Genomic DNA, 55,937 nt, shown 5'->3' with positions numbered 1-55,937 from the left:
GCCTGCGCGATGTCGCCGAGGGCGCCGGGGAAGACGGTCAGCGGCAGCAGCGTGCCGGACAGGAGCATCGCCGCCAGCGAGTTCATCAGGTTGATCCCCTGGCCGTCGAGCAGCCAGAACGCGGCGAGACCGACCAGGTAGCGGAGGGCGAAGCTCACCAGGCAGCCCAGCGTCACGGAGAGCAGGAAGAGGAGCCAGGTGTGCGCCGCGGCGGGCAGCGCCAGCTCGAACGCCAGCGCGCCCGCGGCCATCGGCACGATGCCGCGGCCTAGCAGTTGGAACGCGGCCCGGCCCAGATCGTGGGCGCACCACCAGAGCTGGAGGTCCACGGGCCGGTAGAGGTCCACGGCCACGTCGCCGGAGCGGATGCGCTCCTCCAGCTCCTCCTGGAAGCCGTAGCCGAGCAGCGCCGCGGGCGCCAGCAGCGCCTGGCCGACCCAGACGAAGGTGAGGGCCTGCGCCTGGTCGTAGCCGCCGAGCTGCGGGCGCTCGTGCCACAGCGCGATGAAGGTGTACGCCAGGATGAAGCCGAAGACGGTGTTGGTGAAGACGCCGGCGGCGGTGGCCGCGCGGTACGTCGCGAACCGGCGGAAGCCGCCGGCGGCCACCAGCCCGTACAGCCGCAGCGCCTGCACGGGCGGCGCGTCCCGCAGCGCGTGCGTGCCACGCATCCCCGCACCCCCGCCCGGTCACCGGGGGCCCGCCGCAGGCCCCGCGCACAAAGGCACCGACTCTAGTCCAGTCGGGTTGAGCCCTGCGACCGGTTATCCACGCCTCCTGGATATCTGCATTCTTAATGACAAACTGCTCGCAAGTGTCATATCAGACGACAGATCGAGCCACGGACGGCAGATGAGCCACACGGACATGCGACAGGGCATCCGGAGCTTCGGCCCCGAGGGGGACCCGGAGGACGCCGACGACACCGAGGGCGTCGCCGGTGCCGACGGCGCGGAGGGCGCGGCGACGCCTCCGCCCGCCCCGCCCGCCGGCCGGTCCGAGCCGGCCCGGCGGCGCGCGTACCGCAGGACCTGGTGGAAGGTGCTGCTGGGCGCCGCCATGCTGACGGTGGCGCTGGCCTCCGGGGCGTTCGCCGTCGGCTACCTGACCGTCGACATCCCGCGGCCCAACGACATGGCGACCGCCCAGAGCAACCACTACTTCTACGCGGACGGCTCCAAGCTCGCCGACAAGGGCGAGGTCGACCGCGAGAGCGTTCAGTTGCAGCGCGTCCCCGACCACGTGCGGATGGCCGTGCTGGCCGCCGAGGACCGCGAGTTCTACTCCGACTCCGCCGTCAACCCGACGGCGATGGTCCGGGCCGGCTTCAACACCGTCACCGGCAAGGGCACCCAGTCGGGCTCGACCATCACCCAGCAGTACGTGAAGAACTACTACCTCGACCAGGAGCAGACGATCAGCCGCAAGCTCCGCGAGGCGTTCATCGCGATCAAGCTGGACCGCGAGGTCACCAAGGACGACGTCCTGGAGGGCTACCTCAACACCAGCTACTTCGGCCGCAACGCCTACGGCGTCCAGGCCGCCGCCCGGGCGTACTACGACAAGGACGTCGAGGAGCTGACCGTCGCCGAGGGCGCGTTCCTCGCGACGCTGCTCCAGGCCCCGAGCACGTACGACGTGGCCGTGCACCCCGACAACCGGCCCGCGGCAGAGGCCCGCTGGGACTACGTGCTGGACGGCATGGTCAAGGAGGGCTGGCTCGCGCCCGGCACCCGCGACAGCCTGGAGTTCCCCGTGCCGGAGCCGTCCCGGCTCGACCCCGGCCTGTCCGGGCAGCGCGGCTACCTCGTCGAGGCCATCAACAGCTACCTCGTCGAGCACCGCATCATCGACGAGAAGACCCTCGCCGCCGGCGGCTTCCGCATCGTCACGACGCTCCAGCCCGACAAGCAGGACGCCTTCGTCGGCGCCGTGGAGGAGCAACTGACGTACCAGCTCGACCCGGAGTCCAACCCCGCCGACGCCTACGTGCGCGTCGGCGGCGCCTCCATCGACGTCGGCAGCGGCAAGGTCGTCGCGCTGTACGGCGGTACGGACTACACCCAGCAGTACGTCAGCAACGCCACCCGCCGCGACTACCAGGCCGGCTCCGTCTTCAAGCCGTTCGTCTTCACCGCCGCCGTGCAGGAGAAGGCGAGGAACTGGGAGGGCAGGCGGATCACGCCGCGGACCATGTACGACGGCGACACCGGCCGCAAGGTGATCGGCAGGAAGGGCAAGCCCGTCCGCTACTCGCCGAGCAACCAGGACGACGTCTCCTACGGCCGCATCAGCGTCGCCGACGCCACCAACGAGTCCGTCAACTCCGTCTACGCGCAGATGGCCCAGGACGTCGGCCCCAAGAAGGTCCGCGGCACCGCGGTCCGCCTCGGGCTGCCGCCCTCCACCCCGGAGCTGGAGCCGCACCCCTCCATCGCCCTCGGCTCCGCCACCCCCAGCGCGCTCGACCTCGCGCAGGCGTACGCCACCCTCGCCGGCCACGGCGACCACGGCGGCTACCGGCTCGTGGACAAGCTCAGCCGCAACGGCGAGATCTTCCAGCTCCCGCCGCGGCGCCCGCACCCCGTGGTCTCCCGCAACGCGGCGGACGCGACGACCGCGATGCTCCAGAACGTCGTCGAGAACGGCTCCGGCGAGGAGGCGCAGATCGCCGAGCGGCCGGCGGCCGGCAAGACGGGCACCGGCGAGCACGACCGCTCGGCGTGGTTCGCGGGCTACACCCCGGAACTGGCCACGGTCGTCGGCGTGATGGGGCAGGACCCGGAGACGGGCGCGCAGAAGTCGCTGCACGGGGTGATGGGGGAGGACCGGATCAGCGGCGGCGGGGTGCCGGCGAGGATCTGGGGCGCGTACACCAGGGACGCGCTGTGGGACGTGCCGGTGAGCGACTTCGACCTGGAGGTCTCCCACCGGCAGCGGATGCCCTACTCGCCGCCCCCGGCACCGATGCCCGCGCCCCCGGCCGCCCCGGCGGCCCTGCCGATGCCGCTGCCGCCCGCGCCGGCCCCGGCGGCACCCGTACCCGCGGCGCCCGCGGGCGCGGCACCGCCGGTGCCCCAGTAGGTGTCGCGGCAGGTGTCGCGGCAGGGCCCCGGCAGCTGTCGCGGTAACGGGATCAGTGGCCGGACGTCGCCTTCAGACCGACCACCGCGACCAGCAGCAGGGCGACGAAGAACACCCGCGCGAGCGTCGCCGGCTCACCCAGCACCACCATGCCGAGCAGCGCCGCGCCACCGGCGCCGATGCCCACCCACACGCCGTACGCGGTGCCGATGGGCAGGGTCTTCGCGGCCTGCGCGAGCAGCATCATGCTCGCGGCGATGCCGGCGACGGTGAACACGCTGGGCCACAGCCGGGTGAAGCCTTCGGTGTACTTCATGCCGATCGCCCAGCCGACTTCGAGCACACCGGCGACGAGCAGCAGTATCCACGCCATGAGACGGACCTCCGTGATCGGGCTGACGGGGGTGCGTCGTCTTTGCGTGACCCGGTACGGCGCGTCTCGTCGGGTTACTCCCACCGTAGCAAGCCGCGGGGAACGGCCGCCGGGGGCGCCGCCCGCGCACGCGCGGGCCGCTCACGGCGGGGTCCCGGCCGGTCTCGGCGGGGTCCGCTACAGGTACAGGCCCGTGGAGTCCTCCGAGCCCTCCAGCCGCTCCGAGGCGACCGCGTGCAGGTCGCGCTCGCGCAGCAGCACGTAGCCCACGCCCCGCACCTCGACCTCGCCGCGGTCCTCCGGGTCGAACAGCACCCGGTCGCCCGGCTCGACAGTCCGCACGTTCTGCCCGGTGGCCACCACCTCCGCCCAGGTCAGCCGGCGGCCCACGGCGGCGGTCGCGGGGATGACGATGCCGCCGCTGGACCGGCGCTCGCCCTCCGCGGCGTCGGTGCGGACGAGTACCCGGTCGTGGAGCATCCGGATGGGCAGCTTGTCGTGGGGCGTATTCACATACCCGAAGGTACCCGCGTCGCTAGCGGCGCCGCCGCCTGCCCCGGGTCTTCTCCGGCCGGCGCGATCCCAGCGCCAGCAGCCCGACGACGGCCACCAGGGTGACCGCGACCGGCACGATCCGCTCCAGCCGGGGAGCGCCGTCGGGTGAGACGAGCACGCCGCGGGCGCTGTCGACGGCGCGGTTCGCGACCACGAACGCCTGCCCGGCGGTGCGGTCGACCGCGCCCTTCGTACGCGCCTTGGCCTCGTCCACCAGGTTCTTGGGGCTCACCCGCAGCGTGATCTCGTCGAGCGTCGCGGCGAGATCCTGCCGCCGGCGGGCGATGTCCGCCTCGATCTGCGCGGGAGTCCTGCCGTCCGACACCGCGGTGCCTCCGTCCTCGACGTCCGTCTGCTGGTCGACAGTCTGTCAGCCGTTACGCTCGGGTGCGACATCCGCCCCGCACCGAGAAGTAGGGAAATCACCATGAGCGAGCGACTTCAGCCAGGCGACACGGCTCCCGACTTCACCCTTCCCGACGCGGATGGCAAGAACGTGTCGCTCGCCGACCACCGCGGCCGCAAGGTCATCGTCTACTTCTATCCGGCCGCGCTCACCCCTGGCTGCACCAAGCAGGCGTGCGACTTCACCGACAACCTCGACGTGCTCGCCGCCGCCGGCTACGACGTCATCGGCGTCTCGCCCGACAAGCCCGCGAAGCTGGCGAAGTTCCGCGAGAAGGAGTCGCTGCGGGTGACCCTCGTGGGCGACCCCGACAAGGCGGTGCTGGAGACGTACGGCGCCTTCGGCGAGAAGAAGCTCTACGGGAAGACGGTGACCGGCGTCATCCGCTCCACCGTCGTCGTCGACGAGGACGGCAAGGTCGAGCGGGCGCTGTACAACGTCAAGGCCACCGGTCATGTCGCGAAGCTCCTTCGGGATCTCGACGTCAGTTCGCCCGCGTGAGGTAGCCGGAGACCACCAGGTTGCCCGTGTAGTTCCGCGCCAGCGGCTCGTACGCGCCGCCGCAGGTGAGCAGGCGGATCTCGGCCCGGCCGCGCTTGTGCTGCCCGTACACGCGCTGGGCGTCGAAGTCCTCCTTGGCGACGGTCTCCACCCGCTCCACCGTGAACACAGCCGTGCGCCCGTCCGCGCGCGCCACCGTGACCTCCTCGCCGGGGCGCACGTCGCCCAGGCGGTAGAACACCGCCGGCTTGGCGCGGGTGTCCATGTGCCCGACGAAGACCGCGACACCGGCCGCGCCGGGCTGTGCGCCGCCGCGGTACCAGCCGACCTCGTTCGCGTTGCCGAACGGCGGCGCCTCCACCGCGCCGTTCTCGTCCAGCCCGCGGCCGAGCACCGGGCCCTCGATCCCCACCGACGGCACCGCGACGCCCGCGGGCGCCGAGCCGGGCAGCGGGCGCGCCGCCGGCGGGCCCGAGCGCAGCACCTGCGCGGCTGACGCGCCGTCGGAGATCACGCCGTCGTCGTCCCGGCCGGCCAGTTCGCGGCCCCAGAGCCACAGCCCGAGCAGCAGCACGGCCCAGGCGGCGGCGGTGACGAGGCCGGGACGGCGGCCGGTGCGCTCAGCGGCCATCGGGGGCGCCGTCGCTCGCGTCGGCCGCGGTGCCGCGCGTTCGGCGGCGTACGAAGGTGAGGGCCAGGACCGCCGCGCCGCCGCCGACGAGGGCGACGGGCAGCACGCCGGGACCGTAGCCCTTCTGCTCGGCCGCCTGTGCGGTCTGCGCCTTCTGTGCTTCCTCTGCTTCCTCGGCCCTGTTCGCGGTGCCGCCGCCGCCCGCGGTCACCGGGGACCAGGGCTGGTGGTGCCAGTTGTTCTTCCAGTGGTCCGGCCGCTCGTGCGGCTCCTCCACCACCACCCGGCCGCGCGCCACCCGCCGTTCGCCGTCGCAGTCGACCCACACCGGGTACGTACCGGCCCGCGCGGTCCACCTGATCTTCCCCCGGCCGGTCAGCCCGCCGTAGTTCTCCGGCCGCAGGTTCACCGGTGCCTCGAACGCCTCCGAGGTCGCCGAGGCGTAGTCGCCCCGGCAGGCGCCGGTGCCGACCTCGACGGGATCGCCGCGCTGTACGCGGTACGGGGTCACCGTCACCTCGCCCTGCGCGTACGCGTCGGAGGCACAGGAGACGGCGGCGCCGCCCGTCAGCAGCAGGACGGCGGCGAGGCAGACACGGACCGGGCGCATGGGACCTCCGGGAAGCTCTCACTCCCAGGGTCGCGACGTGCCCGGCCCGCGCATCCGCACGGCCGCGGTGCTACGCCGATCCGGTCGCCGCCCACCCGAACGGCGGGTGCGGGGTTGCCCCCGCGGCGTCCGCGGACCGGCTCAGATCAGGTCGACCAGGTCGGCGATCGAGTCGACGATGTGCGAGGGCCGGTACGGGAACCGCTCCACCTGGTCCGCCCGGGTGAGCCCGGTCAGCACCAGGTACGTCTCCATGCCCGCTTCGAGCCCGGCGAGCATGTCGGTGTCCATCCGGTCACCGATCATCGCGGTCGACTCCGAGTGGGCGCCGATCTGGTTGAGCCCGGCGCGCATCATCAGCGGGTTGGGCTTGCCGACGAAGTACGGGTCCTTGCCGGTCGCCTTGGTGATCAGCGCGGCGACGGCGCCGGTCGCGGGCAGCGGGCCCTCGGTGGACGGGCCGGTCTCGTCCGGGTTGGTGGCGATGAAGCGGGCGCCGTTCTCGATCAGCCGGATGGCCTTCGTCAGCGCCTCGAAGCTGTACGTGCGGGTCTCGCCGAGCACGACGTAGTCGGGGCGGTGGTCGCTGAGCACGTAGCCGTGGTCGTGCAGCGCGGTGGTCAGCCCGGCCTCGCCGATGACGTACGCGGTGCCGCCGGGGCGCTGGTCGTCGAGGAACTTGGCGGTGGCCAGGGCGGAGGTCCAGATGTTCGGCACCGGCACGTCGAGGCCGATACGGGAGAGCCGGGCGTGCAGGTCGCCGGGGGTGTACATGGAGTTGTTGGTGAGCACGAGGAAGGGCTTGCCGGAGTCGCGCAGCCGCTTGATGAAGGCGTCGGCACCGGCGATCGGGATGCCCTCGTGCATGAGGACCCCGTCCATGTCCGTCAGCCAGGACTCGACCGGCATGCGCTCCGCCATCTGCTCTCTCCAACCGGTGCCTCGGGGACGGGGTCACCAGCCTAGACGCAGGAGCGGCGGGACAGACGGGGGCAGAGGGAGAAGAGTGAGGCGGGGGGCGTCAACCGGGGGCGGTGGCGGCGGGAGTGGGAGGTGCGGGTGGGGACGGGCCGGCGCGGTCCGGGCGGCGCGGAGGCCGGGGGCCGGGGGCCGGTGGGGTTGGTCGGGCGGGCGGTGTGGCCCCCTGCGCCCGCGGTGGCGTGCCGGCCCCGGGCGGCGGGGCGGGGTCAGGGGCGGGTGCGGCGCGGGCGACGGGACGTCAGCAGCAGGGCGGTGCCGAGGAGGAGCGAACCGGCGGCCCCCGCCGCCGCGGCGGTCGTCCGGGCGCCCGTGTCCGCCAGGCCCTCCGGCATCGGGGCGGTGCCGGGAAGCCGGGGCGGCGCCGCCGGTACGTCCTCGGGCCACCGCGGTACGGGCCCGCCCTCCTGTGCCGCTGTGCCCGGAGCCCCCGGTGGCGGCGGAGCGCCCGGCGCCGTAGGTGCTCCAGGAGCCACCGGCCCCCGCGGAGACCCCGGCGTTTCCGATGCTCCCGGCGCTCCCGGCGCTCCCGGTGTGCCCGGCGTTCCCGGTGTGCCCCGCTCCGCCGGGGCGTCCGGCGTCCCGGGGCCGCCGCGCTCGCGGCCCTCCCCGGCGCCGGGCGGCCCCTGCGGGGTGCCCGGTTCCGCCGGCTGCCGCCGGGGCCGCTCCGTCGCCAGCCCCTCCCGCGGCGGCGCGGGGCGCTCCGTCGCGTCCTGCGGTTTGGTCGGTGCCGCCGGTTCAGTCGGCTCCTCCGTACCGCCGCAGCACGACCGGCCCCGCCCGATGGCGACGTGGTAGTCGTCCGACTGCCCCACCCACTCGCCGTCGTCCCCGCGCCGCTGCACGGTGGTCACGTTCACGGTCACCCGCCCCGTCGGGGCGCCCGCCGCGAAGCCGAGCCGTACCGGCACCTCCCGGCTGCCCCCCGCCGGCAGCGCGAAGCCGCCGAAGCCGTCCGCGAACACCCCCGCGCTCTCCTCCGCGCCGGTCCGCTCGAACGCCACCGACCGCCAGCGCCGCGCCGCCGCGTCGTAGAACTCCAGCCGGATGTCGTCGGGCCGCAGCCGCCCGCCGCCCTCGTGGCTGAGCACGGCCACGGGGTGCACGTCGCGGCAGGCATCGTCCGAGACGTTGTGCAGCCGCAGCGCCAGGCCGCGGCGCGCGCCGCCGGCCCGCAACGCCGCGCCGTCGCCGCGCAGCGCCGTCGCCACGGGGAAGCGCCCGGCCCCGGGGTCGCCGCAGCGCGGCGCGAACGCGCGGCCGGGCGGCGGCTCCTGCGCCGCGGCGGCGCCGGTCGTGACGGGGGAGAGGGGGGAGAGGAGGAGGGCTGCGGTGGCGGCCGTGAGGGCGAGTACGGAGCGCGGTCCCATGCTCGCGACCGTGCCACGGCCCGTCTACCGGCGATCGGCGAGACGGCTCCGAACGGCTCAACGCACGGCCGCACTACGCCCGTCCGGCGCAACCTCCGGGCCCGTACGGGAGCCTGGCGCGAACACCCCGCCCGCTCCCGGCCCGCCGCGGGGGGTGTGGTTAGGTGACGGCCATGGATGGCACCTCTGGCACCCCCCTGCGCGTTGGTCTCTTCGGTTACGGACTGGCCGGGTCCGTTTTTCACGCCCCGCTCGTCGAGGCCACCGACGGGCTCGTCCTCGACACCGTCGTCACCGCGAACCCCGAGCGGCAGGAGCAGGTGCGCGCCGCGTACCCGGACGCCACCACCGTCGACACCGCCGACGAACTCCTCGCGCGCGCGGAACGCCTCGACCTCGCCGTCGTCGCCTCCCCCAACCGCACGCACGTGCCGCTGGCGACCGCCGCCCTGGAGGCCGGGCTGCCCGTCGTCGTGGACAAGCCGCTGGCCGCCACCGCCGCCGAGGCCGGCGAACTCGCGACCCTCGCCGACGCCCGCGGGCTGATGCTCTCCGCCTTCCACAACCGCCGCTGGGACAGCGACTTCCGTACCGTCGCGGCCCTGCTCGCCGACGGCTCCCTCGGCGACGTGCACCGCTTCGAGTCCCGCTTCGAGCGCTGGCGCCCCGAGCTGCGCGGCGGCTGGCGCGACTCCGCCGACCCGGCGGACGTCGGCGGGCTGCTGTACGACCTGGGCAGCCACCTCGTCGACCAGGCGCTGGCCCTCTTCGGCCCGGTGGTCTCCGTCTACGCCGAGTCCGACGCCCGCCGGGCGGGCTCGGTGGTGGACGACGACAACTTCGTCGCGCTGGTGCACGCCAGGGGAGTCCGCTCGCACCTGTGGATGACCGCGGTGGCCCCGCAGCTCGGGCCGCGCTTCCGGGTGCTCGGCAGCCGCGCCGGGTACGTGAAGTACGGGCTCGACCCGCAGGAGGCCGCGCTGCGCGACGGCCGCCGCCCGGTCGACACCCCGGACATGACCTGGGGCGCGGAGCCGGACGACGCCTGGGGCCGCCTCGGCACCGGGGAGTCCCCGCTCACCGGCGGCGGCGACCTGGTCCCCACGCTGCCCGGCGCCTACCCCGCGTACTACGCCGGCATCGTCGAGTCCCTGCGCACCGGCACGCCCCCGCCCGTCACCGCCGCCGAGGCCGTGGAGACGCTGCGGGTGCTGGAGGCGGCCCGACTGTCGGCGGCCGAGGGCCGGGTCGTACAGCTCGGAACGGGTGCCTGAGCACCCTCGGGGAGCCGGTATGCTTGGCGGCGTCGTGCGAGACGACCTGCGCCGCTAGCTCAGTTGGTTAGAGCAGCTGACTCTTAATCAGCGGGTCCGGGGTTCGAGTCCCTGGCGGCGTACGCACCCCGAAGAGCCCGGGCCGGTCGGCCCGGGCTCTTCGCGTGTCCGTCAGCCCTCAGCCGATGCGGTACGTACCGTCCGCGACGGCGTCGCGTACGGCCGCGGCCGTCGTCTCGGGCGGCTGGCCGCCGGTGTCCAGCGCGTGCGCCTCGTACGCCCCGAGGTCGGCGAACTCCCGGTGCATCGCCCGCACCGGCTCCGGGTCGGTCAGCGCCTCGGGGCCGGTGCGGGCGGTGGCGCGGGCCAGGGTCGTCCGCTCGTCGGGGCGCAGGACCACGTAGTGCAGGGGGACGCCGGCGGTGCGGGCGGCGGCGCGGTAGGCGTCGACGAACCAGGGGCCGACGACGCCGTCGAGCACGACGCGGTAGCCGCCGGCGGCGTAGCGGGCGGCGGCGCCGGCGGCGACGGCGACGACGGTCTCGTTCTGGCGCTGGGCGGCGGGCAGGTAGGGGGCGATGACGCCGCGGGCGATGAAGGCCCAGAAGTCGTCGGTGTGGAGGTGGACGCTGGGGTCGGAGTCCTGGGCGAGGAGGCGGGCGACGGTGGTCTTGCCGGCCCCGGGCGGCCCGCTGACGACGACGATGTCCCCGCCGGCCACGTCCGCCGCCCCGTTCTCGGGCCGGCCCTCCCGCTCTTCCCCCGGCCCTCCGGCGACCACCCGCGCGCAGCGCTCCCGCGACGCCTTCACCAGCTCCGCGTTGGGCGCGTCGTTGGCGTCGATCCAGGCGCGGGACGCGGCCGCCGTACGGCCGAAGCCCACGTGCCGCTCCATCAGCCGCGCGTCGCGCACCGCCTCGGGGGCGTCCACGTACCAGACCTCCGCCATCAGCTCCCGCGCCGCCCGCCAGCCAGGCAGGTCGCAGGCGAGGTAGTTGCCCTCGGTGACGACCAGCCGGGTGCCGGGCGCGACGCGGTGCCGGGCGGCGACGGGCTCGTCCAGCGCGCGGTCGAAGTCCGGTACGTACACCTCCGCCTCGGGCTCCTCCGCGAGCCGGCGCAGCAGCGCGGCGTAGCCGGCGGCGTCGAAGCTCGGCTCCGAGCCCTTGCGGTCGCGCAGGCCGAGCCGGTCGAGCTGGGCGTTGGAGAGGTGGAAGCCGTCCAGCGGCACGTACGCGGCGGCGCCGGCGCCGTGCCGCGCGCGCAGCGCGGCGACGAGCGCGCGGGCCAGCGTCGACTTCCCGGCCCCCGGCGCCCCGGCGAGCCCCAGCACGGCACGGCGCCCGCCGCCGAGGAGCGCCCACGCGTCGTCGGCCAGCCGTTCGGTACGCATTGCCGCACCCTACGACGCCGCCGCCCCACCCCGCACACGGGTTCCGCCGCGGCCCCGCGACCCAACCCGCCGTATCCGGACCGCGATCCGGGGGCGGGTAACATTCCGGGCGAGCGGCGGTGGCGCAATGGCTGACGCAGCAGACTTAGGATCTGTGGCCCCTGACCGGGCTTGAGGGTTCGAATCCCTTCCGCCGCACGCGAACCCGCTGCGCGGCCGTGCGGCTGTGACCGAATCCGGCAGCCGAACGAACGCCGCCCGCGACGCGGGTGGACGCACCCGCGCAAAGGCGGCCCCGCGCGCCTCACCGGCGTTCCGCCGCCGCGCGGCCTTGCGCTACGCCCCCCGCCTCGCCGAGCCGTCGAGGGGCACCCGGAGACGGTCGCCCACCGCCTCGTCGTCCCGCCGTCCGCGGCGGCGCGGGTGCCGCACCCCACGCGAAGGCCGTTCCGTCCGCCGTCCGCCTCGGCGCCGCCTCGTGGTCTGCGCTGCGCCCGGTCGACTCGCTGCCCCCCGCGGAGCGGTACGCCCGACTGCCCGCCCAGTCGCAGAGCGGCACCCGGCCCCCTACAGCGACAGCGCCAGCAGCAGGCCCGCCGCCTCGTTGTTCAGCCTGTCCGCCGCCGCGCGCAGGCGGTGGGTCTGGTGGACCGGGAGGGACAGGGCCACGCAGCCGACCTCGCGGCCCGCCGTCAGGGGGACCGCCGCGCAGACCGTGCCCACCGCGTACTCCTGGAGGTCCAGCGTCGGGACCGTCGCCACCTGGCGGTCCAGCGCCGCCAGCACCGCCCGTTCGCTCGTGATCGTCCGCGACGTCAGCCGCGCCGCGCGGTGGCGCGACAGGTGTTCGCGGCGGGCGTCGTGGTCCAGTTGGGTGAGCAGGCACTTGCCTATCGCCGTCGCGTGCGCCGCCGAGCGGAAGTCCACCCACTCGTTCACCCGCGGCGTCCCCGGCGCGTCCGCGACCTGCGTGACGCGGACCTCCCCGTCCTCGTACCGGCCGAGGTAGATCGCCGCCCGCGTCGCCTTCCGCAGCTCGTTCATGCCGCGCTGGAGCTTGTCGTGGACCGCGTCGCCGCGGTCGCCGCCCGCGGTGAGCAGGGCCAGGGCGTCGCCGACGGTGTACGAGCCGTCCTCCAGCCGCTCCAGGTAGCGCTGTCTGCGCAGCATCAGCAGCAGGTGCGCCAGGTGCCCCGGCGGCAGGCCGGTCTCGCGGGCGAGCTGCGCCACCGGCACCCCCTCGCGGTGCCGGGCGGCGGATTCCAGCACGCGGAACGCGTGCCGTACGGAGTGGAAGGGTGCCGCGGGTTCTTCCGTCGGCTCGGGTCGCCGGCCCGGGGGCTGTTCCCCGGGAGGCGGGTGCAGGACCGCCACGTGGTCTCCCTGACAGGTGTTCTCAGGTTTCCCCGAATCAGGCTGCCCCGAAGTCTTCCCGCCGGAACGCGACCCCAGCCGTCATCGCTGCCCGTAGCCGGGCCGTGACCCACCATAGCGGGCCAACTCCCCGCGGGTCCCCGCCCGTTCGCCGCGTAAACGACGCGAAAACGTCCCGCGGGCGCCGTGCGGAACGCCGGCGGGCGCCCTCCGGTGACGGAGGGCGCCCGCCCGATGGCGTCCGTGACGCCTCAGAGGATCGCGTTGAGGAACTGCTGCGTGCGCTCGTTCTCCGGCTCGCTGAAGATCTTCTCCGGCGGCCCGGACTCGATGATCTTTCCGGCGTCGAACATGAGCACGTCGTCGGAGATGTCCCGCGCGAAGTTCATCTCGTGGGTGACGCACAGCATCGTGATGTCCGTCGTCTGCGCGATGTCCCGCAGCAGGTCCAGCACGCCGGCCACCAGCTCCGGGTCCAGCGCCGAGGTGACCTCGTCCAGCAGCAGCACCTGCGGGCGCATCGCCAGCGCGCGGGCGATCGCCACGCGCTGCTGCTGGCCGCCGGAGAGCTGGCTCGGGTACTTGTCGATGTGCTCGGTGAGCCCCACCAGCTCCAGCAGCTCCCGCGCCCGGGTCTCCGCCTCCTCCTTGCCCAGCCCCAGCACGTGCACCGGGGCCTCGGTGATGTTCCGCATCACCTTCATGTTCGGGAAGAGGTTGAACTGCTGGAACACCATGCCGATGTTCTTGCGCACCTCGCGGACGTGGTTCTCGCTCGCGTGCTCCAGCTTGCCGTTGCGCTCCTCGTGGAAGAGGTAGTCGCCGTTGACCTTGATGGTGCCGCTGTCCGGCTCCAGCAGGGTCATCAGCAGCCGGAGGATCGTGGTCTTGCCCGATCCGGAGGGCCCGATGAGCGTCACGTGTTTGCCCGGCGACACGTCGAAGCACAGGTCGTCCAGGACGACGTTGTCGCCGAACCGCTTGGTCACGTTGTCGAAGCGGATCAGCTCGCTGGCAACGGGCGGGTTCTTGGTGGTGGGGTCAACTGTTGACAAGGCGACGCTCCAGGAATCGGATCAGCAGGGAAGCGGGGTACGCGATCACGATGAACGCCACTCCCACGACGGTGATGGCCTCGGTGGTGAAGGTCTCGTTGCTGAACTGCCGGGCCTCGCCGAGCATGTCCAGCGCGCCGATCACGGCGATCATCGGCGAGTCCTTGAGCATCGCGACCACGTAGTTGCCCAGCGCGGGCACCACCCGGCGGATGGCCTGCGGCAGGATCACGGACGTCCACGTCCGGCCGCGCGACAGGCTGAGTGCCTTGGCCGCCTCCCACTGGCCGACCGGCACGCCCTCGATCCCCGCCCGGTACACCTCGGCGGTGTACGTCGAGTAGTGCAGGCCCAGGCCGACGATGCCGGTGGTGAGCGGGGACATGGAGGGGCCCCACTGGGGGACCACGTAGAACAGGAAGAACAACTGCACCAGCAGCGGGGTGTTCCGGATGAACTCGGTGACCGCGGTCACCGGCCAGCGGATCCACCGCTGCGGCTGGCGCTGTGCCATGGCCCAGACCAGGCCGAGGGCGAAGGCGATCAGCGTGCCGAGCGCCAGGGCCTGGAGGGTGACGAGCACCCCGTCCCAGAACCGCGGCATGAACTCGTCGACGACATCCCAGTCGAACGTCATCCCAGACCTCCAGCGCTCTGCGTGCCTGCCTGCATGGACTCACCGCTGGGGGCGAGCTTGCGCGAGAGCAGGCCGTTCTTCTTCTCCGGAGCCCGGCCCACCCCCGCTTTGGCCCGGCGCTCCAGCATCCGCATGAGGCGGGTGAGGATGAACGCGAGGATGAAGTACAGCACCAGCAGCAGCGTGTAGATCGGCGCGCTCTCGTTGTTCGCCAGCCGCAGCAGGTTTCCGGCGAACGTCATGTCGGCGACGGCGATGACCGACACCAGCGAGGTGCCCTTCAGCAGCTCGATCAGCAGGTTGTTGAACGGCGGGATCATCTCCGGCCACGCCTGCGGAAGCTCTATGCGGCGCAGCCGCTGCCAGCGGGTGAAGCTGAGCGCGATGCCCGCCTCCCGCTGCGCCGCGGGCACCGCCGCCAGCGCACCGCGCACGATCTCGGAGCCGTACGCGCCGTAGGTCAGGCCGAGCGCCAGGGTGCCGGACCACAGCGGCACGAACTGCCAGCCGAGCATCAGCGGCACCGCGAACGCCATCCAGAACATGAAGATCAGCGCGGACATGCCGCGGAAGATCTCGAAGTACGTGCCGGCGAGGAAGCGCACGATCCAGAGCCGCGAGGTCCGCAGCGTACCGATGACGAACGCCACGACGGCGGACAGCACGGCGCTGTAGACCAGCACCTGGATCGTGATCCAGATGCCCGGGAGGAACCACTCCCGGAAGAACTCCCAGGTCATCATCAGGGACACAGCTCCTTCACCGTCTTGTCCGTCATCTCCCGTTCGGTGAAGCCGAAGGGCTTGACGATGCGAAGCAGCTCGCCGCTCTCCTTGAGCTTGTGCAGCTCCACGTTGAAGGCGTCCCGCAGGTTCTTCTCCGAGAGCCGGAAGGCGAAGCCGCCGGCACCGAAGGCGGGCTCGCCGTCGACCATCGGCTGGAAGGGCTTCGTCCCCTCGGCCCGCTTGGAGCCCTTGACCGCGTTGTTCACGGTGACGCTGGTGCCGGCGAAGGCGTCCACGCGGCCCTGCTCGACCGCCTCAAGGCCGGCCACCTGGTCCGGCAGGACCAGGACCTCCTTGACGCCGTTGGCCTTGGCGTAGTCGATCTCGGCGTACGCCGTGCCGCTGGCCAGCTTCAGGCCCTTGTCGGCGATGTCCTTGTAGTCCTCGATCCCGTGCGGGTTGCCCTTCTTGACGATGAAGGCGTCCAACATCAGATAGTCGGGGTCCGCGAAGAGCACCTGGGCACATCTGTCCGGGTTGATGTACATTCCCGCGGACACCACGTCGAACAGCGACACCTTCAGTCCCGGGATCAGCGCCCCGAACTCCACCGGCACCGGTTCGATCTTGGGAATCCCCAGTCGCTTGAACACCACCTCGGCGATGGCCGGAGCCTCGCCGACGGCGTCGCCGTCCTCGTTGATATAGCCGAAGGGCACCTCGCCGGCGATGCCGACCTTGACGACGCCACGGTCCCGCAGCGTTTCGAGCAGGTCACCCCCTTCGACGGTGCCGTCCGCCTCGGCTGTCCGGCTGCAACCGGCGGCGCCGCCGATCGCGCCGGCCGCGCCGACGGCGGCGGCTGATGCGAGCAGTGAGCGGCGCCTGAGCCCGCCCGGCCCGCTTCTCGTCACGTTCTCACCACGTAGAACCATGGGCGCGCGGCTACCCGCCCCCGCCGAAGTTATGCGGGTCGGTTCCGGCCGGTGATCCTCCCGTTATCGTGGGATACACCGAACGAGGGAGTGGTGCATGTCTGCACGATTTGTCGAGGTCTCTCTGGCCAAGCGCGGCGTCCGCTGCACAGCGAAGCTGCTCGACGACAGAGCCCCCGTGACCTGTGCCGCGGTGTGGGACGCCCTCCCGCTCGGCGGCGACGTCTACCACGCCAAGTACGCCCGCAACGAGATCTACGCCCTGCTGCCCGCCTTCGCGGACGCCGAGCCGCCGCTGGAGAACCCGACGGTCACCCCCATCCCCGGCGACCTGTGCTACTTCAGCTTCACCGACACCGTGCTGGGCACCGCCAGCTACGGCTACGAGGCGGAGGCCAAGCACCAGGGCCGTACGAGCGTCGTCGACCTCGCGCTCTTCTACGAGCGGAACAACCTGCTCATCAACGGCGACAGCGGCTGGGTCCCCGGCATCGTGTGGGGCTCGGTCGTGGAAGGGCTGGACGAGATGGCCGCCGCATGCCAAGACCTGTGGCGCGCCGGCGCGCTGGGCGAGACCCTCAACTTCCGCCGGCTCTGACGCCCCACCGCCGCGGGGCCGCCGACCGCGGCCCCGCGGCGCGAGGGATCAGCCGGCGGCGGTTCAGCCCGCGGCGGCCAGCGCCGCCGGCGGCCGGACGTCGTCCGCGATCCCCGACTCGTACAGCGCCTGCGCCGTGCGCAGCACCAGCGCGTCCCGGTGCCGCGCCGCGACGAGCTGGAGCCCCACCGGCAGCCCCGCGCCGTCCAGCCCGCAGGGCAGGCTCACGGCCGGCTGCTGGGTGAGGTTGAAGGGGTACGTGAACGGGGTCCAGCCGGTCCACCGGGTGTGGCCGGAATCCTTCGGCACCTCCACGCCCGTCTCGAAAGCCGTGATCGGCACGGTCGGCGTGACCAGCACGTCGTACGTCTGGTGGAAGCGCCCCATCGACTGCCCGAGCGCCATCCGCACGTCCACGGCGGCCAGGTAGTCCAGCGCGCTGTACCGCTCACCCCGCTCCACGATCTCCCGGAGCCCCGGGTCCAGCATGTCGCGCGCCCCGGGCCCGTACGGCTGCACCACCCGCGCGGCGCCGCTGAACCACAGCGTGTGGAAGGCGTCCTGGCACGCGGCCAGCCCCTCGCACAGCCGCGGGTCGGCCTCCTCCACGTACGCGCCGAGGTCCGAGAGGCGCTCCACCGCGCCCCGTACCACCGCGGCCACCTGCCGGTCGACGGCCACCTGCCCGCCGAACGACGCGCTGTACGCCACCCGCAGCCCCCGCACGCCCTCCGCGGCCCCGTCCAGGGCGTCCACGAAGCCGCCCGCGGGCGGGCCGAGCTGCGACCAGTCCCGCGGGTCCGCGCCGCTGACCACGTCCATCAGCAGCGCCGTGTCCCGTACGTCCCGCGTCATCGGCCCGACGTGCGCCAGCGTGCCGAACGGGCTGGCCGGATAGAGCGGCACCCGCCCGTACGTGGCCTTCAGCGCCACGATCCCGCAGAACGACGCCGGGATCCGCACCGAGCCGCCGCCGTCCGTGCCCAGGCTCAGCGGCCCGGCGCCCAGCGCCACCGCCGCGGCGCTGCCGCCGCTGGAGCCGCCGGTGGTGCGCCCCGCGTCGTACGGGTTGGTGGTGACCCCGTTCAGCGGGCTGTCCGTGGTGCCCTTCCAGCCGAACTCCGGCGTCGTGGTCTTGCCGAGGAACACCGCCCCGTGCTCCCGCAGCCGCGCCACCGAGGGCCCGTCCTCGTTCCACTCGCGGTCCGGGTCGACGATCCGGGAGCCGCGCAGCGTGGGGGCGCCGCGCTGGAGGATCATGTCCTTCACGGTCACCGGCACGCCGTCGAGCAGCCCGGCGGGCTCCCCGCGCTGCCAGCGGCGCGCGGACGCCTCGGCGCGGGCGAGCGCCGCGTCCCGTACGGCGTCGTCGAGGGCGGCGAAGGCGTTGGTCAGCTCCTGCGCCCGCTCCGCCCGCGCGAGCGCCGCGCGGGTGGCCTCGACGGGCGACAACTCGCCGGAGCGGTAGCCGCGCAACAGCTCCACCGCCGTGAGATCCGCCGGATCCGTGCTCCCCGCCATGCCGCCTCCTCGGTTCTCCGTCACCTGCTCCGCCGATTCTCCGTCACCGTACGTACCCGAGCTGCTTGTCCACGACGTTGAACAGCGGCCGGCCCGCCTCCCACAGGTCGAACAGCTCCAGGAACTGGTCCGACAGCGCCCCGCGCCAGCCCACCGTGTCGCCGCTCATGTGCGGCGAGACGAACAGGCCGGGGACCTGCCACAGCGGGTCCTCGGGTGCCAGCGGCTCGGTCTCGAAGACGTCCAGCGCCGCCGCCGCGATCTCCTGCTGTTCCAGCGCCGCGACCAGCGCCGTGGTGTCCACCAGCGGGCCGCGGCCGACGTTGATGAACCGGGCCCGGTCCGGCATCGCCGCGAACGCCTCCCTGCCGAACATCCCGCGGGTCTCCGGCGTCAGCGGCGCCGCGCACACCACCCAGTCGGCCTCCACCAGCAGCGCCGGCAGCTCCGCCTGTCCGCGTACCCCCTCGCGCGCGGTCCGGCCCACCAGCTCCGTACGCACCTCCAGGCAGCCGAGGGTGTCCGCGATGGCCCGGCCGATCGGCCCGGCGCCCACCACCACCGCCCGGGTGCCCGCCAGCCGCAGCGTCTCGCGGTGCTGCCAGCGGCGCTGCCGCTGCCGCTCCCAGGTGCCCGGCAGGTCCTTGGCCATCGCCAGCACCAGCCCGGCCACGTACTCCGCGATGGGCCGGTCGAAGACCCCGCGGGCGTTGGTCAGCACCGTGTCGGAGGCGGCGAACTCGGCGGAGAGCACGTGGTCGACGCCGGCGCTCGGGGTGTGCACCCAGCCCGGCCGCGGGCCGGGCCCCGGCCAGGCCCGGCGCACCGCGTGCGAGGTGAAGTCCCACACCAGCACCACGTCGGCGGACGGCAGCAGCTCGGCGAGCCGGTCCTCGTCCGTGCTGATCACTTGGGCCCGGCCCCGGAGTCGGTCCAGGTCGGGCGGCGGATCGTCATCGAGGACGAGCACGCGGATATCGGACATAGGAAGGAAACCGTCCCGCAATGTGGCACTGCTGCAATGGTCCGCAGTACTGGAAGCCGTACTGGATGTAGCCTGAAAGAGAAGGCGGAAAAACGTCGGAGATGCGAGGATTGACCACGCTAGGGGTGTGCCTCTACCTTCGTCAATAACCGCATCTGTCACTGCGTCCCGGTCGCTCACCGGCTGCTCCAGATGATTCACCTTCCCCCAGCCCTCCGTACGAACGGGGCATCCTCATGGACGTCTCTTTTCTGGGCGGACCACAGCCACAGCGTGGTGTGGGTGTCGTAGCCCCTTTTGATTTCGCCCTCGACCGCGAGCTGTGGCGCTGGGTGCCGGACGATGTGTCCCTGCATCTCACGCGCACCCCCTACGTCCCCGTCGAGGTCAGCCTCGACCTCGCCAGACTCGTGAGTGAGCACCAGACCCTCCGCGAGGCGGTGCGTGCGCTCACCGCCGTCTCGCCCGAGGTCATCACCTACGCGTGCGCGTCGGGCAGCTTCGCCGACGGCCGCATGGGCGAACACGCCATGACCGCCGCCATGTCGTCCGCCGCCGCCGTGCCGGCGCTGACGACGTCCGGAGCCATGCTCGCCGCGCTGAACGAGATCGGTGCCCGTCGCACCGCCATCGTCACGCCGTACACGCCCTCCGTCACCGGAGCCCTGGAGGAGTTCCTCGAAGAAGGCGGCATCGAGGTCACGGGACGGGCCAGCCTCGGCCTGACCCGGCACATCTGGCGGGTGCCGTACCGGCAGGTCGTCGAGATGGCCCGGATCGCCGTCGCGCAGGGCTCCCCGGACGCGCTCTTCATCAGTTGCACCAACCTCCCGACGTACGACGTCATCCCCCAGCTCGAAGCGGAGCTGCGGATGCCGGTGCTGTCCGCGAACCAGGTCACGGTCTGGGCCGCGCTCCAGCGCATCGGCAAGGAGGCCGTGGGCCCTTACCAGGCGCTGCTGGATCCGGCGGCGCGGCTGGGCTGGGCCTCGATGGCGCCGCCTGACGCCACGGTGCTCCCGGACGTCACGGTGCTGTCGGCGGAGCCGGAACTCCCGGTGCCGCCGACGGACCTGCCCACCCCGCAGCCGCCGCCCGCGGAGGCGGCGCTGGCCGGCTCGGCGCAGGCGCAGGACTCCGACGCGGTGGACGCGTCGGAGCCGCTGTGGCCGGACGATCCGGGGCAGTGGCCGGCGTAGGCCGGGCGCAGGGCACCGGCATGGGCGTGGGGCGGACCCCGCGCCGGGCAGACGCACGTACACGCAGGACGGAGGCAGTGTGCAGCAGACCGCGAAGGCGACGGCGACCGTCGGTTTCCTCTACCCCGGGTACTCGGCCGAGGACGACTACCCCCGCATCCAGGACATGCTCGGCGGCGAGACGGCGCTGCCGCTCGTGCACACCGACATCGGCGAGGACGCCCACCGCGTGGACGCCCTGCTGGAGATGGGCTCCGCCGCCCGGCTCGCCGCCGGCGTGGCGCAGTTGAAGGCACGCGGTGCCCAGGCGGTCGTCTGGGCGTGCACCAGCGCCAGCTTCGTCTACGGGCCCGAGGGCGCGGCGCGGCAGGTGGCCGAGCTGTCCGAGACCGCGGGGCTGCCCGCGTCCAGCACGTCGTTCGCCTTCGCGCACGCGGTGGCTGATCTCGGCGTGCGCAGGGTGGCGGTGGCGGCGACGTACCCGGAGGACGTGGCGGAGCTGTTCGCCGTGTTCCTGAAGGCGGCCGGCGCCGAGGTCACCTCGACCCGCGGCAGCGGCATCATCACCGCCGCCGAGGTGGGCACCTGGGGCCGGGACGAGGTCCTGCTGCTGGCCCGCGAGGGCGACCACCCGGACGCGGAGGCGGTGCTGCTGCCGGACACGGCGCTGCACACGGCGGCGTACATCGCGGAGGTGGAGGCGGCGCTCGGCAAGCCGGTGCTGACCGCGAACCAGGTGACGGTCTGGGAGGGCCTGCGCCTGCTGGACCGCCGGGCGGCCCAGCCGTCGCTCGGGCGGCTCTTCGCCGCCCAGGGCCCGCAGGACGCGCAGGACTGAGGACGCCGCGCGCCCCGGCACGTACGCACCGGTCCGACGGGCGTACGTGCCGGGGCGTACGGCCGTACGCGACGGCCGGAAGGCGCCGCCCTCCGGCCGTCCTACAGCAGCCGCTCCACCCGCTCCGCCGGCACGGCCCGGGAGTAGAACCAGCCCTGCGCCGTGTCGCACCCGATCCGGCGCAGCCGCTCGGCCTGCTCCCCGCTCTCCACGCACTCCGCGGTGACGCTGATGCCCAGCCGGTGCGCCAGGTCGACCAGCGCCTCGACGATCGTCTCGTCCGCCGGGCTCGGGTGCTCCGCGGAGCTGAAGCCACGGACGAACGACCCGTCGAGCTTCAGCGCGGACACCGGCAGCCGGCTGAGGTAGGCGAGGTTGGAGTAGCCGGTGCCGAAGTCGTCGATGGCGATGCCGACGCCCATCTCGCTCAGCTCCTGGAGCGCCTGGAGCGGCCGGCCCGCCGAGCCCATCACCGCCGACTCCGTCAGCTCCAGTTGCAGCAGCCGCGGCGGCAGGCCCGTCTCCTGGAGGATCTGCGCGACGTCGTCGACCAGGTCGGAGTCCCACACCTGCCGCACGGCGACGTTGACGCTGACGAACACCGGGTCCGCGGGGCGCAGCCGGCGCCAGGCGGCGGCGCGGCGGCACGCGGTGGCGAGCACCCAGCGGCCCAGCGGCACGATCGCGCCGTTCTCCTCGGCCAGTCCGATGAACCGATTCGGCGTCAACGTGCCGAGTTTCGGGTGCTGCCAGCGCACCAGCGCCTCCACGCCGCGCACGCTGCCGTCGCCGAGGTCGATGAGCGGCTGGTAGTCGAGCGTGAACTCGTCGCGCTCGATGGCCGGGCGCAGCGTGGAGGAGAGCGCCTGCCGGGTCATCCGGTGCGCGTTGCGCTCGGGGTCGAAGAGCGTCCAGCGGGCCTTGCCGTCGGCCTTCGCCCAGTACAGCGTGGTGTCGGCGGCCTGCATCAGCGCCGTCGCGGTCTGCCCGCTGGCCGCGCGCTCGACGACGCCGATGCTCGCCGAGACCGCCAGCCGCTGCCCGGCGAGGTCGAACGGCTCCTGGAGCGCGTCGAGCAGCCGCTGCGCCAGCTCCCCGAGCTGCTCCGTGCCCGCGGAGCGGGCCACCAGCACCGCGAACTCGTCCCCGCCGAGCCGCGCGACGGTGATGCCGTGCTTCTCGGCCTTGCCCGCCTCCGCGGTGCAGGCCACCAGCCGCCGGGCGACGGCGGCGAGCAGCCGGTCGCCGACGCGGTGGCCGAGGGTGTCGTTGACGGCCTTGAAGCCGTCGAGGTCGAGGTACGCCAGGCCGACGCGGCCCGGTGCGCCCGGCGCCGGCGCCTCCGCCCGGTCCCGCGCACGCGACCCGCCCTGCCCGGGGTCCCGGCCCGCGCCGCCGTGCTCGGCCGAGGGCTCCTCGGCCTGCCGGGCCTCCTGGAGGGCGCCGGTGAGCCGCTCGAAGAACAGCTCCCGGTTCGGCAGCCGGGTCACCGGGTCGTGCATCTTCAGATGGCGCAGCTTCGCGCGCAGCTCGCGCTGCTCGGTGACGTCCGTCAGCGACAGCAGCGCCCGCCCGCCGGACAGCGGCGTGAGGCTCATCTCGACCGACAGCGAGCGCCCGCCGGAGTCCTTCATCCGCCGCGTACAGCGCAGGGAGGCGCGCCTGCCCTGGAGTACGTCCACGAAGCCGGCCCAGCTCCACGGCTCGTCGCGCAGCCCGGTCAGCTCCGCGGCCGAGGCGCCGGCCAGGCCGCCCTCGCCGGCGCCGACCAGCTCCAGCATCCGGCTGTTCGCGGCCCGCACCAGGCCGTCGCCGCCCACGACGGCCATCGCGAGCTGTGCCCCGTCGAAGGCGGCGCGGAAGTCGTCCACGGGCGCGCCCGCGGCGAGGTGACGTTCCGTGACCGCCTGGAGTGAGGTCCCGGGCCCGCAGCCCGGCCCTTCGAGAGATACGCTCACCGCTCGCTCCCGCCCGTGGGGACCGCTCGGCTCCGCCGCTGCAGAGCCACAGCGCTGGAAATGTGCCCGATCATAGGGCTACCGGCTGTGTCGATCCAGTGACGCCGCTACGGCGCGGAAAGCGCTGAGCCGGATGGGGCCGGGAGTGATCGCACATGGCCGCCTCCTGCCGGGCGAATGACCAGATGTGACTTTGTGTTACCCGCACATGCTCCTGATCTCCCCTCTCGTCCAGCACCGGAGTCACCCGTGTGGGGCACTGGAACAGGACGGGCGGGAACAAACACGAACAAAGTGGGCTGTGTTCCCTACTCTTCCGAGCCGATGAGGTCGATGTGGCCCACCCATCCATACCCCCTGTGGAACAGGACCAGTCGCGCGCGTTGCACCGGGCCGCCGCCGTGGCCACATCGCTGTCCGCCGTCATGGCCACCTCCCTCATCGCCGACCCGGTCGGCGCCCAGCCCGGACACCCCTGCGCGCTGGAGCGCACCGCCGCCCACCACTCCGAGGGGGTCGCCGACTGGGATCCGGCCTACCCCCGGCCGAAGAAGACCCTCGACGCGGTGATGGTGTATCTCTCCTTCCCCGATTCCCGGCCGCTGACCTCCCCGGACGAGTTGACCGGGGACCACTTCCCGGCCACCGCCGAGTTCTTCGAGCGCGCCTCGTACGGCCAGTTCCGGCTGCGGGTCGACGCGCGCGAGCGCTGGATACGCATGCCGTCGGACTCCCTGTCGTACGGCATCGCCCGCGACTGGGACCCGGCGGCGCGCGCCCGGTTCCTGAACGACGCGGTGTCCGCGGCCGATCGGAAAGTGGACTTCGGTGATTACGACGTGGTCTATCTTGTCGCCGACCCGGATGCCCCAGGCGTGGATTCCGACGCCACCAAGGTGGTCAATTTCGAAACCCCGATGCGCGCGGACGGCATCGACCTGCACCGCATCGTCACCGTCTTCGAGCAGCACCCGCCCGACCGCAACGTCCTCGCCCACGAGACCGGCCATGTCTTCGACCTTCCCGACCTCTACCACCGGCCGGTCGACGGCAAGGCCGACTGGGACACCCACGTCGGCGACTGGGACCTCATGGGCAGCCAGTTCGGGCTGGCACCCGACCCCTTCGGCTGGCACAAGTGGAAACTCGGCTGGCTGGGAGACGACCAGGTCGGCTGCGCCGCCGAGCCCGGGTCGGACCGCTTCACACTGCACGCGCTCTCCGCCCCCGCGAGCCCGCGGACGCCCCCGCGCGGGACGACGGAGGCCGGTGCGCGGGACGGGACGCGGGAGCAGGAACACGCGGGAGAGGCAGGAGGCAGGGGAGAGGCGGGAGGCACGGGCGAGGCGGGGGAGAACGGCAAGGGGGCGGCGGTCCTGCGGCGCGACACCCGGCTCGTCGTCGTGCCCACCGGCGCCACCACCGCCATCGCCGTCGAGGCCCGCGGCCGGTACGCCAACGACCGGCATGCCTGCACCGAGGGCGTCCTCGTCTACCGCGTCCACACCGGCACCGACTCCGGCGGCGGCCCCGTCGAGGTCGTGGACGGCCACCCGCGCTCCGCGGCCTGCCACGACACCTCCGTCTACCCGCCGCTCGCCGACGCCCCGCTGGGGGACGGCGACAGCCTGCACCTCAAGCGCGAGGGCGTGCGGGTGGAGGTGACGGGGCGTACGGCGGACGGAGGCTGGGGCGTACGGGTCGAACGGGCCCCGGAGCGCCGGTGACCGCGCCCGCACGCGGGGACGCGGTAGGTCCCCGGGCCGAACGCAGACCGGGCGCTCTCGGAAATCCGAAAGCGCCCGGGTCGACGGTCTTGCGTGCTGTACGCCGCCAGGGACTCGAACCCCGGACCCGCTGATTAAGAGTCAGCTGCTCTAACCAACTGAGCTAGCGGCGCCTGTCGACGTGGACGACCTTAGCACTCGCGCCCCGGAGATCGAAAATCGGTATTCCGGAGCCGCCACCGCGGCCCGTACGCACCCCCACAGCACCTCCTTCGGCCCCGGCAGCCACGGGAACCGCACCTCCGGCGCCACCAGCCAGCGCGCCGCCGCCGCACCCGCCCCGTCCCGCCGCCCGTGGACCGGCGGCAGCGTGACCGCGTCGCCCGGCCCGTGGCAGAGCGCCGGCGGCAGCCGGGGGCGCCACTCCTCCCAGGCCAGCAGGGCGGGCAGCCGGGCGGCGGTGCCGGGAGCGGCGAAGAGCAGCGTACGGTCGCGTACGGCGGCGGCGGGGCCGCTGCCGGCGCCCTGCGTCCACAACTGCTCCAGCACCCGGCGCCCCGGCAGCGCGGGGAAGCTCACCACGTCGAACGCGCCGCCGCAGGGCAGCACGGCCGGGGCAGCGGGGCGCTGCGACCACAGGGCGTACACGCTGCGGGGGAAGGGGCTGGCGGAGGCCAGCCAGTCGGCGCCGGCGGGGGTCACGTCGCTGGGGGAGGTGTCCGATGCGTGACGTTTCATGGAAACCACATCTACGCGCGCTGCCGCACGCCTCCGTACAGATCCCGGGAACCGGGGACAGGGGGGAGGGAAGGCGAGTAGCCTGCGGCGGCCCGCGCGCAGGCGGCGGGTGCTACGTCTCCGCCGGGGACCCCGCGCCGCCGCCGCCCGCGAGCAGGTCGCGGCCGAACTCGACCATCCGGCGCGCGTAGTCCTCGGTCCAGTCCGCCCGCTCCGCGATCGCCGCCGGCGTCAGCCGGTCGAACCGCTTGGGGTCGGCGAGCTGCGCCGCCGCCATCGCCTGGAACTCGATGGCCCGGTCGGTCGCCGCCCGGAAGGCCAGCGTGAGGTCGGTGGCGCGGGCCAGCAGCTCGCGGGGGTCCTCGATCGACTCCAGGCCGAAGAAGTGCTCGGCGTCGGGCTCCGCGAGCGGCGGCTCGAAGAGCAGCGCAGCGGGCCGGCGCGGGGTGCGCGGCCGCTCCGTCCGGCCTGGCCGAGCCGGGTTCGGCTCCGTCATAGGGGTCCTCCACTTGCCTCTGGGCCACCGACCATTCTGCCCCGCCGCGCAACCCCGCCTCCGTGCTGCGCCGCAGGACCGCCCGTACGGGCGCGTGCGGGGCCGGCAGTCACGCCCGTACCCGATGGTCCGCCAGATGCGCCAGCACCGCCTGGTGGGCCTCCCAGCCGTCCGGGAACTTCACCGCCGCGCCGAGCTGCACCGGCTCCGTCGACGGGTGCTCGTCCAGCAGCTCCGGCACGCCCGCCCGGCACACCACGACGCACGCGTGCCGGTGCCGCGAGGCCAGCACGCACAGCCGCCCGGTCTCCAGGTGGAACGCCGTCGCGTCCGGCCGCCCGGACAGCGGGTGCAGCACCACCGTGACGTCGAACTCCATCCCCTGGAGCCGGTTCGCCGTGTCCACCGTCACCGCGCCCGCCGCCTCGGCGGGCAGCGCCCGCGCGAGCGCGCCCCGCACCGCCGCGGCCTGGTCCCGGTGCGCCGTGCCCACCGCGAGCCGGTCCGCGGTCAGCGCGCCCCCGCCCCGCTCCGAGGCCGTCGTGCCGTCCCGCTCCAGCAGCCGCCGCACGACCTGCGCCACCGCCGCCACCGCCGCCGGGTCGGTCCGCGGCGTGTGCGCCGCGGGCAGCTCCAGCAGCCCCCAGCCGCTCGCCGCCGCCTCGTCCAGCACCCGGTCGGCGCCCGAGCCGTCCGACCGACCCGCGAACGTCAGCCGCCGCTCACCCGGGCCCGTACCGCTGCGGAACGGCGTGAACGGGTAGAACGCCCGCGACACCAGCGGCGCCGCCGAGGCCGGCAGCCGCCAGGAGACCGGCAGCCGGTGCTGCGGCAGCCCGGGGTGGTGCGCCAGCAGCGTCGTCACCGCGCTGGCCGCCGGATCCCAGGCCAGCCCCGACCACTGCTCGGCGCCGACCGCGCTGAACGGGTCGAGCTGCCCGGGGTCCCCGACGAACAGCGCGCGCTCGAAGAGCCCGCCGACCGAGAGCAGCGCGTCGGAGCGCATCTGGTACGCCTCGTCCACGATGGCGTGCTCCCAGCGCTCGGCGTCGGCGCCCTGCTTCGCCCGGGACGCGGCGACGTAGGCCCACTTCGCGGCGGTGGAGGCGACGACGTCGAGGCCGGCGAGATCGCCGATGCCCGTGGCGGTACGCACCTGCTCGTGCCGGTCGAGCACGGGGTCGTAGGGCCGGGGGTCGCTGCTGTGCAGCCGGCCCACCGGCAGGTCCGGGTCCTCCCGGGCGAGGCGGTCGACGAGGTCGTCGACCTGCGCGTTGGTCTGGGCGACGAGGACGAGCCGGCGGCCGGCGGCGGCCAGCTCGCGGGCGGCGCGGACGACGAGGGTGGACTTGCCGGCACCGGGCGGGGAGTCGACGAGGACGCCGCGGGAGGGACCGTCGAGGGTGTCGCGGAGGATCGCCTCGGTGGCGAGCCGGGCGGCGGTGGCCGGGTCGGCGGGATCGGCGGGATCGGCGGGGCTGCCGGGCTCGGCGGGGTCGGTGGGGTCGGTGGGCTTCGCGGCGCCCGGCCGTGCGCCGTACGCCGCGGCCCTGCGGGCGTGCGGGTCCGTGGCCGTCCGGGCCTCCGGTTCCGTCGTCGGTTCCGTCGTCACAGGAAGTCCTCCGCCGTCACCCGGTCCGGCTCCTCCGCACCCCGCCCCGCGGGGCTGCCGTGCGTCCACGGGGTGTCCTCCGGCTCCGGCAGCGCCGGCCCGCGGCGGGCCGTGTGCTCGAAGAGCGTCCACACCACCCGGTCGCCCGGCTCCGGCACCGAGCCCTCGGCGGGAGCGCGCGAGCGGCCCATGCCGTCCTGCAACTGCACCGTGACCCGCCCCCCGCCGTGGCCGGCGACCAGCGCGCGCTGCGTACGACCGCCGGGCAGCGCGCGGTAGACCTTGCCGCCGTCCTCCAGGTGGGGTTCGTCGTCCGTGACGACGGTGACCAGCGGCCGGGGCATCGGGCGGCGGCCCTCCGAGTACGCCATCTCCACCGACTCCGTCACGCACACGAACGCCTGCCCCGCGAGCCGCCGTTCCGCCATCGTCAGCGGGTCGTCCAGCGCCTCCTGGGCGTCCAGCTCGGCCAGCGCGCGCTCGCGCTGGGCCAGCTTGCGGGCGGCGGTCACCGCGTCGTCGCGGCGCGGCTGCGGGGGCTCGCCGGCGCGCACCCGGTCGCGGTGGGCGGTGAACGACCACCGGTCGCCGAGCCAGCGGCCCGGCACGTGCGCGCCCTCGGGCAGGGCGCGCAGCAGGTCGTACGCCCGCCAGACCGCGTCCCACGTGGGCCGCAGCCGGCTCTCCACGAGCCGCGCGACGCCCTCCTCCGCCGCCTTGGCCGCGGCGGGGTCGCCGTCGGCGCGGGCGCGGTCGAAGCGGGCCATGGCGGGGGCGAGGAGGCGGTTGTCGAACGCGGGGTCGGTGGCGGGGCCGGCGGGGGGCACGAGCAGTTGGCCGTCCGCGTCCCGGCCGGTCTCCGCGCGCTCCGCGGCGGCGGCGCCTTCGGTGATCCAGGCGAGCAGGGCGCCGAGGTGCTGGTCCTCGACGGTGCTCTGGCCGGTGGCCCAGTGCCGGCCGAGCAGTTCGGTCGCCGACAGCAGCAGCGCGGCGCCGGGCACGCGCGCCCGCTCGCCGTAGTGCGACAGCCACCGGCCGAGGAGCGGCACGCGCGGGGGCGCGGGGTACGGGGTGTCGGGGTCGTCCTCGGCGGTTCTGCGGAAGCGCATGGAGCGGCCGAGGAGGCGTACGTACTCGACGCCGGCGCGGCCGGGCACGAGGAGCTGCGCGGCGTCGGCACAGGGCTCTTCGTCGGCCGCGTCGTCATCGGCGGCTTCGGTGGCTTCGGCGGCTTCGTCGTCCTCTGTGGTGCCCTCGTCGGCGGTGCCGCCGTCGTCCGCGTACGACTCGATGTACGGCAGCACTTCCGCCGCCAGCTCCGCGAGGAACGCGAACCGCAGGTCGCGGTCGCGCGGCTGCGGTACGACCAGCAGGCGCGGGCGGTCGCGGTCGCAGCCGACGAGCGCACCGAGCGGGGCGGCGGCCTCGCCGGCGGCGGTCATCGGGACGAGGACGAGGGGCCGGTCGGACAGATGGCGGTGCCGGACGGTGGCGAGCGCGGTGGCCCGCCCGGCGACCACGGCCTCCGCCCGCGCGAGGGTGACCATGAGGCTCACGTCCCGCCTCCGGCGAGGGGCGGAGCAGGGGCCGGGACGCCGGCGGCAGCGGCGGACAGCGCCTCGGCGCGCAGCTTGGCGGCCCGCCGCAGCGCGGCCACCGCGGGGTCCTCCGGGGGCGGACCGACGCCGTCCGGCTCCGACCCCGCCGGAGGCGGTTCACCCGGGCCCCGGACCGGCGCGGCAGCCGCCGGCCCCGCCCCGTGCCCGCCGCCCGGCATCGCACCGGGCCCGGCCGGGCCCTCCGGGCCGGCCGCAGCCCTCCGTTCGCTCGCCGCCGGCTCCGCCGGCCGTCCGGCGGCGCCACCCGCCTCGGCGGCCCCCCGGGCCGCCTGCGCCGGCTCCGCTCGCCCGGACGCCGCCGCCACGACCTCCGCGACCGTGCGCAGGCCGCCCAGCTCGCTGCGTACGCCCCTGCCCAGGGCCGTCACGTCCCCGCGCTCCCTCGCCCGGGTGCGGCAGTGGAACGCCAGCTCGCAGGCCGCCAGGCACTCCGGCGCGTACGCGGCCTCCACCGCCTCCACCGCCGCGGTGAGGCGCGGCGAGGGCTGGCGGACGTCCAGGGTCAGGTCCGCCGGCAGGGCGGCGGCGATCGCTTCGAGGCGGGTCAGGCGGGCGAGCTGGCGGCGGGTGGCGGCCAGTTGCCTGCGTACGTCCACGGGCTCGGCGACCGGCTGGTTGGAGAAGTCCTTGGGGCACACCAGCAGCACGTTGTGGTGCACCTCGCAGTGCGGCTGGAGGGCCAGCACGTACACCGCCGCCTGCCGGGCCGCGGCCCCCACCTTCGCCGGGTCGGCGGCGCCGTCGAGGATCGGGAAGGACTTGATCTCGACCACCGTGCAGCGCCCGTCCGGCCCGACGACCGCCGCGTCCGGCTCCAGATACACCGGCGCGCCCGCCACCTCCAGGCTGACCATCGGATGCCGCAGCAGCGTCCAGCCGCCCGCCGCCACCGCCTCGGCGAGGGCCAGCCGCGTGCGCTCCACGCGCCCGCGGGGGCCGGGGGCGGCGAGGTCGGGGACGTGGACGCCGGCGGGGTCGGGAGGGGTCTCGCCGGTCCGCTCGGCGAGCAGGCTCAGCAGCTCGGCGCCGTCGTCGGCGGTGATACGGGCCTCGAAGGCGTTGCCGCGGGCGAAGGCGAACTGCGACTGCCCGAACGGCGCCGGACTGCCCAGCGCCTCGGCGAGCGCGCCTTTGTCGATCCCGGCGCCGTCCAGCAGCGTGCGGCGGCGGCACCCGGGGTTGGCCGCGAGCGCGGCGAGCGCCCGCGCGTCCAGGGCGCGCGGCGGCACGTCCGCGCCGCGCAGCGTGTCCAGCCGGCGGCGCAGCGCGGGCCCCGACGTCCCGCCGGCCCCCTCGGACCCCTCGGTCCCATAGTCCGCGGGCCGGTGGGCGCCGGCAGCGGCGGCGGCGCCCGGGCGGGCCAAGTCACCGGTAGCGGTCGTACGTTCCACGCGCCGCAGTCTGGCACGCCCCACCGACAGCGGGGGCGGCGGCGGGGTCGCGGTGCGGCGGCATGTCGGCGCGGCCCGAGGCGCGGGGGACGCCCGGCGCCGGTCGGCCCGGTGTGCCTTGCACCGGGTCGTCAGGTGCGCCTCTGCGAGGTGCGTACGCCCGTCCCGTCAGCGGCGTGTCAGTACGCCAGCCTCCGGCACATCAACTGCGCCGCGCCCTCGCGCTGCTCCACCGGCGTCCGTCTCCCGCCCGGTGCCGGCGGGTCGCCGGGGGCCGGGGTGCCGTCCGTGGCGCGTGGGCTCGGGATGCGTGGCGCGTCCGGAGGGTCGCCGGTCGCGCCGCCGCCCGCGCCGGTGCGGACCTTCTCCGGGGCGCGGTCGTCCGCGGGCACTTCGCCGTCGTCCGGGTCGTCGGGCCGCGGGCCGCCCGCGGCGACCACTCCGCCGCCCGCGGGCGTGCCGCGCCCGCCGACGCGGGAGGCCAGCCGGAACACCTGCCGGCGGATGCCGTCCGCGGCGCGCAGCGACGGGCGCAGCAGCAGCCAGCCGAGGCCCATGACGGCGGCGCCGGCGACCGCGTCGAGGAAGTAGTGGTTGGCGGTGCCCATCACCACGATGGTGGTGACGAGCGGGTACGCGACGCCCAGCAGCCGCACCGGCGTGTACGGGGCGTGCCGCCACAGCACCACCGCGCACCACAGCGCCCAGCCCACGTGCAGGCTCGGCATCGCCGCGTACTGGTTGGTCAGCCCGCCGAGCCCGCGCGGCGCGCTCGCCTCACCGCCCCACCAGCCGTACGAGGAGTACTGCGCCATCGTGTCGACGAACCCGTACGCCGGGTCCAGCAGCCGGGGCGGGCAGGTCGGCATGAGGATGAAGCCGACGAGGGCGACGACGGTGGAGAGCAGCAGCCAGGTGCGGTAGCGCCGGTAGTGCACGCGGTGGCGGAGCCAGACCCAGACCAGGACCACGGGCGTGACGACGTAGTGCAGGGACGCGTAGATGAAGTCGGCGGGGACGCCGAGCACCGCGTGGGCGGTGAACAGTCTGTTGAGCGGGTCCTCGAAGTTGATGTGCAGGGTCTTCTCGATGTCGAGCAGCGCGAGGCCGTTGTCGACCGCCATGGGCACGTCGCCGCGGGCGAGCAACCGGCCCGCGGAGTACGCCATGTACACCACGACGACGAGCAACAGCTCCGTCCACCAACGCTGCCTCAATCGCATGGTCCAGGCACTCCGTCTCCGCTTCCCCGCTGCGGGCCGCCCCACGTGGCCCACGCTCAACCGTACGGTGTACGTCAGCCCACTGCACGATGTATATCCCCTCCACCGAACGGTGGAGGGAGCCAGAAAGACGCCGAATGATCCGGGAAGGTTGCCCGCGGGTCCCGGATCAGGCGGAAATCAGCCCCAGATTCGCCAGGAACTCGTCCACCTCGGGGGTGCCCGACCAGCGCCGCAGCCGTTCCGCGGTGTCGTCGAGCATGGCCCGTACCCGCGCCGAGCGGACCTCCGCCAGCAGGGCGATCGCGCTGCCGCCCGCGGCGGCGGCCTCGTCCGGCCGGCCGGCGGCGGCGAGGTCGGCGGCCAGCTCCGCGGTGAACAGGGCGGTGTTGCGGGTGAAGTGCGGGTCCTGGAGGAGTACGGCGCGGCGGGCGCACTCGGCGGCGCGGGCGTGTTCGCCGAGCGCCGCCCAGCACTGCGCCTCCAGGCCGGCCAGCTCGGCCTCGCCGTAGAACGACATCCACTCCGGGCCCCGGTCGGCCCCGCCCCGGGCGAACAGGTCGCCGGCCGCGGCCAGGGCCTCGCGGGTCGCGGCGCGGTCGCCGAGCAGCGCCCAGCCGCCGGCCTCGCGGGCGGCGAGCAGCGAGCGCAGGCGGTCGGAGCCGAGCGCGGCGGCGGCCCGGCGGCCGGCCTGGGCGGCGCGTACGGCCTCGTGGGCGCGGCCGGTGTCGCGGGCCAGGAAGGCGGTGTTGGAGAAGGCGTGCGCCTCCAGGGCCGGGTCGTCGGCGAGCCGGGCGGTGGCCAGGGCCTCGGCGTAGTGCGAGCGGGCGTCGGCGTAACGGCCGGAGTCGTGCGCCAGCCAGCCTACGGAGATGGCCAGCTCGCCCGCGGCGGCGTGCAGCCTGTCGGCGTCCGCGCCGGGGCGCGGGGCCACCTCGGGGAGCAGGGTGCGGGCGGTGCGCAGGGTGCAGCCGGCGCGGGCGTAGAGGTCGTCGGCGCCGTGCCGGTCGTCGTGCAGCCGGATGCGGCGTACCGCCTCCGCCACGGCGGCCTCGGGGAACTCGGGCGTACGGGCCCGGGCGGGCGGCAGCGGCGTGAAGGGCGGGAGCGGCGGCGGGGGAGCGTCCGCGGGGGGCGGCGGAGGCTTCTCCCCCGGCCCGTCCGGGGGCGTGGGGCGTACGGACGTGCGCGGGGGCGCGACATTGGAGCCGCGCGCCCTTCGGCCCCGTACCGCCTCCCGCGGCTCGAAGCCGAGATCCGCCAGCGAGCGGCCCGGGAAGAGGTGCAGGAACACACGCTCGTAGGCGTAGTTCGGGCACCGGATCTCGCCGGCCTCGACGCGGCCCACGTAGCGCGCGTCACACGAGACCTGCTCGCCGATCTCCCGCGCGGCCCGCCGCACCGCGGCGGCGAACTCGCCCGGCGAGCGGCTGCCGCGCAGCTCGCGGAAGGCGGTGTTGGGGCGCAATCGGTCGGGTGGGGCGGCCACGTCCGCTGTTCCTCCCTGCTGTCGCTCGACAACTACTGCTCTGCTACTGCCGCTCGGCGACTACCGCACCGCAGCGGCGGCTGCCGCGCGGCGGCTCGACCGTACCCACGGTGTGCGCGCCGCCACGGAGAGTTTGCCGACCCGCGGGACCCGCCGCCCCCGATCCGCTATAAACCGCCATCCTTTGCGGCGACATGGCGCCGTGCCGTTGACGCGCCCCGGGCGTTGGATGTGCAGAGGACCGGGGGAACCGCAACGGGGACTGGATGAGGAGGGGTTCCTGTGCCGGACACCGGCTGGGGTACCACTGTCGGTACGAGGGCCGCCGCGGACCCGTGTGACCTGGTCACGGTCCCGGCCAGACACGGCCTTGAAGCGGTCGACATCCTCCGGCTGCGCACGGCGGTCGGGCCCGTGCTGCACGACAACGGGGTCGACACCCTCGGCTTCCTCGTGCCGCCCGGCACGGCGGAGCGCTGGGACCTGCCCGGCAGCGCGTGCACCCCGACGGTGCACCGCGGGACGTCCGCGCCGCCGGTGGCGGGGACGCACTGGCTGGTGCCGCCCGAGGAGGCGGCGCCGGTGACGGACCCGGTGCTGCTGGCGGCGGCGCTGTGCGAGGCGGCCCGGACGATCGAGGCCGCCGACCGCTTCTGAGCCCCCGCCGCCCGCCCCGCACCCCCGCACCCTGCCCCCCCGCACCCCGCGCGGCGGCCCCGGCCGGGGCGGGGGATACTGGGCGCGTGGCCAGGCAGAGGTCGCGCGGCGGGCGCAGCCCCGTCGTGGTGGACGTGGACGGCGGCACCGCCGAACTGCGCCCCGACCCGGACCGCCCGCGGGCCTGGACACTGCTCCTCGACGGCGCCCCGCAGTCCCACGTCGACCTCGACGAGCCGGCGCACCTGGAGTTCGAGTACCAGCGCCGCCTCGGCCACGCCGCCGACCTCGTCGCGCCCGCCGGCCGCCCTCTGCACGTGCTGCACCTCGGCGGCGGCGCGCTGACCCTCCCGCGCTACGTCGCCGCGACCCGCCCCCGCTCCGTCCAGCAGGCCGTCGAGATCGACGGCAGGCTCACCGCGCTGGTGCGCGCCGAACTCCCGCTGCCCGGGCGGGCGCGCATCCGGGTACGCCACGGGGACGCCCGCGCCGTGCTCGCCAGGATGCCGGAGGACTGGGCGGACCTGGTCGTCGGCGACGCCTTCCACGTCGCGCGCACGCCCGCGCACCTGACGAGCACCGAGTTCCTGGACGAGGTGCGCCGGGTGCTGCGCCCCGGCGGCGTCTACGCCGCGAACCTCGCAGACGGGCCGCCGCTCACGTACCTGCGGGCGCAGACCGCCACCGCCGCCGCGGTCTTCCCCGAGCTGTGCGTCGTCGCCACCCCTGCCGTCTGGCGCGGCCGGCGCTTCGGCAACGCGGTGCTCCTGGCCTCCGCCGCCCCGCTGCCGCTCGCCGAGCTGACCCGCCGGGCGGCCACCGACCCGCAGCCCGGGCGCGTCGAACACGGCCCCGCGCTACGGGACTTCGCCGCCGGCGCCCGGCCGGTGACCGACGCCACGGCGGCCGAGTCACCGCCGCCGCCGCCCGGGGTGTTCTCGTAGGACGACTCCTAGGGCACGTGTGAGACGGGGGGAGTGAGCGGTCGTCAGGTCGCGTACTCGGTCGTCTCCACCCGCGGCTCGCTGTCGTGCCACGTGCAGATCACCGACGTCCGCCGGCTCCCCGCGACGAAGTCGACGCGGATCCACGTCGTCTGCTCCCACGTCTGCATCTGCCACCCGGCATCCGGCGTCGCCGACACCAACTCCGCCGAGTCCGCGGCCATCTCGAACGTCACCCGCCCGCCGGCCACCGGATACGTCTGCACGTCCCCCGTCGCGCTCGCCGCCGGCACGTCCTGCCGCGCCGCGTCCGCCGCGCGTTCGTCCGGGCTGTCCGGCCGGTCGGGGCTGTCCGGGCTGTCCGCGGTGGCCGTACGCTCCGGCTCCCGCGAACTCTCCGTCGCCGAGGGGGTCGTCCGCGTCGGCGTCGGGGAGGGCCGCGCGGGCCGGTCCGTGGCCGTGCCGACCGACGGCGGTTCCGTCGCCGTCGCCGACTCCGACGGCGCCCGGCCCGACAGCGGCACCGTGTGCGGCCGGTCGGAGGTGCTGTCCAGCATCAGCCTGACCCCGAACCACGACACGGTCACGGCCGCCAGTGTCGCCAGGGTCCACGCGAGCGCGTGCACGAACCTTCGACGCATCGGTCACATCCTGCCGCACCCGCCCCCTTTGCGCCGCACTCCCGACGGAACCGCCCGCCCGCGCGCCCCCCGCCGCCACGTGCGCCCCCGCGGGGTCGCCGGCGGGGCGGCGCACACCGCGCTTTTGGCGTACGTTGCCGGGCATGGCAAGTGTGCTGGTGGTGGAGGACGACCAGTTCGTGCGCTCCGCGCTGATCAGGCATCTGACGGACGCCGCCCACACCGTGCGCAGCGTGGGCACGGCGCTGGAGGCGCTGCGCGAAGTCGCGCACCACGGCTTCGACGTCGTGATCCTCGACCTCGGGCTGCCCGACCTCGACGGCGCCGAGGCGCTGAAGATGCTGCGCGGCATCACCGACGTACCGGTGATCGTCGCCACCGCGCGGGACGACGAGTCCGAGATCGTCCGCCTCCTCAACGACGGCGCCGACGACTACCTGGTCAAGCCCTTCTCCGTCGAGCACCTCCAGGCGCGCCTCGGCGCGGTGCTGCGCCGCACCGGGGGCCGCACCGCCGTCGTCCCGCCGCCGCGGGAGCTGTGCGTCGGCGGGCTCGCCATCGACCTGCGCAGCCGCCGGGCGGTGCTGGACGGCCGCGAACTGGACCTGACCCGCCGCGAGTTCGACATGCTGGCGTTCCTCGCCGAGCGGCCCGGCGTCGTCGTACCGCGGCGGGAGCTGCTCTCCGAGGTGTGGCGGCAGTCGTACGGCGACGACCAGACCATCGACGTCCATCTGTCCTGGCTGCGCCGCAAGCTCGGCGAGACCGCCGCCGACCCCCGCTACCTGCACACCCTGCGCGGCGTCGGCGTGAAGCTCGAACCACCGGCAGGGATCCCGCCCGCATGAGATGGGCGCTGGTCAAGGTGTGCCTGGCGGTCACGGTGATGGTCGTGGTCGCCTTCGCCGTGCCGCTGGGGCTGGTCGTCAAGGAGATGGCCCGCGACCGGGCGCTGACCAACGCCGAGCGGATCGCCGCCGGCATCGGCCCGGCGCTGGCGATCACCACCGACGCCGAGCAGTTGGAGCGCGCGGTCGGCAGCACCGAGGCCGGCGCGGGCGGGCGCATCGCGGTGCACGTGCCGCGCGGGAGCGCGGAGGGCATGTCGGCGGTACGGATCGGGGAGCCGCGCGCCGGCGCGGCGGACGTCGAGCGCGCCTCCGGCGCGGGCACGTCGTCGCTGGTCGCCGTGGACGGCGGGCAGGCGCTGCTCCAGCCCATCGCCGTCGAGGGCGACCGGGTCGCCGTCGTGGAGGTGTTCGTGCCGGCGGGGGAGCTGACCGAGGGCGTGACGCTGGCGTGGCTGGTGCTGGCGGGCGTCGGGCTGGCGCTGGTCGCGGGCTCCGTCGCCGTCGCGGACCGGCTCGGCACCCGGATGGTACGGCCCGCGCGCCGGCTCGCGGGTGCCGCGCACGAGCTGGGGGAGGGCAAGCTCGGCGTCCGGGTCGAGGAGTCGGGCCCGTCCGAACTGCGCTCGGCCGCGGCGGCGTTCAACTCGATGGCCGACCAGGTCACGCTGCTGCTGGCCAACGAACGCGAGCTGGCCGCCGACCTCTCCCACCGGCTGCGCACCCCGCTGACCGTGCTGCGGCTCAACGCCGCCTCCCTCGGCGAGAGCGGCGCCGCGGAGCAGACCCGGCAGGCGGTGGCCCAACTGGAGCGCGAGATCGACCAGATCATCGCGACCGTGCGCGAGCAGCGCGGCCGGCCCGCCGGGCAGCAGGCGGCGGCGGTGGTCGGCTGCGACGTCTCCGCGGTCATCAGGGAGCGGATGGAGTTCTGGTCGGCGCTGGCCGAGGACGAGCGCAGGTCCGCGCGGCTGGCGGGGGTCGACCGGCCGGTGCAGGTGCCGGTGGCGCGCGCCGAACTGGCCGCCGCGATCGACGCGCTCATCGGCAACATCTTCCGGCACACCCCGGAGGGCACGGACTTCTCCGTCGACGTGCACCACGCCGGCGACGCCGTCATCGTGCTCGCCTCCGACGCCGGCCCCGGCATCCGCGACGCCGAGGCGGCGCTCGCCCGCGGGCAGGGGCAGGGCGGGCCGGGGTCGACGGGGCTGGGGCTGGACATCGTGCGGCGGGTCGCGGAGTCGACGGGCGGGGACGTGCGGATCGGGCGGTCGGTGCTGGGCGGCGCGGAGATACGGCTCTGGCTGGCGCTGCGCACCGGGCCGGCCGCGGACGGCGAGCGGCGCCGGCACCGGGTGGTGCGCGGGCGGCGCGGCCGGGCGGTGGAGGAGGGCGCGGCTGCGGGCAGGGCGGAGGGGGCGTACGGCAAGGACGGCCCGTACCGGAAGGGCGGGACGGACGGCAAAGGCGGCAAGGGCGGGAAGGGCGGCAAGGGGGGCAAGGGCGGGGCGGCGGGTACGGGGGCCGCCGCGGGCGCGAGCGCGGGTGCGCGGCGCGCGTAGCCCGGCGGCGGCCCCCGCCCTGAAAGGCGAGGGACCGCCGTGCCGGCGGCGGACCCCCGCCCGTCACGCGGCGGCACCCGTCCGGCCTGCGAATACCCTCGCCGTCCCGGTGGCGCCCGGTGGCCTCCCGGCCCGCCGGGTGCCGGCCCGTCGGGCGTACCGCCGGGCGCCGGTCCGTCAGATGTCGAGCGGCGGCAGCGCCCCCGCGCGGACCACGTCCGCGTACCAGCGGGCGCTGGACTTCAGGGTGCGCTGCTGCGTGGTGTAGTCGACGTGCACCGCGCCGAACCGCTTGCCGTAGCCGTACGCCCACTCGAAGTTGTCCAGCAGCGACCACAGGAAGTAGCCGCGCACGTCGGCGCCCTCGCGCATGGCGCGGTGCACGGCGCCGATGTGCCCGTGCAGGTACGCGATGCGGTCCGGGTCGTGCACCGAGCCGTCCGGCTCCGGCTTGTCGTCGTACGCGGCGCCGTTCTCGGTGATGTACAGCGGCAGGTCCGGCGCGTCCGCGGTGAACCGCAGCAGCAGCTCCGTCAGCCCGGTGGGGTCGACGGTCCAGCCCATCGCGGTGCGCTCGCCCGGCGGCTGGTGGAAGGCGATGTGGTCCGCGGCCGGCCAGGGGGACTGCGCGCCGCCGCCGTGGCCGTCGGCGCGCTCGGGCCGGGTGCCGCCGGAGACGGCGGAGACGACGGTGGGCGTGTAGTAGTTCAGGCCCATCGAGTCCAGCGGGTGGCTGATGTGCCGCAGGTCCCCGTCCCGTACGAACGACCAGTCCGTCAGCCGCGCGGTGTCGTCGAGCAGGTCGGGCGGGTAGGCGCCGTCGAGCATCGGGCCGGTGAAGACGCGGGTGGCGAGCGCGTCGACCTGGCGGGCCGCGTCCCGGTCGGCCTCGGACTCCGTACGCGGCCGGACGACCGCGGGGTTGAGGCTGACGGAGATCTGGGCGCGGGCCGGCAGCGCGATGCGCAGCGCGTCGGCGGCGAGCCCGTGGGCGAGGTTGAGGTGGTGCGCGGCGCGCAGCGCGGCGACGGGGTCGGTGCGGCCGGGGGCGTGCACCCCGGCGGCGTAGCCGAGGAACGCGCTGCACCACGGCTCGTTGAGCGTCGTCCACAGCTCGACGCGGTCGCCGAGGGCGTCGCCGACGAGACGGGCGTAGTCGGCGAACCGGTGCGCCGTGTCGCGCTCCGGCCAGCCGCCCGCGGTCTCCAGCTCCTGGGGCAGGTCCCAGTGGTAGAGCGTGAGCACCGGTTTGATGCCGGCCTCCAGCAGCTCGTCGGCGAGCCCGCGGTAGAAGTCGAGCCCGCGCTGCACGGCGGGGCCGCGGCCGGTGGGCTGGACGCGCGGCCAGGAGACGGAGAAGCGGTACGCCCGCACCCCGAGCCCGGCCATGAGGCGTACGTCCTCGGTGCGCCGGTGGTAGTGGTCGACGGCGACGTCCCCGGTGTCGCCGCCCGCGGTCTTCCCGGGGGTGTGCGAGAAGGTGTCCCAGATGGAGGGGGTACGGCCGTGCTCCCGCGCGGCGCCTTCGATCTGGTACGCGGCGGTGGCCGTGCCCCACAGGAAGTCCTCGGGGAAGGTGGCGTTTTTGTCGGACATCTGGGAGCGCTCCCAATCTCGGCGGTGACGAACGTCGTGGACAACGAGGGCCGGTCGTTTCTCAACTGCCCCCGGGCGGTGCGCGGGTGGCGGAGCCGCCGGGCGAACGGGCCACGGCCGCTCAGCCCTTGACCGCGCCGTGCATGATGCCGCCGACGATCTGCTTGCCGAAGAGCAGCAGGAGCAGCAGCAGCGGCAACGTGCCCAGCAGTGCGCCGGCCATGATCACCGACTGGTCGGGGATATAGCCGCGGCCCAGGCTGGTGAGTGCCACCTGCACCGTCGGGTTCTCCTGGGTGAGCGCGATGATCGGCCAGAAGAACTCGTTCCATGCCATCACGAACGTGAGCATCCCCAGCACGGCCATCGCGGGCCGGGCGGCGGGGAAGACCACGTGCCAGATGACCCGCACGCTGCTCGCGCCGTCCACCCGGGCCGCCTCGATCAGCTCCGTGGGCAGCGCCTGGATCAGGTACTGCCGCATGAAGAACACGCCGAAGGCGCTGACGATGAACGGCAGGATCACCGACTGGAGCTGGTCGATCCACTCCAGCTTGGCGATCGCCATGTACAGCGGCACCACGCTCAACTGCGGCGGCACCATCATCGTGCCGATCACCAGCAGCATCAGCATGTTCTTGAAGCGGAACCGCAGCTTGGCGAAGGCGAAGCCGGCCAGGGTGCCGAAGAGCACGGTGCCCGCGGCGATCGCCCCGGCCACGAGCGTGGTGTTGAACAGGGCCAGGCCCATGTTCGCGTCGGACCAGGCGGTCTCCATGTTGGAGAACAGGTTGCCGCCGAACCACAGCGGCGGCGGCGTCTCCGCCAGCCGCTCGTTGGTACGGGAGGCGGCGATCGCGGTCCAGATCAGCGGGAAGAGCGAGATCGCGGTGAAGAGCAGCAGGACGGCGTACGTCAGCTTGCCCGCCCGCTGCTGGCCGCCCGCCTCCCCGGCCTTCGGTGCGCGCCGCCGCCGCCGGCGGGCCGGGGCCGCGCTCTCGGTCTCGGGGGCGGTCTCTGTCAGCGTTGCCATGAGCTTCCCTTCAGCTCTTCCGCAGCCGGCGCGAGATCAGGCCGAAGACGATGCCGATCACCACGAGGATCAGGAACATCACCCAGGCGATGGCCGCGGCGCGGCCGAGGTGCAGGTTGCGCCAGCCCTGCTCGTACAGGTAGAGACCCAGGGTCTGGAACTGGTGGTCCGGGCCGCCGGACGCGCCCGCGCCCTCCTCGAACAGCAGCGGCTCGCCGAAGAGCTGGACCGAGCCGATCGTGGAGACCACGACGGTGAAGAGGATCGTGGGCCGCAGGGAGGGGATGGTGACGTAGCGGAACTGCTTCCAGCGGGAGGCGCCGTCGAGCGCCGCGGACTCGTAGAGGTCGTGCGGCACGGCCTGCATCGCGGCCAGGTAGATCAGGGTGTTGTAGCCGGTCCAGCGCCAGATCACGATCGTGGAGATGGCGATCTTCGAGGTCCAGTCGCCGCTCTTCCAGTCGATCTCGTCCACGCCGAACAGGCCGAAGAACCAGTTGATGAGCCCGTAGTCGCGGCCGTAGAGCATCGCGAACACCAGCGTCGCCGCCGCCACGCTGGTGGCGTACGGCGCGAGCATCGCCACCCGGAAGAAGGAGGAGGCGCGCATCTTGTAGTTGAGCAGGTGCGCGAGGCCCATCGCCATCAGCAACTGCGGGACCGTGGAGAGCACCGCGAGGGTGAAGGTGACCCACAGCGAGTTCCAGAAGAAGTGGTCCTCGAACAGCCGCGTGTAGTTGTGCAGCCCGGCCCACTCCATGTCGGTGGGCGCCGTCAGCTCCACCCGGTGCAGCGAGGCCCACGCGGTGTAGAGCAGCGGGAAGAGGCCGAAGGCGGCGAAGAACAGGAAGAAGGGCGAGATGAAGGCGTACGGGCTGAATTTGGCGTCCCACCGGTAGCGGCGGCTGCGCCACCTCTGCCGCCGGTCGTCGGGCGCGGCCCGTTTCGGGGCCGCGCCCCCCTCGGTGGAGGGGGGCGCGTCCACGGGCGTACCAGTCTGCGTCATGGCCGGTGGTCTCACTGGTCCAGTGCGTTGTCCACGGCCTTGACGGCTTCGTCCCAGGCGCCGTCGGGGTCCTGCTTGCCCTGCTCGATGAGCTGGAGGCCGTTGCCGATGTTGTCGTCGATGACCTGGTCCTTCGGTCCGATCGTCTGGACCGGGATCTCCTCGGCGGAGGCCGAGAACAGCTCACCGATCGGGGCGTCGCCGAAGTACGGGTTGGTGGCGGTCTTGACCGCGTCCATGTCGTACGCGGGCGGGGCGCTCGGGAAGTTGCCGCGCTCGGCGAAGAGCTTGGCCTGCTGCTCGGGCGCGGTCAGCCAGGCGACGAGCTTGGCGGCCTCGTCCTTGTTCGGGCCGGACTCGGGGACGCCGAGGAAGGAGCCGCCCCAGTTGCCGGGCTTGGGCGACCGGGCCACGTCCCACTTGCCCTCGGCCTTGTCGCCGCCCTTCTCCTGGATGTAGCCGAGCATCCACGCCGGGCAGGAGATGGTGGCGAAGTCGCCGTTGCTCATCGCCTGGTCCCACTGCTTGGTGAACTGCTCCAGGTTGCCGGTGAGCTTCTCCTCGGCGGCGGTGGAGGCGATGCCCCAGGCGGCCTCGACGTCCGGGCTGTCCTTGTAGATGACCTCGCCGGACTCGTCGTAGTACTTGCCCGAGCTGGACGCGATGGCGCCGTCGTACACGGCGTCTGCGGAGTCCACCCAGGCGACCCCCTCGGGGCCGTTGTCCTTGAAGTCCCGGCCGGCGTCGAGGAACTTCTCCCAGTCGCCCGCCCACAGCTCGGCGACCTCTTCGCGGTCGGTGGGCAGGCCCGCCGCCTTGAAGTGGTCCTTGCGGTAGCAGACGGCCATGGGGCCGACGTCGGTGCCGAGCCCGATGGTCTTGCCGTCGTCGGCGGTGGCCTGCTGCCACTTCCAGTCGAGGAAGGCGTCCTCGGAGGCGCCGTCGACCTTGCCGAGGTCCATGAACCGGTCGGCCTGGGTGTCGACGACCTCGGCGATGTTGGCGACCTCGATGGCCTGGACGTCGGCCAGACCGCTGTTGCTCGTCAGGTGGTTGAGGAGCGCGGGGTAGTAGTTCTCGTTCCGCTCGATCACGTCCTGCTTGATCGTGATGTCCGGGTTGAGCTTCTCGTACTCGTCGTAGAGCCCGGCCTCCTCGAAGCCGAAGGTGCCGAAGAGCCCCATGGTGAGGGTGGTCTTCCCGCCGCCCCCGTCCCCGGAGTCGGTCTTCGAGCCGTCGTCGTCATCGCTCGCGCACGCGCTGAGCAACCCGGTGCCCAGAGCGGCTGCGGCCAAAAGGCCCACGGCCCGTCGGGTCGTGCGGTAACTGCGCACTGCATCCTCCTAGCGCCCTGACACGTGCCGCTCCTGCCGGAGGTCTACGAGGGGGATCGGGAGTGGCGGCTCGGGCGGGCTTTTCGTGCGGGTTCTCTATGGGTCGAGTAGAGTGGGAGCGCTCCCAGAAGTGATTGGTTGAAGGGTGGCCTGTCGGCGAGGGGGTGTCAAGGGACCGGACATCTCGACCGGGTCCCGTTACGCGGCTGTTAGCTTCGGTGCGGCCCGCGGACCGGGGGCGGGGGCGAGAATCGGACAGTCAGCAGACAGCCATAACGCGGGAGGGTGGAATGGCGGTCAGGGATCGGCGTACGCCGGTGGCGCGCGGCGGGCGCGGCGGCAGACCAACGCTGGAGCAGGTTGCCGCGCGAGCCGGTGTGGGCAGGGGGACGGTGTCCCGGGTGATCAACGGATCGGACCAGGTCAGCGAGCAGGCACGGACGGCGGTCGAACGCGCGGTCGCGGAGCTGGGCTACGTGCCCAACCGCGCGGCGCGGGCGCTCGCGGCCGGCAGCGCGGACGCGGTGGCGCTGGTGATCCCCGAGCCGGAGACGAGGCTCTTCTCCGAGCCGTACTTCTCGGACATCGTCCGCGGGGTGAGCGCGGAGCTGGCGGAGACGGACAAGCAACTCCTGCTGACCCTCATCCGCTCGCCGCGCGAGCGGGAGCGGCTGGCGGCGTATCTGAGCGCCGACCGGGTCGACGGCGTGCTGCTGGTCTCCGTGCACGAGGGCGACCCGCTGCCGGAGATGCTGGCGGCCATGGGGCTGCCGGCGGTGCTCAACGGCCGCCGGGCGGCGAGCGAGTCCGTGCCGTACGTCGACTCGGACAACACCGGCGGCGCCCGGGCGGCCGTCGAACACCTCATCGGGCGCGGGCGCGAGGCGATCGCGACCATCACCGGCCCGTCCGACATGTACGTCGCGAGCTGCCGGCTCGCGGGCTACCGGCAGGCGTTGCGGGCGGCCGGCCGGGAGGACGACACCGGGCTGGTCGCCGTCGGCGACTTCACCGAGGAGGGCGGCCGGCGGGCGATGCGCGAGCTGCTGGAGCGGCGGCCCGGGCTGGACGCGGTCTTCGCCGCCTCCGACGTGATGGCGGCGGGCGCGCTCCAGGTGCTGCGCGCGGCCGGCCGGGCGGTGCCGGACGAGGTGGCGGTGGTCGGCTTCGAGGACTCGCCGGTGGCCCGGCACACCGACCCGCCGCTCACCAGCGTCCGGCAGCCCACCGAGGAGATGGGCCGGGCCATGGTGCGGGTGCTGCTCGACGGGCTCGGCGCCGAGGGCGGCGCGGAGGGGCGGCACGTGGTGCTGCCGACGGAGCTGGTGGTACGCGCCTCGGGGTGAGCGGGCGGCCCCTCGCGGGGGCCGGAACGGTCGACGGGGCGGGCCCGGTCGCGGGTCCGCCCCGTACGCGTGCGGGGGTCGGCGCTCCGGTCCGTACCGTGCAACGGGCCTGCCCCCGGGTCGACTTCTGTCCGAAGCCTTGACAGGTGCATAGCCCTTCGGGAGATTGGGAGCGCTCCCACGCTTCAAGACTTGCACCTCCCTTCCGGAGGAGAGGACGGGGGCGAACCACGCCCAGCCCACCCCCGTCCGGTCTGCTCAGCCGGGCCGGGCGCACACAGGCCCCGTGCGCCCGGCCCGGCTGTCCCCCCACGCCGTCCGCTCGCGAGTCCGCACGCCCGAACACCTTCCAAGTCCAGGAGGATTCGTGCACGCACCCCGCACTCCCGACGAGCCCGCACGGCTGTCGCGAAGATCGTTCAGCACCGCCGCAGGCGGCGCGCTCGTCGCCCTCGGCGCCGGGCAGGCCCTGGCCGGCGGCACCGCCCACGCCGCCCAGGCACCGGCGGGCGGGCGTACGAAGGCCGTCGCCGCCACCCCGTACACCGACGCCTTCCTCGCCCAGTACGAGAAGATCAAGGACCCGGCCGGCGGGTACTTCAGCCCCGACGGCATCCCCTACCACTGCGTCGAGACCCTGATCGTCGAGGCGCCCGACCACGGCCACCAGACCACCTCGGAGGCGTTCAGCTTCTGGATCTGGCTGGAGGCCGCGTACGGCAGGGTCACCGGCGACTGGGGCCCGTTCAACGGCGCCTGGGAGACCGCCGAGCGGTCCATCATCCCGCCGCACGCCGACCAGGCCACCAGCGGCTCGTACCAGCCGGGCTCGCCCGCCACCTACGCGCCCGAGCACCCCGAGGTCTCGTCCTACCCCTCCCAGCTCGACCCCGCCGTGCCCGTCGGGCAGGACCCCATCGCCGCCGAACTGGCCTCGGCGTACGGGACGATGGACATCTACGGCATGCACTGGCTGATGGACCTCGACAACGTCTACGGCTACGGCAACACCCCCGGCACCGGCGGCCAGAACGGGCCCGGCCCCGGCGCGTCGTTCATCAACAGCTACCAGCGCGGCTCCCAGGAGTCCGTCTGGGAGACCATCCCGCAGCCGACGACGGACCTCTTCGAGTTCGGCGGCCCCAACGGATACCTCGACCTCTTCGTCGACGACGCCTCCTACGCCCGGCAGTGGAAGTACACCAACGCGCCCGACGCCGACGCGCGCGCCGTGCAGGCCGCGTACTGGGCGCTGACCTGGGCCCGGGAACAGGGCAACGAGAGCCAGGTGGCGGAGTCCGTGGCGCGGGCCGCGAAGATGGGCGACTACCTGCGCTACGCCATGTTCGACAAGTACTTCAAGCAGATCGGCGACTGCGACAGCCCCACCGGCTGCCCCGCCGGCACCGGCCGCACCTCCCAGCACTACCTGCTGTCCTGGTACTACGCCTGGGGCGGCTCCACCGGCACCGGCGGCGGCTGGGCCTGGCGCATCGGCGACGGGGCCTCCCACCAGGGCTACCAGAACCCCTTCGCCGCCTGGGCGCTGTCCACCGTCCCCGAGCTGACCCCGCGCTCGCCCACCGCGAAGAGCGACTGGGCCACGTCCCTCACCCGGCAACTGGAGTTCCTGCGCTGGCTCCAGTCCACCGAGGGCGCGCTCGCCGGCGGCTGCACCAACAGTTGGGAGGGCAGCTACAGCGCCCCGCCCGCCGGTACGCCCACCTTCTACGGCATGCCGTACGACTGGCAGCCCGTCTACCACGACCCGCCCAGCAACAACTGGTTCGGCTTCCAGGTCTGGGGCATGGAGCGCGTCGCGCAGTACTACCACGCCACCGGCAACGCCGACGCCGAGGCGGTCCTCGCCAAGTGGGTGGCCTGGGCCTCGGCCGAGACCACCGTCGGCGCCGACGGCAGCTACCGCTTCCCGTCCACGATGCGCTGGACCGGCGCCCCCGACACCTGGAACGCGAACAACCCGGGCGACAACGCCGGCCTGCACGTGGAGGTCGTGGACTACGCAGACGACGTCGGCGTCGGCGCCGCGCTGGTCATGACGCTGGTCTACTACGCCGCCCGGGCCGAGGACGCGGATGCCGCGGCGCTGGCCAAGGCGCTGCTCGACGCGATGGCCGCGCACGCCGACGACAAGGGCATCGCCGTCCCCGAGACCCGCCGCGACTACAACCGCTTCGAGGACGAGGTCTACGTGCCCGCCGGCTGGTCCGGCACCTCCCCGTACGGCGACCCCATCGAGCCCGGCGTCACCTTCATCGGCCTGCGCCCCTGGTACCGGGACGACCCGGACTGGGAGAAGGTGCAGACGTATCTCGACGGCGGCGCCGCGCCGGTGTTCACGTACCACCGCTTCTGGGCCCAGGCCGCCCTCGCGCTCGCCCTCGCCGCCTACGGCGAGCTGCTCGGCGGCGAGACCCCCGGCGGCCCCGGCGACGACACCGAGCCGCCGACCGCGCCGGGCGGGCTGCGGGTCACCGGCACCACGGCGAGCAGCGTCGCGCTGGCCTGGACCGCCGCGACGGACAACGTGCGGGTGACGGCGTACGACGTGTACCGCGACGGCACCCCCGTCGGCAGCGCGACCTCGACGTCCTTCACCGACAGCGGGCTCGCCGCCGCCACCGCGTACGCCTACACGGTCACCGCCCGGGACGCGGCGGGCAACGCCTCGCCGCACTCGGCCACGGTGCGGGCGACGACCGGAACGGGCACCGGCACCGGGGCGGTGAAGGTCGAGTACCGCAACAACGACCAGGCCCTCACCGACAACCAGATCAAGCCCGGCCTGCGGATCGTGAACACCGGCGGGGGCGCGCTGAGCCTGTCGACGCTGACCCTGCGCTACTGGTTCAGCGGCGAGTCCGGCGCGACCACCTACGGCACCCACTGCGACTACGCCCAGCTCGGCGCCGCCAACGTCACGCACCGCGTGGTCGCGGCCGGCGGCGGCAGGGCCGGCGCCACGCACTACCTGGAGGTCGGCTTCACCGCGGGCGCCGGCAGCCTCGCGGCGGGCGCCTCCACCGGCGACGTCCAGTTGCGGCTGAACAAGACCGACTGGTCCGCCTTCGACGAGTCGGACGACTACAGCCGCGCCACCACCACCGGCACGTACATCGACGCGCCCCGAGTCGTCGCGTACGTCGCCGGCTCGCCGGTGTGGGGCACTGAGCCCTGATGCCGGCGCGCGGCCGGTGCGTACCGCGTCGGACATCCGGCGGGTACGCACCGGCCGCGGTACGACCGCGGGTCGAACCCGCCCGAGGGGCGCGGCCGTGACGACGAGGGGTGCGGCCGCGCCCCGCCCCCACCCCCCTGTCGAAAGGACCCCTTCCGTGAGACGGCACATACCCCGTGCCCTCGCCGCCGCACTGGTCGCCGGAGCGCTCGCCGCGCCCGGCGCCGTCGCGGCCGACGAGGGCCCCGAGCTGATCGTCAACGGCGGCTTCGACGCCGGCACCGCCCCCTGGTGGTGGACGCCGGACAGCCCCGGCGCCGTGGTGGACGGGCGGCTCTGCGCCGACGTGCCCGCCGGCACCGTCAACCCGTGGGACGCCATCGTCGGCCAGGACGACCTGCCGCTCGCCGCCGGTGAGACCTACGCCCTGAGCTACACCGCGACCGCCACCGCGCCGGTGACGGTCCGCACCAACGTGCAGCAGGCCGTGGAGCCGTGGGGCCAGTTCTTCTCCTCCGCGGACCAGGTGACGCAGACCCCGCAGACCTTCGAGCACGTCTTCACGGCCACCGCCGCGGACGACGCCGCCCAGCTCGCGTTCCAGATCGGCGGCAGCGACACGGCGTACACCTTCTGCGTCGACGACGTCTCGCTGCGCGGCGGTGCGGAACAGCCCCCGTACGACCCGGACACCGGCTCCCCGGTGCGCGTCAACCAGGTCGGCTACCTCACCGAGGGGCCGAAGAACGGCACCTTCGTCACCGAGGCGACGCAGCCGCTCGACTGGACCCTGAACGCCGCCGACGGCACCGAGCAGGCGAGCGGCACCACCGTGCCCGCGGGCACCGACCCGACCTCGCTGGAGAACGTGCACACCTTCGCCTTCGGCGACTTCACCGAGGCCGGCGAGGGCTACACCGTCACGATCGACGGCGAGACCAGCGAGCCGTTCACCATCGGCGACGACATCTACGGCAAGCTGCGCACCGACGCGCTCGCGTACTTCTACCACAACCGCAGCGGCATCGAGATCGACGCCGAACTGGTCGGCGAGGAGTACGCCAGGCCCGCCGGACACGTCGGCGTCGCGCCCAACCAGGGCGACGACGACGTGCCGTGCCAGCCGGGGGTCTGCGACTACACGCTGGACGCCGCGGGCGGCTGGTACGACGCGGGCGACCACGGCAAGTACGTCGTCAACGGCGGCATCGCCGCCGCGCAGGTGATGGGCGCGTACGAGCGCACCCTGACCACCGACGGCGCCGACGGCGAGCCGATCGGCGACGGCAAGCTCGCCGTGCCCGAGCGCGGCAACGGCGTGCCCGACGTGCTCGACGAGGCGCGCTGGCAACTGGAGTTCCTGCTCGCCATGCAGGTCCCCGCCGGCGAGGAACTGGCCGGCATGGCGCACCACAAGCTGCACGACGCGCAGTGGACCGGCCTGCCGACGCTGCCGCACGAGGACGCGCAGCCGCGCGAGCTGCACCCGCCGTCCACCGCCGCGACGCTCAACCTCGCCGCCACCGGCGCGCAGTGCGCGCGGCTCTACGCGGACTTCGACGCCGACTTCGCCGACCGCTGCCTGGCCGCGGCCCGTACGGCCTACGCCGCGGCCGAGGCGCACCCGGACCGGCTCGCCGACCCGAACGACGGCACCGGCGGCGGCGCGTACAGCGACGGCGAGGTGAGCGACGAGTTCTACTGGGCCGCCGCCGAGCTGTACCTGTCCACCGGCGAGGACGCCTACCTCCAGGACGTGCTCGGCTCGCCCCTGCACGGCGACGCCGAGGCGGTCTTCCCCGGCGGCGGCATGTCGTGGGGCGCCACCGCCGGGCTCGGCGCGCTGGACCTGGCCACCGTGGACAGCGGGCTGACGGACGCGCAGCGCGCGGTCGTACGGGGCATGGTCACCGACGCCGCCGACGGCTACGCGGCCGACGCCGCGAACGCCGCCTACGGCCTCCCGTACGCCCCCGACGGCGGCCGCTACGTCTGGGGCTCCAACAGCCAGGTGCTCAACAACATGGTCGTCCTGGCCACCGCGCACGGCCTGACCGGCGAGGCCGGCTACCGCGACGCCGTGCTCACGGGCCTCGACTACGTGCTGGGCCGCAACCCGCTCAACCAGTCGTACGTCACCGGTTACGGCGAGCGCGACTCGAAGAACCAGCACCACCGGCACTGGGCGAACCAGCTCGACCCGAGCCTGCCCAACCCGCCCGCCGGGGCGCTGGCCGGCGGCCCGGACTCGCAGTTGGAGGACCCGGTCGCGCAGCGGGAGCTGACCGGCTGCCCGCCGGCGATGTGCTACATCGACGACATCGAGTCGTACTCGACCAACGAGGTCACGATCAACTGGAACGCCCCGCTCGCCTGGATCGCCGGCTACGCCGACGACCTCGGCGCCGCCGGCGGCGGCCCCGGCCCGGGCCCGGGCGAGGAGTGCGCCGCGGCGTACAGCGTGCCCAGCCAGTGGCCCGGCGGCTTCACCGGCACCGTCACGATCTCCTGCGACGGCGCCGCCCTCGACGGCTGGACCGCGGAGTGGGACTTCCCCGACGGACAGCGCCTCCAGAACGCCTGGAACGCCGTCTGCACCCAGTCCGGGACCAGGGTGAGCTGCCGCAACGCCCCGTACAACGGCGCGGTGCCGGACGGCGGTTCCGTCTCCTTCGGCTTCAACGCCGGCTGGAGCGGCAGCAACGGCGCGCCGCGGGAGGTGAAGCTCGGCGGCACCTGAGCGGACGGCCGCCCGCGGCGGCGCGCTCTCCGCGCGCCGCCGGGGCGGCTGCCCCGTCCGGGGCGGCGCGCGGATTAAGCGCTTCCGATGCGTTCCTCAAGAGAGCCTTAAGCCTGGTGCTCCGCGCCCGGGTTGGGCGCTTTGCCGGAGTCGGGGCCACTAGCGTGCGTAGCGTTCCTCGGGACGGCGCGGAGGCCGTGGTCTCCAGCCGTGCCGAGCGGTGCGGGCCGTCCCCCCACCGCCTCCCCTCCGCGGGCTCCGCGGCTGCGCCGCGGACCGGCAGCCGCCGGGGGGAGGCGGGCCCGTGCCTCCTGCCGGGGGGTCACTCCCAGGGCACCTGCGTCGAGCGGTAGAAGTCGATGCCCATCGCGTCCCACCGCGGGCCCTGCGCCACCAGCCGGTCGCGGTAGCCGTCCCAGCCGAGCTTCGCGGCGGGGGACCAGCCCAGCTCGGCGGCGCCCGCGGCGCGCGGGAAGGCCATGAACTCGATCTGGTCGCTGGTCGACAGCGTCTCCGACCACAGCGGCGCCTCGACGCCGAGGACCGCGCTCTCGGGCACGCCGCCGCCCATGTACGTGCCGGGGTCCCAGTCGTAGGACTGCCGCACCTCGACGTACCCGGCCCAGCTCAGCCCGAGGGGCGTCTGCGCGTGGTACTTCATGTCCAGATACGTCCTGTTGGCGGGCGACAGGACGAGCGGCGTGCCGGCCTTGGCCGCGTCGATGACCTCCTGGTCGTTGCCGCTCGTGCCCCAGTACTGGGCGACGGCGCCCTCGACGGGGTTCGCGCCGGCGAGCTGGTGCCAGCCGATCACGGTCTTGCCGTACTTGCCGACGATCTCCTGGGCGCGGTCCATGAAGGCGACGTACTCGTCGTGCGGGGTGGAGTGGGCCTCGTCGCCGCCGATGTGGAGGTACGGGCCGGGCGTCAGCTCGGCCAGCTCGCGCACGACGTCGTCCACGAAGTCGTACGTGACCTCCTTCGGCACGCACAGCGAGCTGAAGCCGACGCTGGTGCCGGTGTACAGCGGCGGGGCGACGCCGTCGCAGTTCAGCTCGGCGTAGGAGGCGAGGGCGGCGTTGGTGTGGCCGGGCATGTCGACCTCGGGCACGACGGTCATGTGGCGGCTCGCGGCGTACGCGACGAGGTCGCGGTACTGGTCCTTGGTGTAGTAGCCGCCGGGCCCGCCGCCGACCTGCGTGCTGCCGCCGTACTCGGCGAGGTTCGGCCAGGAGTCGATGGCCAGCCGCCAGCCCTGGTCGTCGGTCAGGTGCAGGTGCAGGGTGTTGTACTTGTACAGCGCGAGCTGGTCGATGTAGCGCTTGGCCTGCTCGACCGTGAAGAAGTGCCGGGAGACGTCCAGCATCGCGCTGCGGTACGCGAAGCGGGGCTCGTCGGTGATCCGGCCGCCGGCCACCAGCCACGGCCCGTCCTGCTGGGTGCCCGCCTCCACGGCCGCGGGCAGCAACTGGCGCAGCGTCTGCACGCCGTGGAAGAGCCCGGCGGGGGCGGCGGCGGTGATCAGCACGCCGCCGGCGCCGGAGGTCAGCTCGTAGCCCTCGGTGCCGACGGCCTTCTTCAGCTTGGCGTTCAGCCGCAGCTCGACGTCGCCGGACTTGCTGCCGACGGGCAGCTCGAAGCCGGTCGAGGGGCGCAGCACGCCGGCCAGGTACTCGCCGGCGTCGCGGGCGGAGCCGGCGGCGGCGGAGCTGCCGGAGGGCACCCGGATGCCGGTGGCGGCGGTGATCTCGTACGGGCTGCCGCCGGGGGCGACGGCGGCGGGGGCGGGGATGACGGAGTCCAGCGCGGCCGGCTCGGCGGCCCGGGGCTGTGCGCCGCCGGGTGCGGTGCCGGGCGCCGCCGCGCCGCCGGCGCCGACACCCGCGGCGACGGTGAGCAGCAGCGCGACGCCGAGGCGCGCGAGGGAACGCGGGGAGCGGTGGGGGGTGGTCCTCAGGCGGTGACGTCTCACAGTGGTCCCTTCGGGGCTGCGGGTCGTACGCATGGCATGGACATTCCAGGCGTACCGCCGGTGCCCACCCCGGTCAAGGGTGTAGACCAATCTGTCGAGGGAAAGGAGTGATTCCTGCCCGATTCCGGGCAGATTTCTTGCGTAAGACATGATCATCAAGCACTATCAACAGGTGCACGACGACCTCATCGACCACCTGATACGCAGCGCGCCGCTCAGCCGCGGCGAGGCCGCGCGGGTCGTCCAGGACGTCCTGGCCTACTTCGACGAGACGACGCCCGCGTTCGTCCGCCGCCGCCACCGCGAGCTCCAGGCGGGCGGCCTGGTGAACGACGAGATCTTCGACCGGATCGCCCGCGAGCTGGCGCACCGCGCGGTCGCGCCCCCCGAGCTGACCCGGCGCCAACTGCGCCGCATCGTCTACGGCTAGCCGCACCACCCCTCAACCCTCACCCTCCCCGACAGGAAGCGAACGATATGTGCGGAATCGTCGGTTACATCGGCAAGCGTGACGCCGCGCCCCTGCTGCTCGAAGGGCTCCAGCGGCTGGAGTACCGGGGCTACGACTCCGCCGGTGTGGCCATCGCCGCCCGCTCCGGCGCGCTGAAGACCGTCAAGGCCAAGGGCCGGGTACGGGAGCTGGAGGCCCGGCTGCCCAAGCGCTTCGCCGGCGCCACGGGCATCGCGCACACCCGCTGGGCCACCCACGGAGCCCCCAGCGACGCCAACGCCCACCCGCACCTGGACGAGGCCGGCAAGGTCGCCGTCGTGCACAACGGCATCATCGACAACGCCGCCGACCTGCGCGCCAAGCTCGCCGCCGACGGCGTCGAGCTGGTTTCCGAGACCGACACCGAGGTGCTGGGCCACCTCATCGGCCGCTCCGCCGCCGCCACCCTGGAGGAGGCCGTACGCGAGACGCTGCGGCTGGTGGAGGGCACGTACGGCATCGCCGTGCTGCACGCCGACCACCCCGACCGCATCGTCGTCGCCCGCAACGGCTCGCCCGTCGTGCTCGGCATCGGCGAGCGGGAGATGTTCGTCGCCTCCGACGTCGCCGCGCTGGTCTCGCACACCCGCCAGGTCGTCACCCTCGGCGACGGCGAGATGGCCACCGTCAAGGCCGACGACTACCGCACGTACACCACCGAGGGCTCGCGCACGTCGTCCTCGCCGGAGACGGTGGAGTGGTCGCCCGAGTCGTACGACATGGCCGGCCACGACACTTACATGCACAAGGAGATCTGCGAACAGGCCGACGCCGTCGACCGCGTGCTGCGCGGGCGCATCGAGGACCGGTTCTCCACCGTCCACCTCGGCGGCCTCAACCTGGGCGCCCGCGAGGCACGCGCGGTGCGCCGGGTGAAGATCCTCGGCTGCGGGACCTCGTACCACGCGGGCATGATCGGCGCGCAGTTGATCGAGGAGCTGGCGCGGGTGCCCGCGGACGCCGAGCCGGCCAGCGAGTTCCGCTACCGCAACCCGGTCGTCGACCCCGACACCCTCTACGTCGCCGTCTCCCAGTCCGGCGAGACGTACGACGTGCTGGCCGCCGTGCAGGAGCTGAAGCGCAAGGGCGCGCGGGTCCTCGGCGTCGTCAACGTCGTCGGCTCGGCCATCGCCCGGGAGACCGACGGCGGCATCTACGTGCACGCGGGCCCGGAGGTCTGCGTGGTCTCCACCAAGTGCTTCACCAACACCGTCGTCGCCTTCGGCCTGCTCGCCCTGCACCTCGGCCGTATCCGCGACCTGTCGGTCGCCGACGGCCGCCGCGTCATCGAGGGGCTGCGCCGGCTGCCCGAGCAGATCGCGGAGATGCTGCGCGGCGAGGACGGGATCCGGGCGCTGGCCAAGGAGTACGCGCACGCCAGGTCGATGATGTTCATCGGCCGGGTCCGCGGCTACCCGGTGGCCAGGGAGGCGGCGCTGAAGCTGAAGGAGGTCAGCTACATCCACGCCGAGGCGTACCCGGCCTCCGAGCTGAAGCACGGCCCGCTGGCGCTGATCGAGCCGGAGGTGCCGACGGTGGCGATCGTGCCGGACGACGAGCTGCTGGAGAAGAACCGCGCCGCGATGGAGGAGATCAAGGCCCGCGAGGGCCGCATCCTCGCGGTCGCCCACCGCCGGCAGGAGAAGGCGGACCACACGATCGTCGTCCCGCGCAACGAGCCGGAGCTGGACCCCATCCTGATGGGCATCCCGCTCCAACTGCTCGCCTACCACACGGCGCTGGAGCTGGGGCGCGACATCGACAAGCCCCGCAACCTGGCGAAGTCGGTGACGGTGGAGTAGCCCGCGGCGGCAGGGGCGGCGCGCCCGCCGGCGGCCGGGGCTGCCGCGGGGGTGCCGCCGCGCTGCTCACCCGGGGCTGCCGCAGGCCGGGCAGTCGGGGCGGCGTGGCAGCCGGAGGGTCACCTCGTCGCCGGGCACCATCAGGTTGAACCCGAAGCGGAAGCCCGGTTCGAGCGGCGGGACGCCGGTCAGCAGCGCCAGGGCACCGTACGCGACGAGCGCGCCGGACAGGCCCGCGGTGACGGCGCTGGCCGGGTTCCACGGCAGGTGGGCGGAGGCGGCGGGCTCGTCGGCCCCCTCGGGCAGGCCGAGGTCGGCCTGCTGCGTCGCCTGCTCGTGCAGGCACTCCCAGCACGCGCCGGTGCCGGGCCGGTGGATGCCGGCGGTGACCAGCGGCCCGCTGTAGCCGCCGTCCACCCACGGCAGGCCCGCGGCCAGACAGGCCCGGTTCACCCAGCGCCGTATCTGCGGCGGCCCGTCGGCGCCCAGCACGAACAGGTCGTACGGGGGCGAGGACGCGAGGACGGCGGCGAGCTGGCCGGCGGTGGCGACGCGGCGGATCTCGCCGGTGACGCGGACGTCGGGGTTCAGGCCCGCGAGCCGGTCGACGGCCGCCTCGGCCTTCGGCCTGCCCAGGTCGGCCTCGCCGTAGAGCAACTGCCGGTTGAGGTTCGACAGTTCCACCCGGTCGTCGTCCAGCAGGTGCAGGCGGCCGACGCCGGAGGCGGCCAGGTGCCAGGCCGCGGCGCCGCCGGTGCCGCCGACGCCCAGGACGAGCACCCGGGCCTCCTTCAGCCGCAGTTGCGCCTCCCACGCGCTGGCGCGCGCGCCCAGGTCCATCCACCGCAGCAGCGGCACGCCGCGGCTGTAGCGCTCGGCCTCCCGCGCCGAGAACTGCCCGGGCAGCGGCGCCGCGGCGTCCTCCAGGAACCCGGCCGAGGCCAGTTGCTCCAGCGCGGCGGTCACGTCGCCGGGTTCGAGGCCGTCGTGGCGGGTGAGCACCGCGGTGACGATGTCCCGCGAGCTGCGGGTGCCGTCGGCGGCCTCGACCAGCGTCCACAGCCAGCCCTTGGGATCCTCGATCTCCGCGCCCACGCCGTAGATGACACTGCCGATACGGATGTTTCCCGCCACGGTGCGGTAGCCGCGGTGCTCCGGTTTGACCCGTGGACGCGCCCACTGCGCCACCGCCATGCCCACCCCAGGATGATGCGACAGGAAGTCTTGCACCGACGCGGCCCAATGTGCACTACTGAGAGGGTCGTTTCAACCACACAGAGTGGACCCCTGCGGAGGGAGGCGCGATGCAGGAGATCAGGATCCGTCGTCTCGACAAGAAGGAGACGACAGGCGACAGCAACCCCAGCGGCGAGTGAGGCCCGCCGGCGTCCCCGCGTTGGCGCGGCACCGCTACCCCACCGTGGACGACCTCACGCGAACGGCTCGCGACCTGGTACGGCGCCATCCCT

48 protein-coding genes, 3 tRNA genes and 1 riboswitch (2 of these 52 running past the window's edge) are annotated in these 55,937 nt (G+C 74.2%); of the genes, 19 read left to right on the top strand and 32 right to left on the bottom strand.

Going from position 1 to position 55,937, the window contains the following annotated elements:
- Positions 1–671: the 5' portion of an ABC transporter permease gene (locus QBL21_RS28690; protein WP_407565130.1), read on the bottom strand. Its footprint begins 175 nt before the window's first position; the window shows 671 of its 846 coding nt (coding positions 1–671); the start codon lies at positions 669–671; the stop codon falls past the left edge of the window.
- A gap of 181 nt (positions 672–852) precedes the next feature.
- Here QBL21_RS28690 and QBL21_RS28685 point away from each other — a divergent pair, with 181 nt between their 5' ends.
- Entirely contained in the window at positions 853–3,084 is a 2,232-nt protein-coding gene (locus QBL21_RS28685; RefSeq protein ID WP_407565129.1) for a transglycosylase domain-containing protein, read from the top strand.
- A 52-nt stretch (positions 3,085–3,136) separates the two neighbouring features.
- Here QBL21_RS28685 and QBL21_RS28680 read toward each other — a convergent pair whose 3' ends face one another.
- The 3 genes from QBL21_RS28680 to QBL21_RS28670 all read right to left on the bottom strand — a co-directional run bounded on the left by QBL21_RS28680 (position 3,137) and on the right by QBL21_RS28670 (position 4,337).
- Entirely contained in the window at positions 3,137–3,457 is a 321-nt protein-coding gene (locus tag QBL21_RS28680) for a DMT family transporter (protein ID WP_407565128.1), read from the bottom strand.
- A gap of 30 nt (positions 3,458–3,487) precedes the next feature.
- Positions 3,488–3,552, bottom strand: a riboswitch (guanidine-III (ykkC-III) riboswitch).
- 82 nt (positions 3,553–3,634) lie between these two features.
- The gene (locus tag QBL21_RS28675) at positions 3,635–3,937 is read right to left on the bottom strand and encodes a co-chaperone GroES (protein WP_281623519.1); all 303 of its coding nucleotides are present in this window, start codon (positions 3,935–3,937) and stop codon (positions 3,635–3,637) included.
- Positions 3,938–3,992: 55 nt separating this feature from the next.
- Positions 3,993–4,337 carry a DUF3618 domain-containing protein gene (locus QBL21_RS28670; RefSeq protein WP_407565127.1) on the bottom strand — a complete coding sequence of 115 codons (345 nt, stop codon included), beginning with the start codon at positions 4,335–4,337 and terminating at the stop codon, positions 3,993–3,995.
- A 102-nt stretch (positions 4,338–4,439) separates the two neighbouring features.
- Here QBL21_RS28670 and bcp point away from each other — a divergent pair, with 102 nt between their 5' ends.
- Positions 4,440–4,919 (top strand): thioredoxin-dependent thiol peroxidase, encoded by a 480-nt coding sequence (gene bcp, locus QBL21_RS28665; protein ID WP_407565126.1) that lies wholly within the window; start codon positions 4,440–4,442, stop codon positions 4,917–4,919.
- On the opposite strand, the gene QBL21_RS28660 is transcribed toward bcp, so the two are convergent.
- The 4 genes from QBL21_RS28660 to QBL21_RS28645 form a co-directional block, all read right to left on the bottom strand.
- Complete coding sequence (locus tag QBL21_RS28660; RefSeq protein WP_407565125.1) at positions 4,903–5,550, bottom strand: class F sortase; 648 nt, start codon at positions 5,548–5,550, stop codon at positions 4,903–4,905. The two genes, bcp and QBL21_RS28660, sit on opposite strands and share 17 nt — an antisense overlap.
- Positions 5,540–6,160 (bottom strand): hypothetical protein, encoded by a 621-nt coding sequence (locus QBL21_RS28655; RefSeq protein ID WP_407565124.1) that lies wholly within the window; start codon positions 6,158–6,160, stop codon positions 5,540–5,542. The genes QBL21_RS28660 and QBL21_RS28655 overlap by 11 nt, the downstream gene beginning before the upstream one ends.
- 141 nt (positions 6,161–6,301) lie before the next feature.
- Positions 6,302–7,081 carry an HAD-IIA family hydrolase gene (locus tag QBL21_RS28650; RefSeq protein WP_407565123.1) on the bottom strand — a complete coding sequence of 260 codons (780 nt, stop codon included), beginning with the start codon at positions 7,079–7,081 and terminating at the stop codon, positions 6,302–6,304.
- 266 nt (positions 7,082–7,347) lie between these two features.
- Entirely contained in the window at positions 7,348–8,508 is a 1,161-nt protein-coding gene (locus tag QBL21_RS28645; RefSeq protein ID WP_407565122.1) for a hypothetical protein, read from the bottom strand.
- Positions 8,509–8,681: 173 nt separating this feature from the next.
- Here QBL21_RS28645 and QBL21_RS28640 point away from each other — a divergent pair, with 173 nt between their 5' ends.
- A complete protein-coding gene (locus tag QBL21_RS28640) occupies positions 8,682–9,782 on the top strand; it encodes a Gfo/Idh/MocA family oxidoreductase (protein ID WP_407565121.1) in 1,101 nt (366 codons plus the stop codon).
- A gap of 48 nt (positions 9,783–9,830) precedes the next feature.
- Positions 9,831–9,904 (top strand) — tRNA-Lys (locus QBL21_RS28635).
- A 56-nt stretch (positions 9,905–9,960) separates the two neighbouring features.
- On the opposite strand, the gene QBL21_RS28630 is transcribed toward QBL21_RS28635, so the two are convergent.
- The gene (locus QBL21_RS28630; RefSeq protein WP_407565120.1) at positions 9,961–11,175 is read right to left on the bottom strand and encodes a nucleoside/nucleotide kinase family protein; all 1,215 of its coding nucleotides are present in this window, start codon (positions 11,173–11,175) and stop codon (positions 9,961–9,963) included.
- Positions 11,176–11,288: 113 nt separating this feature from the next.
- Here QBL21_RS28630 and QBL21_RS28625 point away from each other — a divergent pair.
- Positions 11,289–11,373: transfer RNA gene (locus QBL21_RS28625), tRNA-Leu, on the top strand.
- 369 nt (positions 11,374–11,742) lie between these two features.
- Here the strand turns inward: QBL21_RS28625 and QBL21_RS28620 are convergent.
- The 5 genes from QBL21_RS28620 to ehuB form a co-directional block, all read right to left on the bottom strand.
- Positions 11,743–12,540 carry an IclR family transcriptional regulator gene (locus QBL21_RS28620; RefSeq protein ID WP_407566598.1) on the bottom strand — a complete coding sequence of 266 codons (798 nt, stop codon included), beginning with the start codon at positions 12,538–12,540 and terminating at the stop codon, positions 11,743–11,745.
- Positions 12,541–12,800: 260 nt separating this feature from the next.
- Entirely contained in the window at positions 12,801–13,604 is an 804-nt protein-coding gene (gene ehuA / locus QBL21_RS28615; RefSeq protein ID WP_407565119.1) for an ectoine/hydroxyectoine ABC transporter ATP-binding protein EhuA, read from the bottom strand.
- Entirely contained in the window at positions 13,591–14,241 is a 651-nt protein-coding gene (gene ehuD, locus QBL21_RS28610; RefSeq protein WP_407565118.1) for an ectoine/hydroxyectoine ABC transporter permease subunit EhuD, read from the bottom strand. Before ehuD ends, ehuA begins: the two co-directional genes overlap by 14 nt.
- Positions 14,238–14,984, bottom strand: coding sequence for an ectoine/hydroxyectoine ABC transporter permease subunit EhuC (gene ehuC / locus QBL21_RS28605; protein WP_407566597.1), 747 nt, complete (start codon positions 14,982–14,984; stop codon positions 14,238–14,240). Before ehuC ends, ehuD begins: the two co-directional genes overlap by 4 nt.
- The gene (gene ehuB, locus QBL21_RS28600) at positions 14,984–15,901 is read right to left on the bottom strand and encodes an ectoine/hydroxyectoine ABC transporter substrate-binding protein EhuB (RefSeq protein WP_407565117.1); all 918 of its coding nucleotides are present in this window, start codon (positions 15,899–15,901) and stop codon (positions 14,984–14,986) included. Before ehuB ends, ehuC begins: the two co-directional genes overlap by 1 nt.
- Before the next feature lie 97 nt (positions 15,902–15,998).
- On the opposite strand from ehuB, the gene QBL21_RS28595 reads away from it, so the two are divergent.
- Positions 15,999–16,499, top strand: coding sequence for a DUF3830 family protein (locus QBL21_RS28595; RefSeq protein ID WP_407565116.1), 501 nt, complete (start codon positions 15,999–16,001; stop codon positions 16,497–16,499).
- A gap of 63 nt (positions 16,500–16,562) precedes the next feature.
- Here the strand turns inward: QBL21_RS28595 and QBL21_RS28590 are convergent, their stop codons facing one another.
- Both QBL21_RS28590 and QBL21_RS28585 read right to left on the bottom strand, forming a co-directional pair.
- Positions 16,563–18,020 carry an amidase gene (locus QBL21_RS28590; RefSeq protein ID WP_407565115.1) on the bottom strand — a complete coding sequence of 486 codons (1,458 nt, stop codon included), beginning with the start codon at positions 18,018–18,020 and terminating at the stop codon, positions 16,563–16,565.
- A 43-nt stretch (positions 18,021–18,063) separates the two neighbouring features.
- Positions 18,064–19,005 (bottom strand): D-2-hydroxyacid dehydrogenase, encoded by a 942-nt coding sequence (locus QBL21_RS28585; RefSeq protein WP_407565114.1) that lies wholly within the window; start codon positions 19,003–19,005, stop codon positions 18,064–18,066.
- Between the two features lie 236 nt (positions 19,006–19,241).
- Between QBL21_RS28585 and QBL21_RS28580 the strand changes: the two genes are divergently transcribed.
- Both QBL21_RS28580 and QBL21_RS28575 read left to right on the top strand, forming a co-directional pair.
- Positions 19,242–20,204, top strand: coding sequence for an aspartate/glutamate racemase family protein (locus tag QBL21_RS28580; RefSeq protein WP_407565113.1), 963 nt, complete (start codon positions 19,242–19,244; stop codon positions 20,202–20,204).
- Positions 20,205–20,283: 79 nt separating this feature from the next.
- A complete protein-coding gene (locus QBL21_RS28575) occupies positions 20,284–21,042 on the top strand; it encodes a decarboxylase (protein WP_407565112.1) in 759 nt (252 codons plus the stop codon).
- A gap of 101 nt (positions 21,043–21,143) precedes the next feature.
- Here QBL21_RS28575 and QBL21_RS28570 read toward each other — a convergent pair whose 3' ends face one another.
- Positions 21,144–22,913: a putative bifunctional diguanylate cyclase/phosphodiesterase gene (locus QBL21_RS28570; RefSeq protein WP_407566596.1), complete on the bottom strand. Its 1,770-nt coding sequence runs from the start codon at positions 22,911–22,913 to the stop codon at positions 21,144–21,146.
- Between the two features lie 446 nt (positions 22,914–23,359).
- Between QBL21_RS28570 and QBL21_RS28565 the strand changes: the two genes are divergently transcribed.
- On the top strand, positions 23,360–24,727 hold the full coding sequence (locus tag QBL21_RS28565) for a M6 family metalloprotease domain-containing protein (RefSeq protein WP_407565111.1): 1,368 nt from the start codon (positions 23,360–23,362) through the stop codon (positions 24,725–24,727).
- A 99-nt stretch (positions 24,728–24,826) separates the two neighbouring features.
- Here the strand turns inward: QBL21_RS28565 and QBL21_RS28560 are convergent.
- From QBL21_RS28560 to QBL21_RS28525, 8 genes are all read right to left on the bottom strand, one after another.
- Positions 24,827–24,900, bottom strand: a tRNA-Lys gene (locus tag QBL21_RS28560).
- The gene (locus tag QBL21_RS28555) at positions 24,878–25,465 is read right to left on the bottom strand and encodes a bifunctional DNA primase/polymerase (protein ID WP_407565110.1); all 588 of its coding nucleotides are present in this window, start codon (positions 25,463–25,465) and stop codon (positions 24,878–24,880) included. Before QBL21_RS28555 ends, QBL21_RS28560 begins: the two co-directional genes overlap by 23 nt.
- Positions 25,466–25,577: 112 nt before the next feature.
- A complete protein-coding gene (locus QBL21_RS28550; RefSeq protein ID WP_407565109.1) occupies positions 25,578–25,961 on the bottom strand; it encodes a hypothetical protein in 384 nt (127 codons plus the stop codon).
- Between the two features lie 109 nt (positions 25,962–26,070).
- Positions 26,071–27,573, bottom strand: a complete 1,503-nt coding sequence (locus tag QBL21_RS28545; protein WP_407565108.1) for an AAA domain-containing protein — start codon at positions 27,571–27,573, stop codon at positions 26,071–26,073.
- Entirely contained in the window at positions 27,570–29,120 is a 1,551-nt protein-coding gene (locus QBL21_RS28540) for a hypothetical protein (RefSeq protein ID WP_407566595.1), read from the bottom strand. Before QBL21_RS28540 ends, QBL21_RS28545 begins: the two co-directional genes overlap by 4 nt.
- A 5-nt stretch (positions 29,121–29,125) precedes the next feature.
- Positions 29,126–30,583: a hypothetical protein gene (locus QBL21_RS28535; protein ID WP_407565107.1), complete on the bottom strand. Its 1,458-nt coding sequence runs from the start codon at positions 30,581–30,583 to the stop codon at positions 29,126–29,128.
- 179 nt (positions 30,584–30,762) lie between these two features.
- Positions 30,763–31,806 carry a phosphatase PAP2 family protein gene (locus QBL21_RS28530; RefSeq protein ID WP_407565106.1) on the bottom strand — a complete coding sequence of 348 codons (1,044 nt, stop codon included), beginning with the start codon at positions 31,804–31,806 and terminating at the stop codon, positions 30,763–30,765.
- Positions 31,807–31,975: 169 nt separating this feature from the next.
- On the bottom strand, positions 31,976–33,274 hold the full coding sequence (locus QBL21_RS28525) for a tetratricopeptide repeat protein (protein WP_407566594.1): 1,299 nt from the start codon (positions 33,272–33,274) through the stop codon (positions 31,976–31,978).
- Between the two features lie 303 nt (positions 33,275–33,577).
- Here QBL21_RS28525 and QBL21_RS28520 point away from each other — a divergent pair, with 303 nt between their 5' ends.
- Positions 33,578–33,952 (top strand): hypothetical protein, encoded by a 375-nt coding sequence (locus QBL21_RS28520; RefSeq protein ID WP_407565105.1) that lies wholly within the window; start codon positions 33,578–33,580, stop codon positions 33,950–33,952.
- An 86-nt stretch (positions 33,953–34,038) separates the two neighbouring features.
- A complete protein-coding gene (locus QBL21_RS28515; RefSeq protein WP_407565104.1) occupies positions 34,039–34,896 on the top strand; it encodes a spermidine synthase in 858 nt (285 codons plus the stop codon).
- 44 nt (positions 34,897–34,940) lie between these two features.
- Here QBL21_RS28515 and QBL21_RS28510 read toward each other — a convergent pair whose 3' ends face one another.
- The gene (locus QBL21_RS28510; RefSeq protein ID WP_407565103.1) at positions 34,941–35,537 is read right to left on the bottom strand and encodes a hypothetical protein; all 597 of its coding nucleotides are present in this window, start codon (positions 35,535–35,537) and stop codon (positions 34,941–34,943) included.
- A 143-nt stretch (positions 35,538–35,680) separates the two neighbouring features.
- Here QBL21_RS28510 and QBL21_RS28505 point away from each other — a divergent pair, with 143 nt between their 5' ends.
- Both QBL21_RS28505 and QBL21_RS28500 read left to right on the top strand, forming a co-directional pair.
- Positions 35,681–36,385 carry a response regulator transcription factor gene (locus QBL21_RS28505; RefSeq protein WP_407565102.1) on the top strand — a complete coding sequence of 235 codons (705 nt, stop codon included), beginning with the start codon at positions 35,681–35,683 and terminating at the stop codon, positions 36,383–36,385.
- On the top strand, positions 36,382–37,950 hold the full coding sequence (locus QBL21_RS28500) for an ATP-binding protein (protein ID WP_407565101.1): 1,569 nt from the start codon (positions 36,382–36,384) through the stop codon (positions 37,948–37,950). Before QBL21_RS28505 ends, QBL21_RS28500 begins: the two co-directional genes overlap by 4 nt.
- A 177-nt stretch (positions 37,951–38,127) precedes the next feature.
- Here QBL21_RS28500 and QBL21_RS28495 read toward each other — a convergent pair whose 3' ends face one another.
- From QBL21_RS28495 to QBL21_RS28480, 4 genes are all read right to left on the bottom strand, one after another.
- Positions 38,128–39,546 carry a GH1 family beta-glucosidase gene (locus QBL21_RS28495; RefSeq protein ID WP_407565100.1) on the bottom strand — a complete coding sequence of 473 codons (1,419 nt, stop codon included), beginning with the start codon at positions 39,544–39,546 and terminating at the stop codon, positions 38,128–38,130.
- A gap of 121 nt (positions 39,547–39,667) precedes the next feature.
- The gene (locus tag QBL21_RS28490) at positions 39,668–40,579 is read right to left on the bottom strand and encodes a carbohydrate ABC transporter permease (RefSeq protein WP_407565099.1); all 912 of its coding nucleotides are present in this window, start codon (positions 40,577–40,579) and stop codon (positions 39,668–39,670) included.
- 10 nt (positions 40,580–40,589) lie between these two features.
- Positions 40,590–41,585: a carbohydrate ABC transporter permease gene (locus QBL21_RS28485; protein ID WP_407565098.1), complete on the bottom strand. Its 996-nt coding sequence runs from the start codon at positions 41,583–41,585 to the stop codon at positions 40,590–40,592.
- An 11-nt stretch (positions 41,586–41,596) separates the two neighbouring features.
- A complete protein-coding gene (locus QBL21_RS28480; RefSeq protein WP_407566593.1) occupies positions 41,597–42,769 on the bottom strand; it encodes an ABC transporter substrate-binding protein in 1,173 nt (390 codons plus the stop codon).
- 440 nt (positions 42,770–43,209) lie between these two features.
- Here QBL21_RS28480 and QBL21_RS28475 point away from each other — a divergent pair, with 440 nt between their 5' ends.
- From QBL21_RS28475 to QBL21_RS28465, 3 genes are all read left to right on the top strand, one after another.
- On the top strand, positions 43,210–44,265 hold the full coding sequence (locus QBL21_RS28475; protein WP_407565097.1) for a LacI family DNA-binding transcriptional regulator: 1,056 nt from the start codon (positions 43,210–43,212) through the stop codon (positions 44,263–44,265).
- A 367-nt stretch (positions 44,266–44,632) separates the two neighbouring features.
- A complete protein-coding gene (locus QBL21_RS28470; RefSeq protein WP_407565096.1) occupies positions 44,633–47,464 on the top strand; it encodes a glycoside hydrolase family 48 protein in 2,832 nt (943 codons plus the stop codon).
- Between the two features lie 157 nt (positions 47,465–47,621).
- A complete protein-coding gene (locus QBL21_RS28465) occupies positions 47,622–50,204 on the top strand; it encodes a glycoside hydrolase family 9 protein (protein ID WP_407565095.1) in 2,583 nt (860 codons plus the stop codon).
- 322 nt (positions 50,205–50,526) lie between these two features.
- Here QBL21_RS28465 and QBL21_RS28460 read toward each other — a convergent pair whose 3' ends face one another.
- On the bottom strand, positions 50,527–52,176 hold the full coding sequence (locus QBL21_RS28460) for a beta-N-acetylhexosaminidase (protein ID WP_407565094.1): 1,650 nt from the start codon (positions 52,174–52,176) through the stop codon (positions 50,527–50,529).
- A 148-nt stretch (positions 52,177–52,324) separates the two neighbouring features.
- Here QBL21_RS28460 and QBL21_RS28455 point away from each other — a divergent pair, with 148 nt between their 5' ends.
- Entirely contained in the window at positions 52,325–52,606 is a 282-nt protein-coding gene (locus QBL21_RS28455; protein ID WP_407565093.1) for a hypothetical protein, read from the top strand.
- A 47-nt stretch (positions 52,607–52,653) separates the two neighbouring features.
- Complete coding sequence (gene glmS, locus QBL21_RS28450; protein WP_407565092.1) at positions 52,654–54,468, top strand: glutamine--fructose-6-phosphate transaminase (isomerizing); 1,815 nt, start codon at positions 52,654–52,656, stop codon at positions 54,466–54,468.
- A 66-nt stretch (positions 54,469–54,534) separates the two neighbouring features.
- Here glmS and QBL21_RS28445 read toward each other — a convergent pair whose 3' ends face one another.
- The gene (locus QBL21_RS28445; RefSeq protein ID WP_407566592.1) at positions 54,535–55,662 is read right to left on the bottom strand and encodes a HesA/MoeB/ThiF family protein; all 1,128 of its coding nucleotides are present in this window, start codon (positions 55,660–55,662) and stop codon (positions 54,535–54,537) included.
- Between the two features lie 226 nt (positions 55,663–55,888).
- Between QBL21_RS28445 and QBL21_RS28440 the strand changes: the two genes are divergently transcribed.
- Positions 55,889–55,937, top strand: partial view of a M14 family zinc carboxypeptidase gene (locus tag QBL21_RS28440; protein WP_407565091.1) — the start only. 1,232 nt of this gene lie beyond the right edge of the window; only the first 49 of its 1,281 coding nucleotides appear in the window; its start codon is at positions 55,889–55,891; the stop codon falls past the right edge of the window.

Source organism: Streptomyces sp. 184, from assembly GCF_045781775.1.
Lineage (GTDB): Bacteria > Actinomycetota > Actinomycetes > Streptomycetales > Streptomycetaceae > Streptomyces.
The sequence above is the reverse complement of the archived record's forward strand: the minus strand, read 5'-3'. Positions and strand labels throughout refer to the sequence as shown.

Bases quoted from the DNA above. Each gene is read 5' to 3' on its own strand.
- ehuC (WP_407566597.1), bottom strand. From the start codon at position 14,984: ATGATGACCTGGGAGTTCTTCCGGGAGTGGTTCCTCCCGGGCATCTGG.
- QBL21_RS28500 (WP_407565101.1), top strand. From the start codon at position 36,382: ATGAGATGGGCGCTGGTCAAGGTGTGCCTGGCGGTCACGGTGATGGTC.
- QBL21_RS28505 (WP_407565102.1), top strand. From the start codon at position 35,681: ATGGCAAGTGTGCTGGTGGTGGAGGACGACCAGTTCGTGCGCTCCGCG.
- QBL21_RS28645 (WP_407565122.1), bottom strand. From the start codon at position 8,508: ATGGGACCGCGCTCCGTACTCGCCCTCACGGCCGCCACCGCAGCCCTC.
- QBL21_RS28485 (WP_407565098.1), bottom strand. From the start codon at position 41,585: ATGACGCAGACTGGTACGCCCGTGGACGCGCCCCCCTCCACCGAGGGG.
- QBL21_RS28685 (WP_407565129.1), top strand. From the start codon at position 853: ATGAGCCACACGGACATGCGACAGGGCATCCGGAGCTTCGGCCCCGAG.
- QBL21_RS28480 (WP_407566593.1), bottom strand. From the start codon at position 42,769: ATGGGGCTCTTCGGCACCTTCGGCTTCGAGGAGGCCGGGCTCTACGAC.
- QBL21_RS28650 (WP_407565123.1), bottom strand. From the start codon at position 7,081: ATGGCGGAGCGCATGCCGGTCGAGTCCTGGCTGACGGACATGGACGGG.
- QBL21_RS28530 (WP_407565106.1), bottom strand. From the start codon at position 31,806: ATGCGATTGAGGCAGCGTTGGTGGACGGAGCTGTTGCTCGTCGTCGTG.
- ehuB (WP_407565117.1), bottom strand. From the start codon at position 15,901: ATGGTTCTACGTGGTGAGAACGTGACGAGAAGCGGGCCGGGCGGGCTC.
- QBL21_RS28630 (WP_407565120.1), bottom strand. From the start codon at position 11,175: ATGCGTACCGAACGGCTGGCCGACGACGCGTGGGCGCTCCTCGGCGGC.
- QBL21_RS28510 (WP_407565103.1), bottom strand. From the start codon at position 35,537: ATGCGTCGAAGGTTCGTGCACGCGCTCGCGTGGACCCTGGCGACACTG.
- bcp (WP_407565126.1), top strand. From the start codon at position 4,440: ATGAGCGAGCGACTTCAGCCAGGCGACACGGCTCCCGACTTCACCCTT.
- QBL21_RS28490 (WP_407565099.1), bottom strand. From the start codon at position 40,579: ATGGCAACGCTGACAGAGACCGCCCCCGAGACCGAGAGCGCGGCCCCG.
- QBL21_RS28550 (WP_407565109.1), bottom strand. From the start codon at position 25,961: ATGACGGAGCCGAACCCGGCTCGGCCAGGCCGGACGGAGCGGCCGCGC.
- QBL21_RS28675 (WP_281623519.1), bottom strand. From the start codon at position 3,937: ATGCTCCACGACCGGGTACTCGTCCGCACCGACGCCGCGGAGGGCGAG.
- QBL21_RS28580 (WP_407565113.1), top strand. From the start codon at position 19,242: ATGGACGTCTCTTTTCTGGGCGGACCACAGCCACAGCGTGGTGTGGGT.
- QBL21_RS28495 (WP_407565100.1), bottom strand. From the start codon at position 39,546: ATGTCCGACAAAAACGCCACCTTCCCCGAGGACTTCCTGTGGGGCACG.
- QBL21_RS28475 (WP_407565097.1), top strand. From the start codon at position 43,210: ATGGCGGTCAGGGATCGGCGTACGCCGGTGGCGCGCGGCGGGCGCGGC.
- QBL21_RS28595 (WP_407565116.1), top strand. From the start codon at position 15,999: ATGTCTGCACGATTTGTCGAGGTCTCTCTGGCCAAGCGCGGCGTCCGC.
- ehuD (WP_407565118.1), bottom strand. From the start codon at position 14,241: ATGACGTTCGACTGGGATGTCGTCGACGAGTTCATGCCGCGGTTCTGG.
- QBL21_RS28590 (WP_407565115.1), bottom strand. From the start codon at position 18,020: ATGGCGGGGAGCACGGATCCGGCGGATCTCACGGCGGTGGAGCTGTTG.
- QBL21_RS28445 (WP_407566592.1), bottom strand. From the start codon at position 55,662: ATGGCGGTGGCGCAGTGGGCGCGTCCACGGGTCAAACCGGAGCACCGC.
- QBL21_RS28655 (WP_407565124.1), bottom strand. From the start codon at position 6,160: ATGCGCCCGGTCCGTGTCTGCCTCGCCGCCGTCCTGCTGCTGACGGGC.
- QBL21_RS28660 (WP_407565125.1), bottom strand. From the start codon at position 5,550: ATGGCCGCTGAGCGCACCGGCCGCCGTCCCGGCCTCGTCACCGCCGCC.
- QBL21_RS28540 (WP_407566595.1), bottom strand. From the start codon at position 29,120: ATGGTCACCCTCGCGCGGGCGGAGGCCGTGGTCGCCGGGCGGGCCACC.
- QBL21_RS28680 (WP_407565128.1), bottom strand. From the start codon at position 3,457: ATGGCGTGGATACTGCTGCTCGTCGCCGGTGTGCTCGAAGTCGGCTGG.
- glmS (WP_407565092.1), top strand. From the start codon at position 52,654: ATGTGCGGAATCGTCGGTTACATCGGCAAGCGTGACGCCGCGCCCCTG.
- QBL21_RS28455 (WP_407565093.1), top strand. From the start codon at position 52,325: ATGATCATCAAGCACTATCAACAGGTGCACGACGACCTCATCGACCAC.
- QBL21_RS28555 (WP_407565110.1), bottom strand. From the start codon at position 25,465: ATGAAACGTCACGCATCGGACACCTCCCCCAGCGACGTGACCCCCGCC.
- QBL21_RS28640 (WP_407565121.1), top strand. From the start codon at position 8,682: ATGGATGGCACCTCTGGCACCCCCCTGCGCGTTGGTCTCTTCGGTTAC.
- QBL21_RS28585 (WP_407565114.1), bottom strand. From the start codon at position 19,005: ATGTCCGATATCCGCGTGCTCGTCCTCGATGACGATCCGCCGCCCGAC.